The organism is Pseudoalteromonas sp. Cn5-37 (genome assembly GCF_021532495.1).
GTDB lineage: Bacteria > Pseudomonadota > Gammaproteobacteria > Enterobacterales > Alteromonadaceae > Pseudoalteromonas > Pseudoalteromonas simplex.
Genome location: NZ_JAKGBA010000008.1, coordinates 115,343 through 160,738, shown reverse-complemented (window position 1 = coordinate 160,738; position 45,396 = coordinate 115,343). Strand labels below are relative to the sequence as shown.

Genomic DNA, 45,396 nt, shown 5'->3' with positions numbered 1-45,396 from the left:
TTAACGAGGGCTTGATTATAGTGAGACCAGTTTGTGATTTTGCTCATTGTTGTTGCACGGGCTAGTAGGATATAGATGATCTGATCACAGGCTGGCAAGATAGTTCAAACTTTTAGGAAACAACGCCACTAGGGAGGTAAAGATCAACATTTTTTCTTAAAATTAGATTTTTAAAGTGGTGTATAAAGCCACCATATCCTAACCTTTGCACCAAGGTGTCATGTAAAACATAAACGTTGCTTGCAGTATTGGAATAATCACGCCATTGGTTATCAACATGCTTGTAAAAGAATAATGAAGTCACTGTTAGCAGAATGACTAATATAATAACAATTACCGCGTTTACTCTCAGCCTTGTTTGAGTTTTCTTTAGCGATTGAGTCATGAGTCTTGTACCTACTAATTAGTAACTCTAAGCATAGCATTTAAAAAGACAATCCGTGACTTTTATTACTTAAGTTTTACCTATATCATTATTTAATAATACTTAATTATGTTTTATGTAAGGCTATTGCTACCTATGTTAAGAGTTTCTGATTTTCGACTGCATGGATACAGAAGGGAGAGCAATGCGGGAGCAATTGCCGAAAATAACTAAATAATGAAATTTTTGCTTTTTTATCAACGAGGTTTTATTGCCTCAAAATAGTCTACCTAATTAAGCGCATAGGTATTAGTTTTTGCTATTAAATCGTGCAGGGTGCTCATAATAGAGTAATCATTTTTTATTTATCGTTTCCCACTCTGGCGAGTTACCTATTTTTTCGACTAAGAAATCTATAAGAACTCTTACTTTAGCCGTAAGTACATTTGATTTCGGGTATACAAGCCAGATTGCGCTGTTATCACTTATTTGATAATCAGGTAAAACTCGAATTAAAGAACCTGCTTCTAGCTCAGTATGAATATTCCACAATGAACTCATACAGATACCCACGCCAGCTTTTGCTGCTATACGCATACTTGCGCCATCATCACACAAAATGCGTGGCTTACTTTTTTCAGGTGGAAAACTAAAATGATCGCTGCAATTAGGGGTAATTAACTTGCGGGGTTTGGTATTTAAAAACACTAATAATTGATGTCGGATAAGCTCTTCAGGATTCCTCGGAGTGCCATTACGAGCCAAGTAGTCTGGTGAGGCACACAATATCCGAGTGTCTTTGGCAAGGCGTCTGCAAATCAAGCTACTATCTTCCACAGCGAGGTTTCTCAGTGCTAGATCAAACCCTCCTTCAATTAATTTAACTTGGCCATCTGAGAGCATGAGTTCAAGGTTTATATCTGGGTAGCGGTCTAGGAATTCTGGCAAAATAGGCATGATAAAGCGCTGCGCAAACGTACTTGATGCAGCAAACCTCAATGTTCCGCTAATATTAAGGTTACCTTGTCCTAAGGTTGCAAGCGCGGCTTCTTGTTGAGCAAGGATCTCTTTGGCATAAGGTAAAAACTCCATGCCAGCAAGTGATAAAGTTACTTTCCTTGTCGTTCTGTGGAATAGGTCTGCTCCAACTTGCATTTCTAATTTGGCTAACCAGGCACTTGCTACAGATGGAGTAAGGCCCAGCTGCTCGCCTGCAGCACTAATGTTGAGTGTCTCAGCCGCTAACACAAATAGTTTAATGCAATTAGTGTCCATCAATTATCTCGAAAATCAGAATTCTGATTCTTTTTATACGTTATTTATTCGTTTTATCCAAAGCCTTAAGCTTTATTTGTAAAACTAAACATGACAAATGCAACTAAAGGGGAGAGTTTCATATGTGAAAGTAAGCCGTATTTATCAACTGCATAGCAGTGATGAATTTATTTCTTTGACTAACTTCACTGACCCCTTATTAAAAGGAATCATTATGTATGCCTAAAACAATTCTATTAACAGGCGCTACAGATGGCATTGGCCTAGAGACGGCAAAAAAACTTGCTTCATTAGGTCATACGCTTTTACTTCATGGTCGTAGCCAGCAAAAGCTTTTACAAGCAAAAGAGTTGATAGAGGCGCATTATAGCGGTGCAAAAATTGATACGTTTTTAGCAGACTTATCAGAGCTAAAACGGGTGGTTGAATTAACCAATCAGATCAAAGCTAAATATTCACATATTGATGTACTGATCAATAATGCTGGCGTTTTTAAAATAGCAAATAACCTAGGCGAGGGTGGTCTAGATGTACGCTTTTTAGTGAACACGATTGCGCCTTATATTTTGACCAAAACTTTATCTGCTCTTATGAATGAAAATAGTCGCATAGTGAACCTATCTTCAGCGGCGCAAGCGCCGGTTAGTATTGCAGCACTTAAAGGCTTGCAAGCATTGTCTGATAGCAGTGCTTATGCGCAAAGTAAATTAGCGCTAACTATGTGGACGCTACAATTGGCAAAACAATGGGCAGACAATACTCCTTCTTTAGTGGCAGTTAATCCAGCCTCTTTTTTAGGAAGCAAAATGGTTAAGGAAGCATATGGTTCACAAGGAAAAAATTTGGCTATAGGGGCTGATATTTTAGTTAAGGCTGCGTTAAGTGACCAATTTACAGGTATGACTGGTCGTTATTTTGATAATGATATTGGTGCATTTTCGAACCCACATCCAGATGCGTTTGATACAGCAAAAAATACTACTTTGATTATGGCGATGGACGAAGTTTTAACTCGTCTAGATGTAAAAATTTAGAGTTTATTTTTACGATAGCTTTTTTACAGCCGCAACCAATAAAAACACTAGGGATAATTATGAAATACGAAGGATTTACAACATTCACGACCACTCAGTCTGGTGGCGTATTAACTGTTACGTTTGATTTTGGGTCAGTTAATGTACAGGGCCAAGAAATGCTTGCTGATTTAAATAGTTTAGCAATGCGTTTAGAGCGAGATAAAAACACTAAAGTTGTTATTTTTCAATCAGCAAACCCTGAAATTTGGGTTTGCCACTATGATACTGAACTATTGAAAGATATGTCAGTTGAAGTTGTTTCACGCGATGAAGCGAAGCTGCTGGACTTACAATCAATTTGTGAGCGCTTAAGTAAAGTGCCGCAGGCAACAATAGCAAAACTAGAAGGTTTTGCACGCGGTGGTGGCCATGAACTAGCGCTAGCGCTTGATATGCGATTTGCAGCTCGTGGTAAGTTTAAATTTATGCAAATGGAAGTTGGTATGGGTATTTTACCCTGTGGTGGCGGTGCTTCAAGGATGGCTCGCCAGACAGGTTTAGGTCGTGCTTTAGAAATTATTTTGAGTGCCCGTGATTTTGATGCAGATGAGGCTGAGCGCATGGGTACCATTAATAAAGCGCTTAACCCCAATGAGATTGATGAATACGTTGATACGCTAGCAAACCGAATTGCTCAGTTTCCTGCTGAATCAATTAATGCATGCAAACAAATGGTATATGAATCAATTGATAAGCCAATTGCGGAGGCATTAAAAGCAGAAGCATATTGGTTATATCAAGCAACCAGTAAAACACCTGCAATTAAGCGCTTCACTATTGCCGATGAGCAAGGCCTTGAGCATGACATAGAAAATCAGCGTAATTGGCCGGAGTTAGTGATGAAGGTACAAGAAATAAATTAGTACTGTGCTAACAACAAGATTTGTAACCCCAAGAGACTTCTCTTGGGTTTGCTATTAGAGGAAATTTAATATGTTAAAGCTATTATCACTAACAACAAGTGTAGTACTTATTGCTGCATTTTCAGCCGCTGCTGATGAAAAAAGGTTGGATAATCCCCAGTCTGAACTTGTCCCCGTAGAGTCCGTAAACTGGGGATATTTAAACCCTCTACGTGGTGACAAAAGCCCTGGCGCAGCAAACTTATGGGGCGACAGAACAATAGATTCTGCAACCGGTATGCTAGTGCGCTTTAAACCGGGCTTTTCATCTCCTGCGCATATTCATAATATTTCATACCGTGGCATTGTCATTAAAGGACTGATGCATAATGATGACCCAAATGCGGAATTGGATTGGATGGCAACAGGGTCATTTTGGACGCAACCTGCAGGGCAAAATCACATAACAGCTGCTAAGGCTGAGACCAATCTCATATACCTTGAAATCGATGAAGGGCCTTATTTGGTTAAGCCTTCTAAGGCGCAGTTTAATAATGGCGAGCACTCACTCAATCTTCATTCAGACAACATGGTATGGTTCAATAGTGATGAGTTAACGTCATTAGACTCTAAAAAGGTTACCCTTACCCCTCTTTGGCAAAAACAAAATCAACAAGGTGTTTTAGTTAAACTTGATGCGGGTTTTAATGGGCAATTAACAAGTGAAAGAGGTTCATTACGCGCAGTTTTGATCAGCGGCGAGCTTAACTACCGATCTGTTGAACATAGTGAAGCAAAACAACTTGAGGCTGGTAGTTACTTCTCGTCAGTTGCCGGTTTTAAACATCAGCTAAAGACTGAGGGTGGAGCAATCGTTTATGTCCGATTTAACAATAAACTACAGATCAGTGAACAATAACTATTTTAAAAGATAATGTTTTAAATTAACTAACTCTACTGTACTTTTTTTGTACTTGCTGTATCTTAAGTTGGTACGCAATTTTAAGGTTTCATTGAGTGTAGACTAACACTCATATGTTAAGTGGAGTAAAGTATATGCACGCACACACAGTTAAAGAGTCAGCAGCAACTATTCAATCGGGTGTCGCAAAAGCGGATGGTAAGCTTGTAGTTACTGAACAAGACATTGTTTTTGAACCGTTTAATAAAGAGCTAGGCTTAGGCCCATACACATTTTCACGAGCGCAAATCAATAACGTTGGTAAGTGTTCAGGTAAAGGCGCGGGTATTTTGCCAATCACAGCAGATGGAATTCGCATAACTTTAAATAATAACGATATATTTGAGTTCATTTTAGCAAACCCAGATGAGTGGCTAAGCGTACTAGCTCACTAAGCAAACCTTCAAAAAGACGGCATATTTTAGCAACTTGTCATAATATGCCGTGTTAGCTTTTCATTAATTAATTTCCTTTCTTCGCAACTATTTACACTTAAAAACAGCATACATTGCTATACATTCACACCCTAGCAAGGCATCATAACTTTTTCTAAGGAGAGGTTATGATGCTTAAATCCTTGTTACCACTGGTTTTATGTACCAGTTCTGCAATAGCTGCAACAAATCTGCCGGATAATCGTCATATTGTTGTTAAAGGTGAGGCTGTTGTGCGTACAGCCCCAGATAGGGCTGACATCACGTTAGAGTTTGAAACTGTTAAAGCTGAAAGCGTGCAGGCTAAGCAGCAAGTCGATGAACAAGTAAATAAACTCCTTGCGGGCTTAAATAATTTCTCAATAGACGGAAAAAGTATCTCTGCGGGTCGAATTTTCGTAGAGCCGAACATGCGCTATGACGAAAACGATAACCAAGTTAAAGATGGTTTTCGCGCTACCCGCAAGGTCAAAGTCAGCCTTAAAAAACTCTCCCTTCTGGACGGCTTTTTAAACTTTGCGCTTAAAGTGGGTGTCAATCAAATCGAGCAAATTCAACTTTTATCAAGCAAAGCCTCAGATTACGAGCAAGCCGCTCTTGATAAAGCAGTTGAGAATGCCAAACAGCAGGGAAGTAGCCTTGCTAGCGCATTCGAAGCGAAACTTGGTCGGGTGTATAGTATTCAATCACAAGAAGTAGGTAGTCACTTTGGCTATGGCAGCAACACAAATATTGAACGAATCATGGTAACGGGCTCACGTATTAATACAGTCCCAGAAGGTAAGTATTTACAAGAATCGATTACCTTCAGAGCAAGTGTCAATGTTGTGTTTGATTTAGTTTTGGAATAATTAATTCCCTGTTTTTAAAACATCAAGGCAGCCTATGAATCTTTAAAAGCAGCTTTGATTTTGTTTCTTCTCTTTTCATTGCTAACAAGGTATTGATTGTATTTAGTTTATCTCTTTATGAGTGGTGAGCTCTTAAAATTATGAATTAAATATTTTAACTAAAGTATGTTTTTTAGAATAAAATATCTTGATTTTATAATTTATTACTAATATTGTAGCCGCATTGTAACAATAAAGTTGTTACCAATTGTTGTTCTTAAGAGCATTTATGTAGTTTGTAGTCACAAAATCTCTCACTTTACAAAAACTATAAGGTTACAGTTCCATGAATAAAAAATTCTCAGCGCTAGCGGCTGGTGTTAAAAAAGCACTTATTCCCACTTTAGTTTTAAGTACATCTACAGCTGTCTATGCAGCTGATCAACAGCTTGACAAGAAAAAAGCAACTAAAGAAGATATCGAGCAGATTGAAGTAAGAAGTTATGCTGCTTCAGTTGAGAAAAGCATTAATATGAAGCGCTTTTCAAACAGTGTAGTTGATGCCGTTTCTGCTGAAGATATTGGTAAATTTCCAGATCAAACTGTCGCTGATGCACTACAGCGTATTCCGGGTGTACAAGTTGAAAAAGACCTAGGTGGTGAAAGCGACCGAGTTAGTATTCGTGGTACTGCACCGCATTTAAATATTACCTTGTTAAACGGGCAAAACGTTGCTTCAGCAACTGCTTCAGCTTCAATTACGCGTCCTTCACGAGGGTTTAACTACTCGCTGCTACCAGCTGAATTAGTAGATACTCTTGAAGTATATAAGTCGGCAGAAGCAGATATTGATGAGGGCTCTATAGGTGGTACCGTTGTTGTAAAAACTCGTAAACCGCTCGATAGTGAAGCGAATTACGCAGCGCTCTCAGTTAAGGCTTATCATTTTGAAAATGCTGAAGAAACTAAACCTTACCTTTCTGGTTTGTATTCGTGGAAAAATGAAGCACAAGATTTTGGTTTTAATCTAGGATTTGTTCATAAAGAAACTGCGACCCAACGTGATAGCAAAGAAGTTCGATTCGGCTATCGCAGTACCGATGCAGATCAAGATGGCAACGCAGAGTTTTACCCTGGCGCGGTAGGCTATAACCGATACGCAAGTGATAGTGATTTAGATACCGCAACTTTGACGTTTCAATATGCAGCTAATGACAACGTAGATTTTGTTTTTAATAACTTATATTCAAAATCTGAGCATGAGTCATACGGAACATACTCAAGCGGCTTTATTTTGCAAAACATTGCAAATGTAGAAAATCCAGTCATTGTTGATGGCACTTTGATTTCGGGCGATCTGCCGGCCCATAATAATTTAGGATATTATGGCAATGCAGGTTATGAGGGGGAGTTTAAAACTCAAGCGCACGATTTAAAAGTGACATATAAAGCAGACAATTACACTGTTACAGGTCAGCTAGGTTATAGCAAGGCTGATGGTGAAGTAAGTGATGTTTACTCAGAATATTACGCAAATACAAGCGCATCATTTACATTAGACAATGGAACGCCAGATGTAACATTAGACGCTGATTTAAGCGCTGATGATTATCGCTTAGACTACAACCATAAAAATGACATATACAACGACTCAAAGGAAGTTTACGGGCAGCTAGATTTTGAGTATCTATTAGATGGTGACTTCTTCAAAGCAATCAAGGCTGGGGTTAAGTACCGAGAGCATTCAAAAGCTGCAAGTTTAATAAAAGCGAATTATCCAAAAGTATCATCAGATGGTGAACAATTTAACTTAGGCATGTTCGCAAGCGATTCGACAGATAATGCAATTTTATGGCAGTTTGATAATTCAAAATATGCTGATTGGATATCATCAACAACACCTTCTACAGCGCCATATGAACACCTTGATTACACATTCGATTTAGAAGAAACCGTCACCGCAGGGTATGTAAAAGCGGTGTTCGATCATAATAAGTGGCGCGGTAATTTTGGGGTTCGAGCTGTGAAAACAGAGCTAGATTCTCGTTCTGTTGAATACACAGGGCGCAGCTTTGCACCTGAAAATATTCAAGATATCAATAGCTCTAATAGCTACGATGATATCTTGCCGAGTGTGAATATCAACTACGACTTTACAGATGATGTGGTTGTGCGTTTTGCTGCGGCAAAAGTCATGTCTCGCCCGGATTATGACTTCTTATCTGCCCGCAAAAGTGGTTATTGTGCTGCAGCTACAGGCTGTAAAGGCTCTGAGGGTAACCCGAACCTGAAGCCTTACCGTGCAACTCAATATGACTTATCTGCTGAGTGGTACTTTAATGAATCATCTATTTTATCGTTTGCTTATTTTTATAAAGATATCGACTCATACATAACCAATGCCACTATAGAAAAACAATGGGCCTGGACAGATCCTGATACAGGCGTGGAAGAAGTTCGTGACTTTTTAGTGACCCAGCCTCTGAACGGTTTAGGCGGTGAGAACTCAGGTTTTGAAGTTAACTACACGCAGAAACTCCCTTACGGCTTTGGAGTACAGACAAACTACACCTATTCAGATGCACAGTTAAAACAAACTGCGGAGCAAAAAGAGGCGGGTGAAGAAGCCGTTTTACCTAATAATTCAGAAGATACCTTTAACGCGACAGTATATTATGAAAACACAACCTTTAGTGCCCGTGTTTCTTATACTTATCGTTCAGAGTATTTCTACACTAACTATCTTGGTTTGAACCAATATAAAGATGGTTTTGGTCAGTATGATCTTAATATTAGTTACAATGTTACTGAAGATTTAAACCTTGTATTCCAAGCAATTAACCTCACGGATGAAGAGCAAGAAGCAACGTCGGGCAATAGCACTGGCATGTCAGATGCTAATCGCCCATTAGCGATACATGATTATGGTCGTCGTTTCTTACTTGGCGCACAAATGAAGTTTTAATTTTTCCTTTTGAATCTGATACATGTAGGCACAGCAAGTCTTTGTTGTGCCTTTTTTGTGGGGTATACAATGTACTTTAAAAACGTTTTCTCTTTGATAATGTGCTTTGTTTTGAGTGCGTGCAGTTTCGTACAAATAAAGGAGATGTCTAATACTGAAAAGCAGTTGTTAGGTAACATCCATCAAGATCATGTTGCAAGGGAATTTCGTGCGGCATGGGTTGCTACTGTTGCCAATATTAACTGGCCTAATGAGCCCGGGCTGTCAGTGATAGAGCAAAAAGAACAAGCTATTCAAATTCTTAATTCACTTCAAAAACATAACTTTAATACGGTTATTTTTCAGGTTCGACCGCAAGCCGATAGTTTGTATCAAAGCTCTTACGAACCTTGGTCTTATTACCTTTCTGGTGAGCAAGGTAAAGCGCCTGAGCCGTTTTATGACCCATTAAAATTTTGGATAGAGCAAGCACATAAACGAGGTTTAAAGTTGCATGCATGGATAAACCCTTATCGTGCTCATCATCATATAGGGGGCCCAATTTCAGAACACTCAGTTGTTGAAAAAATGAATGATAAGGTAGTAAAACTCAAAAATGAGACCTATTGGTTTTTACCAACCGATCAAGCCGTGGTTTCACATACATTAAATGTATTAACCGAACTTGTAGATAGCTATGATTTAGATGGTATTCATTACGATGACTATTTTTACCCTTACCCTTCTTACAACAACGATGAAGATTTTCCTGATGCTGAACAATACAGGCAATATGTGGCTGAAGGCGGGGCACTTTCGATAGGTGATTGGCGTCGTGAAGCTGTAAATCAGTTCGTTAAACGTTTATATCAACGAGTAAAGCAATCGAAGCCTCATGTACTTGTTGGCATAAGCCCATTTGGTATCTATAGACCTGGTGAACCTGAAACTATTCGCGGGATGGATCAATATGACAAGCTGTTTGCTGATGCTAAGCTTTGGCTTAATGAAGGATGGCTTGACTATTTTTCGCCGCAACTTTATTGGCCAATAAACCAGTATGCACAAAGTTACCCGCTCTTATTAAGTTGGTGGCAATCTCAGAATACGCATGAACGACATCTGTGGCCTGGTATTAATGCGTTACGCTCATTTGATGAGGCCGGCGTTGATGAAGTCGTGAATCAAATCATGATTAATCGTGGTTTTTTATCAACATCACCCGGTACAGTGTTTTGGAATGTAGCAGCACTTGATGGCAGCCAATTGATGAGTGATGTGATTGCACAAGGCGTTTATCAGCATCAAGCATTAATACCAGAAACTCCGTGGATAGCTGCGCCGCACTTAGCGGCTGTTAATGTTGATATGAATTATGTTGGCGAAGACATCCAGCTTACTTGGAGTCATTCTAATTCTGAGCAAGTATCACAGTTACTTGTCTATCTAAAATATGCACAGCAGTGGCAATATCATATCTACTCAAGTGAGGAGAGTGTAATTTCTGTTGCGGCCTCTGAAGGACAACGACCATTAGAGGTAATTAAGGTAATTGCTATTGATAGACTCGGTAACCAAAGTGATGAGATTGAGTTGTTATTCCAATAGCACCTGTACTGCAAATACAAAAATTTGTTACGCTTTGAATAATCAAATTTTTAACCATAAAAGTGAATACAATGAAGTATTTTGCGGTCATTTTCTTAGGTTGCTTTATCTCATTTTCAACAGCTGCCGCAACAAAGCACATAAGTATTGTCAAACCTGTGGTTGCTGCGTTTAAGGCGGGTGATAAAGCGACCATTGCTAAAAGAGTCCATTACCCGCTAAAGCGCAAAGCGCCGCTGCAAGCAATTGAAAATGAGCAAATGTTTATAGAAAAATTTGAGCAAATTTTCGATAAACAGTTTGTTGAAGAAATAGCTAACTCCAACATTCGCCATGATTGGGAAATGATGGGCTGGCGCGGCATTATGTTTGATTCAGGTAAACTGTGGCTGGATTTTGATGGCTCAATTTGGGCTGTGCCCTATGAATCAGAGACAGAAAAAGCACAACGCGAAGCGCTAATTGACGAGCAAAAACAAGCATTGCACAAAAGCCTCCGTGAATTCACAAAGCCGATATTAACGTGGCAAACAAAAAAGCATTTAATTCGTATTGATGAACTGGCTGATCATCAATACCGCTATGCGGCATGGAATAGGGGTCAATCAATCCAAGATGAGCCAAGCCTAGTGATCACAGGGGGCACATTAAGCTTTGATGGCAGTGGAGGGAATCATTTTTATACCTTTACTAACAACGGTTATCGTTATGTCTGTCATGTTACTGCGCTTGGTACTGAACACTCGCCATCAGGGCTGTTAGAGGTGTTTAAAAATAATGTACAGATATTGTCTGAGCCTGCTTTAAGTTATTAGTATGTTCTTCTTATTTTGTACTACACTTATTCTTCCAAAGGAGTTTTTCTAAAGGAGTAAGTTATGGGTACAAAATTTTGGGTGATCAGAGCCGGTAAAGTTTTTACGCTGGTGTCTATTTTATTATTTATGATAGAAATTTTAAAAGGTCACGAGACACTCAGCGCGTTAGGTTTTGCGCTACTTTGGTCTTTTATTGCCACGGCCATTTTTATTGCAACCCGTTTATATCATTCATCAAAAGGGCGCCACTGTGCACTTTGTAATGACACCCCTGATGATAAAAAAGTAAGCTAACTTAGGTTATTAATAAACACACCGCCCCAGACCAACACACAAATTGTTAGAGCAATCAGTACGGCTGCGGATCCTAAGTCTTTAGCTAGGCCTGATAATGGATGAATTTCAAGGCCTATTCGGTCTATGGCGGCTTCAATTGCCGTATTGACGACTTCAGCAAACATCACAAATAGCACTGATACAAGCAGCATCATTTTCTCATACAGGCTGATCTGCCAGACAAAAACCACTGCTATGGCAAGGACCAACAGTATCAGCTCTTGTTTAAAAGCAGACTCATGCTTTGCTAACCACGTGAATGCTCGTTGGGAGTTTTTGAATGCGAGGCGAATACGTTTAATGCCAATGGGTTTGTTAGTGCTATCAAATTGCATAGTTTGAAATCTCTATTTCGTTAGCTTTGTGTTGAGCAAGTATTAAAAATATCTTGCTCTGGGCGATATTCAGTGCTTTGTATATGAGTTAAGCCAAGTAGGGTGTCAAAAATGTTATCGTGTGAAAAAGCATGGTTACGCAATTGTTCGATACATTGATTAAAGCGGGTATTGGCCAGTTTATTACTCCAAAATAGCATAGGCACATGGGTTTGCTCTTTAGGCGCTAATGCATATGGGAAGCCATGTAAGTACAAGCCTTTTTCACCCAGTGATTCACCATGATCAGAAACATACAGCAGAGCTTTGTCATCCGCCGGACTGTTTTGCAGTAATTTAATAAGCTTACTCAGCACTAGGTCGGTATAAGCAATGGTATTGTCATACGTGTTTGTCAGTTGCTCAGTGCTACAATTTTGAATATCGCTACGTGGGCAGTCCGGCAAAAATTTACTGTCTTTTTCTGGATAGCGACGATAGTAGGTTGGCCCGTGTGAACCTATCATATGTAACACTATTAGTTGGTGCTTTGCACTACTTTTGGCAAGCTTTGCAGCTAATTCTTCAACCAGTACTTCATCAAAACAATAACGTCCGTCACAAAGTGGGTTGCTCTTTGCGGGTTCTACCGTTTGTGAGTTTACTCGTGCGCAAACCCCTTTACAGCTGCTATTGTTATCAATCCACGTTACTTCGACACCACTGCGTTGAATGATATCTAGGGCATTTTCTTGGCTTTGCGCGATGCGTGAATCATAGTGATTGCGGTCTAAGCGTGAGAACATGCAAGGCACAGAAATGGCCGTTGCGGTGCCACATGAACTAACATCACTGAAATATTTAACGCCAAGTTTAGGGGTATATTGATTAGTCGGCTTGTCGTAACCTTGCAGTGAGAAATTTGCTGCACGCGCTGTTTCACCTACCACCATAATCGTCAGTGAACTTTGTTTCTTAGCTAATAGGTGCGGTGTTTTATCTAAGACTTTAAATGGTAAAGGTGGGTAAAAATAATTATCGCGTAGGTACTTATAGCCCGCAGTGTAAAATGCAAAAGGAGTAATGTAGCTAGTTAATTGGCGATTATTACGCCCTACAGAGGCGTAATCTTTATAAAATGGGACGGCAATAACAGCTACAGCAATAAACGCTGTAACGTTAAGAAGCGTAAAGCTTTTAAGGCGAACACGAAAGTTTCCGACAATTTTAAAGCGACAAAACAAGTAAGCAGGCAGTACGCCTAGCACAGTAATAAAAGCGATAACTTGTACATTAAGATATGAAAATGCTTCGCCTGTATTTGTTTCTAAGATATTTTGCAGCATGCTTTTATCAAAGATAACACCGTAATTTAAGGTTGCATAAAACAACAATGATGAAACCACGATGCTTGTTAAAAGCACGGGTTTTACGAAGGTGATTAACGATAACCAACTTAACACCATTGCCGTCAGTGCTAATAAGAAAAACGGTACGCTTGCTATAAATAACCAATTGACATGTTCAGGTTTGCTGGCTGCTTCAAGCGTGTTAAATAAAAACAGGCCATTAAATACAATAACCAAGTACAACGACACCAACCAGACAAATTGGCTGTAGCTAACGTGCCATTTTTGAGTAAAGAGTTGTTTAATTTGCATGCTCATAATCATTCCTCATCGCTACGATTTATTTGGTAAGCGATACAGCTGTTCGGTATAAGCTAAATTGCTAAATAAGACGTGAGCTAAGGCTTTTTTGGCAAGCCCAACGCTGCTACCTGTGTTATCGATGGCAACTTGGGTTTTACTTGTAGGGTCATAGCGCCAATAGCTCACTTTTTGGTTTGGCATCAGGATCACGGCTTGACCATTTTCTACGTAAGCAAAGTTGTCGTAGTACTGCATCATGGCGCGCTCAACAGGGTATTGTTTCGTTAAATCATAACCAAGCATGGGAGTTGCATGTTCCACACCTAATAACGACAACAAAGTAACAGGTAAATCAATTTGGCTGACTAAGCGAGTATCGCGCTTTGCATCCATATCACTATTTAGGATCACAGCAGGGATATGGAATGATTTAAGCGGCACAGGCTCTGAACCAAACACGCGCACATCATGATCTGCAACCACTAAAAATACCGTGTCTTGCCAGTAATCTTGCGTTTTTGCTTTTGCGATGAATTTACCGAGTGCATAGTCAGCATATTTGATTGCTAGGTCGCGTTTGTAGTTTTCTGGGTCGTGGCCTTCATGCAGTGTTACTTTATCTTCTGGAATATCGAATGGGTCGTGGTTACTTGACGTAAACACAAGGCTGAAAAATGGTTTGCTTGATTTATTTAGCTCACTCAACTCTTTATCAGCTTGATTAAACAAGTCTTCGTCGCTTGCTCCCCATGACGAAATAAACTCAGGGCTTTGCATGTCATTAATATCGACAATATCGCTAAAGCCATTGCCTAAGAAAAAGCTTTTCATATTATCGAAATGACTTTCACCGCCATAAATAAACTGGGTGGTATAGCCTGTGCGGGCTAATACATCAGCAAGAGAGAAAAAGTTACGCTGAGATTTAGAAAGTTTGACCACCGAGCGCGAAGGAGACGGGGTAAACCCGGTTGTTACCGCTTCAATCCCTCGAACAGAGCGTGTACCAGTGGCATATAATTTATCAAACCCCCAGCCTTGTTGATAAAGCTTATCTAGTTCAGGAGTCACTCCAATGCCACCTAGTTCACCAACAAAGCGTGCGCCTAAGCTTTCTTCTAAAATGATCACTAAATTCTTTTGCTTGCCTGTGTTAAAAGGTGTGTTGTTGGCAAGGGTAGGAATACTCTCAGTGATAAACTGCTGTTTATAGGCTGCTTGCTTTACTGTTTGTAAAATCTCATCACGTGGCATGGTACCGTATAAACTACTGGCATTTTTTTCATTGCCCATATTCTTAATAGCAAAGGCAACACTGTAAGTTGAATTAAGTGCCAAGGAGTTAACTAGTGAGTCACTTGAAAAGTACACTAATGCAGGGTTTAACGGGCGATGGCTTACAGTGCCTCTTGCGCTAATTAAGCAAACTAATAAAGTCGTAACGAGTATCACCACTTGGCTAACCGTTTTAGCATTTTGCTGTTTGCTAAATGCAGCATTAATATAACGATACGCAAACACACAGCTAAGCGTTGCAATAATTAAAGTGCTTATCATGGCAAACAGGTGGCCATGTAATAGCATAGAAAAGACTTCTTGAGGGTAGTCTAGGTATTCAACAAATAAACGATTTGGTCGTACATCGTATTGGGTAATAAACGCGGGAGTCGAAGCCTCTACAACCACGATTAAAGTCACAACTATGCTGCTATAAAGAGTAAAAACATGCTGAAAAAAAGCGGTTTTGCTTCGCACAAGCAGATCAGCGAGTAACATCAAAACAGCCAAGGCTGACAAGTAGCCTAAACTACTTAAGTCGACTCTTAAGCCGCCAAATAAAACGGCAAGGCAATCGCCATCAGCTAACCTTTGGTGTTGCCATACAAGCAAGGCTATTCTCGACAGTATAAAAACTGACATTAAAATTAATGAAAAACGGAACAAAGGTTTTAAAACAGAGAGTTTTGCTGTCATAGTCGTACTTACTTAATCGAAACTACGGCAATACTAGGAGTCGAAACTTAAGAAACCCTGATGGTAATCTTAATATTTTCTAAACTAGAAAAACTTCAGTAAATCTTAAGTGAATCTTAAGATTAAAAGCGTAAGCTGATGACGCTAAAGCGGTTTATACCTAAATGAGTAACTTATGAAATTGTTGATTATAGAAGACTCGGTGTCATTAAGACGTAGTCTACGAATTGGCCTTGAGAATCTTGGTTTTACTATTGATGAAACCGGCGATGGCGCTGAAGGGTTGAGTATGGCAATGACAGGTGAGTACGAATTAATCATACTCGACATTATGTTACCCAGTATTGATGGCATTACGTTATTACAAACCATAAGAGCAAAGCAGCTCGACGTGCGTGTGCTTATTTTATCTGCCAAGCAAGAACCAGAAGATAGAGTGAAAGGGCTACTCACCGGGGCCGATGACTACCTGACCAAACCATTTTCGTTTGATGAGCTGCATGCAAGGTTGTTAAATTTAATGCGTCGCGGCGGCTTAAAAACAATCAGTGATGTGATCCGCATTGATAACTTGGCTTTAAACTTACAATTAAAACTTTTGCAAGTTAACGACACCGTTATTGATTTAACCCCTAACGAATATAAAATAGTCGAGTGCTTGTTTAGTAATCAAAACAAAGTGATCACTGCTGAAAAGTTAAGTACTTATATTGCAGGGCAATATGACCTAGTTTCAAAAAACTCTATTGAAGCGCATTTATCCTCAGCGCGCAAAAAGGTGAGGGCAGCAGGTAGTGAACTACCTATTCAAACTAAGCGTGGTTTTGGTTATATCATTCAAGGAAAATAATGAAGTCAATTCGCAGTAGGTTAGTAACCACATTATCGATTACTATAACTGGACTGGTACTAAGTATTTTAGTTGCTACTGATATCGCCGTTGATAGTTGGATTGATAACGAATTTAATCGTGGCATGAAATCCAAAGCCGGTATGCTTATGTCATTGATTGATATTGACGAAGAAGAAATTGATTTTGATTTTTCAGGGCTGTTTATGCCTGAGTTTTCTGGAAATACAGAAACTGAGTATTTTCAACTTTGGTCGCAGTCTGGCGTGTTCGCGCGTTCAGAAAGTTTGGATCTTTTCTCACAAAAGAGCTTACCTTTAGAAAAAATTAAACTGGGCGAGACAAAAATCATCAATATCGAGTTACCTGATGGTCGAAATGGCCGGGTTATTTATACTCGCTTTATACCGCCTTTAGACCTAGATGATGATGAAGACCTCACAGAAGGTGTTAACACCTCTTTGCAACAACCCATCACGTTAGCTTATGCGGCTTCATCAGAAGAAGTGGATTTTGTTTTATGGCTAATCGACGTTATTTTTGTTGTTTCTACTGTGTCGGTAATTGTATTCATTCGTCTATTTGTGCGTAAATCAGTCGACAGTTCTCTAGCGCCGCTGAATAAACTAAACCGGGATATTAGCCAGCTGAGTATTGCTGATAAAAATGCTGTAATCGCGATAGAAGAACCTGTCAAAGAGTTGCAACCCATTGTTGATAGCTTAAATGCTTTTATCCAAGAAAACCGCCAGCTTTATTTTCGAGAAAAACGCTTAACCTCAGATATTGCTCATGAGTTAAAAACGCCGATTGCTGAGCTTATAAATATGGCTGAAGTGGCCATTCGTTTTCCAAATGAAAAAGAGCTTGAGGAAGACTTCAAACCCGAAGTGCTAAAAATTAGCCAGCGCTTAAAGAGTATTGTGTCGAACTTATTACTACTGCATAAGTACAGTGATGAAGCACTCCCAAAGCAAGATGCATGTGATTTAAATCAGGTTATTTTGCGCACCTTAGAAAAGTGTGATTTAGAGCGGGTTAAGTTTGAGTTTCAAGATGATATTCCTGCCGTTGTCAGTAACTTATTTGCCCTTGAATCAATTATCACCAATCTTGTAAATAACGCAAAACAATACAGCCCCGATGAGAGCATCGTGACTGTAAGCACGCTATTTAGTAAAGATGATAAGTTGTATCTCTCTGTTACAAATGAATTAAAAGTCCCATTAACAGAAGATGATTTGAGCCAGTTATTTGATCCACTCTGGCAAAAAGACAGTGCCAGAACCTCTAATGATAACTTTGGGTTAGGCTTATCTATTGCCAAATCGTTAAGTAAAGCAATTGATGCTGAACTTCAGGTGTCGTTAAGTGGGCAAAACATAACCTTTAGTTTGATTATTTCTTAATGCTTTGCAGGCGTTTAATATGTGTGCAACACTGAGGTTATCAAGAAGAAATTAATAACAATAAGGAACAACACGATGGGAAAAATTATAGGTATTGCTTTAATCGTTATTGGTGTGGCGCTAGCCGTATGGGGATATAACGTTTATGATTCTGCAAGTGCGCAAATTAGCCGTACTTTTAGTGGTGATACACCAATTGAAGCTTGGCTCGGTATGGTCGGGGGCGCAATTTGCGCAATTGTGGGTATTTTAAAAGTTAAATAACCGCAAACATTGAAATCAATTAGCTAATACCTGATACTGTTTTTATATACAGTATCGGGTTTGGCTATGAAAACACAATTACCAGCAAAATATTATTTAAGTCATTTCTTTGAGCTTGCTGAATTTATTCAATCTCAGTGCAAGCATCTGCTTCTAGCAGAGCAGCAGTTATTTCTTGAAAAACTCCTTCAGCTTGATGAGCAAAGCTTATGTACTTTGCTGCGTATATATTCTCGAAAGCCAAAAATCGTTGCGTTGTCATCTTTAAATTATGAAGAGATCCCCAACCTGCACGGTGCTATCTTTAAGCTAAAACAGCAAGGGCTGGTGGCACATCCTAGTAGTGACGAATTAGATCTATTGCTTGAGCATTTAACCAAGCCAACCCTGTTAACCTTATTAGCAAATGATGAGTTAATGGCGACTAAACCTGATCACAAAAAGTCAGCCAGTAAACAGCGCTTGACCCAACTGTGTAAAGAGCATATTGATCGCAACCACAGTGAATTAGAGGCGTTGTTTAGTCAGTTCGTGCTCAATAGCCGTAGCCAGTACTATGAATACTTTGAGTTTTTACATAGCGGCCGACTAAGTGGCGGCGATATCAATCATCAAAATCGTTTTGTGATGCGTGATTTAGGGATTGCAAAAGTGCGTGGTGATGTCAGTGAGAGCATCTCTCGTTTTCAAACGCTAGCCGAAGCACAAACGCATTATCAATTAAATAAGCTGCGAATGCAGTTCAAAGAAAGTGACTCAGAATCACAGTATCAAAATTTAGCCCAAGCGCTTTTAGCCATTAGCTGCGAAGATGAATTAGCCCAGAGTATCAAAAACAAGTTATTGATCCGTTTGTATAAGCAGCTTAAAGAGCATGACTTAGCATTTGCATTACTTGAGCACTGTGAAGGCAGTAGTGAAGCGCAAGAGCTGGCAATTCGTCAGCGTTACAAACAAGGTGATAAAAATTGGGTTGAACAAAAGCTTGAGCAAGTTATTCAAGACCCGCTTGATGATGGCATTTTATATTTTGCAGAGGACTTTTTACAGCGTAAATATAATAAGCAACAACGCTCACGCCTAACACAAATGCTCATTGATACAGAGCATCAATTAGAGGTTGATGATATTTACCGTGGCGATGTAGAGCAAGGAGTGTGTGAGCATTATCAACAGCTGGGTAATACGGTTTTTTTTACCGAGAATAATCTTTGGTTGAGCTTCTTTACCTTAACGTTTTGGCAAGAGCTCTTTATAGAGACTCCGCACCCGCCGTGTAATGAATTTGATCTTTATCCAAAGGTGTTGCTGGCTGATTGTTTTTACACAGTGCAACAAACACAAATTGAGCAAAAGCTTGCCAAATTCACTAGCAATGAAGCCTTATATAAATATGTTTGCAAAAACGTAGGGCAGTTTTATGAAGCGCCTAATGCTGTGTTTATGTGGCACAGCGATATGTTAGAGCCGCTAGAGATATTAATAAAGCACAGCCCGCTTGCAAATTTAAAAGCGCATTTACTACAAATGACAAAAACCTTTAAGCAGCTCAAAGATGGCTACCCAGATTTGATGGTGCTTAAAGGGGATAAGCTCACCTTTGAAGAAGTGAAAGCCCCTGGCGACAAATTAAGACGCAATCAACTCGTCAGTATTGAGGTGTTAAAACAACATGGCTTTGCAGTGAATATCATTGCGGTAAATTGGTTTAATGATCCGAATCGAATTTACAGTGTGGTGGATATAGAAACCACCGGCGGCGTACAAGGTAATAATAAAATTACCGAAATAGCGGTTGTGCAGTTACAAGCGGGTGAAGTAATCAATCAATGGGCGAGTTTAATCAATCCTGAGCGCAGTATTCCTGCTTTTATCACCAAGTTAACGGGGATAAACGCTGCTATGGTACGTGATGCGCCACGCTTTGCAGAGGTTGCCGATACACTGCGCTCACTATTAAAAGGCAGCGTATTTGTTGCCCATAATGTAAATTTTGATTACGGCTTTATTCGCAAAGAATATGGTGCACTTGGGCAAGGCTTTAAAATGCCAAAGCTATGTACTGTAGTTGAATCACGAAAGGCATTTCCAAAGCTTAAGTCATATTCGCTTGGTAACTTAGCGGCACATTTTGAATTGAATTTAACGAATCACCATAGAGCGTTAGCTGATGCAACTGCCACAGCAGAGTTGTTAAATCTGATTCAACAAACACAATCAAAAAAGGCGAGTTAAACTCGCCTTTTCACTTAGCTATGTCGTTATTCGTATTCGATAGGGTCGGTAACCTTGTTTAATGCAAAGGCTTCTAAGCGCTCTTGGCAAGCACCACATTTACCACAGGCCTTGTCGCGGCCGTTGTAACAGGTCCACGTTTGGCTGTAGTCAAGACCCATTTTTAAACCGTCTGTCAAAATGTCGATTTTGGTATTGTTTAAGTATGGGCTGAAAATTTCAACAGCGTCGTAGTTGGCAATACGGCAAACATCATCCATTTTTTGTACGAACTCAGGGCGACAGTCTGGATAAATTGCATGATCGCCTGAATGGGCACCGTAATAAACTTTACTAGCTTTTAAAGACACCGCATAACCCACAGCCAGTGAGAGTAAAATCATATTGCGGTTAGGCACAATTGTGCTCTTCATACTTTCTTCTTCGTAGTGGCCTTCTGGTACTTCGATATCATCAGTTAGTGATGAGCCACCAATCAATTGGTTGATCGCTGAAATATCAACAATCTTGTGAGAAACACCTAATTTTTCACATACTTGAGCAGCTACTTTAAGCTCTTTAACATGACGCTGGCCGTAGTCGAAAGACAGGGCATACACTTCGTGGCCTTGTTGCAAGGCTTTATTTAATACGGTAAATGAGTCCATACCGCCGGAATAAATCACAACTACTTTTTGCGTCATATCTGTTTTGCTCTTACTTTTGATAGAGGTTTACTTCAGGGCGCGATATACTACACGGCTCGGGCCTAAATAACAATTTTTGCGCGTGTTTTTGGTTTTTTTGATGGTATGTATTTTATACCGTTGCGTCGTAAGTGAGATGTCTTTTGTACAAAATTAACGAAGTGTTTGAAACAATTCAAGGTGAAGCGAGTTTTACGGGTACACCTTCAATCTTTTTACGTTTACAAGGCTGCCCTGTGGGTTGTGCTTGGTGTGATACAAAACAAACATGGGACGTTGATAATGTGTATAAAGTGTCACTTGATGACACCGTTGAGAAAAAAGCAGACTCAGATCATTGGGCAGAAGCAACAGCGGAGCAAGTGTTAGCGCTATTTAAAGAACGTGGCTACAACGCAAAACATGTGGTGATCACCGGTGGTGAGCCTTGCATGTACGACCTAAATCCAGTGTGTGAATTATTACACGCAAATGGCTATTCGACTCAAATTGAAACCAGCGGTACATTTGAAATTTTAGTCCCTGAGCAGACATGGGTGACTGTATCCCCAAAAATTAATATGCGTGGTGGCTATAAAGTATTACGCAGTGCAATGCAGCGCGCTGATGAGATTAAACACCCAGTGGCAATGCAAAAGCATGTGGAAGAGCTCGAAGATTTATTCTTAAAAACAGGTGTGAATCCACGTTTAGTGTATCTACAACCAATTAGCCAAAAGATCTCAGCAACTAAACTTGCTATTGAAACCTGTATTGCAAAAAACTGGCGTTTATCGGTTCAAGTACATAAATATTTAGGAATTAGCTAGGGTTTAGCCGTCAGCCGTCAGCCGTCAGCCGTCAGCCGTCAGCCGTCAGCCGTCAGCCGTCAGCCGTCTGATCTGTGATCTGACCCCGATAAAGTAGACACGGGGTTTAATATTTCCAGTTAAAAACAAAAAAGCGTTGCACCATGGCAACGCTTTTATACTATGTTCTTGTAACTCGTAACTATCAATTCTGCGCTAAATAGTCCAACACCACCTGATGATGGTCTTTGGTTTTGAACTTATCAAACACATGTTTGATTTTACCGTCTTGGCCTACAAGGAAGCTAATACGATGAATTCCTTCGTATTCTTTACCCATAAACTTCTTGTAACCCCAAATACCAAAGGCATCAGCAATCGCGTGATCTTCGTCGGCTAATAAATCAAAGTTAAGCTCTTTTTTGGTTTCAAAATTCTTTAAACGCTTGATTGGATCAGGGCTGATACCTACAACACGTGTATTTAATTTAGCTAGCTCAGCTTTTTCATTACGTAAGTTTTCTGCTTGCACAGTGCAACCTGGTGTTGATGCTTTAGGGTAGAAATAAACCAGTACTTGCTGCTCTTTTAAAAGATCAGCGAGTACGATAGTTTCGTCATTTTGATTTTGTAAACTAAAAGCTGGGGCTGTGTCGCCTGCTTGTAATGGATTAATTGTTTTCATGCTTTGCTCCTTAGCGAATGCGTCTGAAAATATAATCTACGTTCAAACTACGAGAAAGATCTTCAAAGCTCACTTTAAAGTTATCAATATCGACTTCAACAGGAATATTAAACTCAAGTTCACAGCGCATTTTAAGCTCGTCATCTTCATCATAAGTGTCCGATTTAAGAGAACAAATGCTGATGTTGTTATCAGCAAAAAAGCGCGTAACTTTACTTAATGTTCCTGGTGTATCAATACCTGTGTATTCGAGGGTGTAACCGGCACAAAATTCACATGCAACATGACTTGCAGTGCGTTTCATCATGGTTAAAAGGCCTAGTTCCATTCCTTTAGTTGGCAAAGTATGTTCAATGCGGCTAATTGCCGACATATCACCTGCTAGTAGCATGATAAAGGTGAACTCGTTGCCCAAAATAGCAATGCGACTGTCAATTATATTGCAATGGCAATCACTCACTAACTGAGTTAATTCGCTGACGATACCGGGTCTATCTTCGCCAATCGCAGTGAGTACTATCTGATGATTTGTAAAAGCAGTCATGGAATTTTAAATACCTAGTAATTAACAATACCAATGGATATAAGCTTGATTAAGCTTTAATTTCACGTGAGTTTAATACCGCACGGCGGCGAAGTTTAACATAATTTGCTTAGTTAACGATAGCGACGATTAATTAAGCCGTGAATAAAGTGCGCTCTTTCTTGTTTTTAGGGGCATCAGAAAGTACCATAGTTAAAATTTTGCAAGGCGATAAGCATTCAAACACGTTACGCTAGCCCAATCTATTCGGGTTTTTTGCATAAAAACAAGAAATGTAAAGTTAAAAGTGATTTTACAGTGAACCAAATCGGTATTACCCACTCATATATTTGTTAAAAGAATTAAGGGTTTGCTAAGGAGAAATATCTGTGCAGTATTGGATCTCAAAGGCGCTTGCTGTAAGCGTAGTGGTAAGTTTAACTGGGTGCGGTGTATTTACCGACGAAGCGCACCACAAACGCAATTATCGTGCTAATCAACCAGTCAAAGCACCTGAAGGTTTAGAGCAACCGGCTCAAGATCCGACATATAAAATGGACGTTGCGCAATACGACAATAACCCTGAAGCGAAAAACTACCGTCCGCCAGCACAGGTTATTACCATTGCTCAAGGTAGTTGGGTAGAAGAGGGTGACAAAGATGCGCGTGTTTATTTTGATAAAAACGACGGTATTGTTGATTTAGACGAGTTTATTTGGGACTCGATCCACGCCGTGTTGAACGAAAAAAATACTTCTGCAATAAAAGAAGATAAGCTTTTAGGAAGTGTTGAAACAGATTGGTACACGATTATAAAGCCAGAAGATGGTTGGTTTTGGGAAAGCGAAACCGAAGTATCACAACAACGTTTCTTATTTACTATTGAAGAAAAATCGCACCAACGTACTGCGTCATTAAATGCTAAGTTAGTAGATTATAAAAGCGATAGTCAACCACTTACACCGCTTTTACAGCAACAGTTAGAAGTGCGTGCGTTAAACCAAGTTGTCGCTGAATTTGATTATCGCTATCGTCAACTTGAAGTTGAAATGCGCAAAAAGCAAGGTGTTATCTCGTTAGAGATGGGGTTTGATGACAAAGGGAATGCAGCTTTAGTGACTGAGCAGGACTACTTTGCTGTGTTTGAGCGTTTTTCAGGTTTCTTAGAGCGCTTATCTTTCACTATTGTAGAAATTGACCAAGATCGTGGCTTGATCACGGCTGATTATAAAAAGCCAGAATCAAGTGTATGGGACTCAATTTGGGGTGAAGAGTTAGCTGAGCTGCCAATTGAAGATGGCCAATATCAAATTCTTGTTAGTCGCACTAAAGAAGGTGGCACAAGCTTAACGTGGATGGATTCTGCAGGCACAATTCTTGAGCCAGGAACAATGAATGATCTCCAGCAAGCATTAGAGAATGCACTGCGTCAGCGCGGTATTAATATTTAATAATTATAATAGTTAAAACCACCACAAAAAGAGCTTAGCCGCTCTTTTTGTGGTTTTTACAGGTTGAAAATATGTCTAACTTAAACACAGCCCATCGCAGTGACTTGCGAACCTTGTTTACCTTTTTCGTTCCCTCACTTATAGGTGTCTTCTTGTTTATGACGCCGGTACCCATAGGTGAGGCAATGACCATTCCGATTGCTGTTATGGCAAAAGCTGTGCAGGCGTGGATAGCTCCTTTCGCGCTTGGTTTAATTACGAGCATTGTTTGCATTACCGGTATTTTATCTTTAGTGATAAAGTTGTTTAAACCCCAGCCATTACTTAAGTTCTTTATAATTAAACATTTATTTGATGTTAGTTGGTTGTGGTTGAGTGTTCGTTTATTAGGCATGGTTTTTATCGTTTTGACCTACACAAAACAAGGGCCAGAAATGATTATTTCCGGTAATACCGGTGCACTGGTTTTAAACGACTTGTTGCCAGTGTTGTTTTCTGTGTTTGTTTTAGCGGGCTTACTATTACCGTTATTATTAAACTTCGGCTTGTTAGAGTTAGTCGGTACCTTATTAACTAAAGTGATGCGTCCACTTTTTGGTGTGCCAGGTCGCAGTGCGGTTAACTGTGTAGCATCTTGGTTAGGTGATGGTAGTGTGGGTATTTTGATGACCGCTCGACAGTATGAAGATAAACACTATACACAACGCGAAGCTGCCATTATTGGTACTACTTTCTCTGCAGTATCAATTACCTTTTGTTTAGTTGTTATTGGCCAAGTAAAGCTTGAACACTTGTTTGCACCGTTTTATTTAACAGTGTGTTTGGCGGGTTTTGTTGCGGCATTAATTGTGCCTCGCTTACCACCATTACGCTTCAAAAAAGACCTTTATTTTGATGGCTCAGAGCCTGATAAAGACGCAGAATCAGTGCCTGAAGGTAAAACATTAGTCTCTCATTCACTTGATGTGGCGCTTGCTAAAGCACGCACTGCACCGGGTTTTGCTGGTACAGTGAAAGAAGGTCTACATAACGCCTTTGATATGGTATTCGCTGTGTTACCTGTCGTTATGGCTGTGGGCACATTTGCCTTGGTTATTGCTGAATATACGCCAATTTTTGAATATATGGGCAAGCCGTTTGTGCCATTTTTAGAGCTATTACAAGTACCTGAAGCTGAAGCTGCGGCACAAACAATTATGGTTGGATTTGCTGATATGTTTATTCCGTCAATTCTTGCAGCGGGTAGTATTGAAAGTGATGTAACACGGTTTATTATTGCAGCAATGAGTGTGACGCAATTGATTTATATGTCGGAAGTGGGAGCACTGCTTTTAGGTAGTAAAATTCCGGTTAATATTATCGAATTGTTCTTCATTTTTATTTTAAGAACTTTAGTGACATTACCGGTGATTGTCTTAATGGCACATTGGTTAGTGTAATCTTAGCTAAAGCATTAAATAGAAAAGCCCTGATTATTCATCAGGGCTTTTTTTATCTTCATTATCATCGCTTTTAGGCACTTTGAAGTCCATTTTTGCTGCATGTTTTAGCAACATAAGGTTACCAATTACTACACCAAACACAGCAACAACAATGGCTATAATTTGCCAAGTTTCCATCTTGAAATCCTGCCGATATACACAGCGATATAGTAGCACTTAAAATCGTCTTGCATAAGACAGTGAAATAAAATCAAGGCCAGGGTTAGGGCTCTTGAAACCCGCATTTGAGTAATGTAAATATCTAAGTGCTAAGGTTGAGTCGTCACCTAAATCTGCAACTAGACCCAATCTATCTTCAAACTGATAGTGAGTACTAACGTTTTTGCCTGCAAAACGGGTGTCGTCCAATAGTGAAACGCCAATTCCAAACTCCACATAAACAGGCATGTTTTTCACATTAAACACAGGGTATTGGATCACTGGAGACATAGCTAACACGATATTAGTTTGATGTTTGTTGTCTTTGCCATACTGCCAAATATTAAAACTAGATTCGAAGTACAAGCGGGCGTGTTGCAAGGGCAACTTTTCATTGGGTACATGGTACTGATAGGCCAGCTTTAGACCTTTTACATCACCTTCACCTTGAATGTAATCAATGGCATAACCATGATTTGAAGCTGAATAACTTGGTGCTGCTAAAAGAGCAGCTGCACTCAAAATAAGTGCTTTTAATGGCTTTTTAAATTTCATTTCGGTACTTCTCATTATGTCGATGAGCAAGTAAATAAGGCGGTGTTAGGGGCTTTTCAATGTGCAAAAAAACACAGAAGCTGTGCACATTCTCATATTTTTTAGCAATTAGCTGAAAACTATGGAAAAAATCGATTGGTGCTTAATTGGCATTAAAACAATGTCAGATTGTTTCTTTTTTTACGGATTTAATATCGGTATATTAGCGAAAATTTTCGTTTAGAGGTGAACACGATGACCAAACTAGTTAACTCATTTTTGCTAATTGCAGCATTTTTTGCTGCATCTGCTTTTGCCAGTGAAGACCGCTCGCCTAAGCAATTATTAGAATCAGTCACTGCTGATTTATTTGTTGATATCGCAAATGTAAATGCGAAAGGTGATGCAAGCTCAGAAGCAATGGCGAATATTGTTGAAAAACGCTTATTACCACACATGGATATTAAGTTTGTATCGTATAAGCTTTTAGGTAAGCACATTAAAGGTCTGCGCCGTGAACAAGCCGTTGATTTTATTGCTGCGGTTGAGCATTACTTAACAGTGACTTATGCTGGCGCGCTAATGAAATACACAGGCCAAAAAGTAATTTTTGATCAATCACAACTCATCGACGATGGTTATGCAACTGTTAAGACACAAATTGTTGATGACAATGCGCCAGCTATAGATTTGCACTTTAAATTACGCCAAGGCAAAGACAAGCAGTGGAAAGTATACGATATTGTTGCTGAAGGTATCTCACTGTTAAGCGCAAAGCAAAAAGAAGTGCTGCAGCGCATTAGCCAAGTTGGCATTGATGAAGTGACACACGAATTAGCAAGTAAGTAAGTCAGCTAAAAAGCGCGATTACCTTCACCTCATCGGGCTTTTTAGTTACTTTCAGTCTCCAACCAAGCAGTGAGTACCGTCCATGTGCCGCTGCTTTTCTATTTTCTTTAAAAATCACCTACTTTGCGCTAGCACCTGTAACCCTCTGTGGTAGAATCATACTACTTTTCTTGTTTACCAAAGTATCTATCAGATACTGTGTTATTGGTCGCAATATTAAGCAAACTGTCAGTTAAATTTTGCTATAACTAATTGCTTAATAAGACATCGAATAATGTGCAGCGGAGTTGTGTTTTTTTAATGGAAAATGTACTGATTTGGCCAAAGGAATACCCGTTACTGATCAAAGGATTAGCTGAGCAAAACGGGGCTTATATTTTAGACGCTTTAGAAGCTTGGCCGGCATGTCGTTCTACTAATGAAGATGACGGTGTGTGTACGACGGTTCTTCCGCCTATTTATTACCTTACTTGGTTGACTCCTCTTGAACCGTTTGAAGAGTGTTATTTCCAACACATCTCTGAATTTGATGAAGCTGCGCTGCATTATATTAATGCTATGAAAGCGCACTTTTTAGAAAACGACTACACCCCTGAGAGTCTTGTTTTAATGTTATGCCAGCGCTTAGAGAAATACGCTAGCGCATTTGCTCAATCGGCTGTTAAAACACCTATAACTTTGATTCACCAGTTATTTAATCGTCGCTATTTTACTGTGATAGAACATGTGCTTAATCACGGTGCAAAAATGTCTGCGGACGATGTATTAGAGCTGTGGACCGAAGTTGACTTTAGAGAGCGTTTTAGTGGTTTTATCCCTGATTCAGTGGCTGATCTTGAATTATTAACGGCGCTTGCAGCTGAAAAAGTTGCTCACGGTGAAGATTACTTCACCTTACTAAAACTTGTATCACCTGATGTTGACTCAGCATCGTTACTTGAACAAGCTTTACTTGCCCACTTGAGCCACGAAAATGCAAAACAAACCATGGCAAAGCGTTTTATTGAGCAAGGCGCAACAGGTGCATTAGCTGACGAAAACGGTAAAACAGCCTTTATGTGGGCAACCGAAAAAGGCTATGTGAATGTGGTTGAGACAATACTTGAACATCAAGATAAAAAAGCCCAAGACAATAAAGGGAATACTGCATTACATTACGCTGTATTAGCCGAGAATGGACCTTTACTGGTGTTGCTTTTAAAAGCGGGCTATGACTTTAGGGTTCGTAACAAAGACGGTCTAAGCTGCTACAGACTTGCAGTTAGCATTAAAGCAGATAACTTAGTTAAATGCCTTGAGCATGACTTTGGTATTAAAGAGCTTTCGCCAGAAGGGCTGTTTGATCGCGTTAAAAAAGTGCACTTACTCCACGCGATTGTAACTGTGTTACTACCTGTGCAGTTGTTCTTCTTTTTTGACGATAGCATTGCTATTAAAAGTGAGTTAACGCTGGGCTTTACATTAGTTTCTATCTTATGCTTTTTCTTTGCTACAAGTTTAAAACGCTGTGCGCTGTACCCGCATATTCGTCATCCATGGGGGCTGTTTATTTTAAGACTGTTTTCACTATTTAGCTTAATTGGCCAAGTGGGTCTGGCAAGTATTGTCGCGCTAGCCACCTTAGCAGAGTTGGTGTGAACGCATAAAAACTAAATAAAGTGACATAAAAAAACGGCAACCTTGGTTGCCGTTTTTTGTTTTACTTAAGCTAAACGAAAGTGCTTATTTATCGTGCTCATGTGCCGCTTTTTCTTCGGCCAGCTCTTCTTTTAATTTACGTATCTTAAGGCCAAGCTCTTGCCCGCGATGGCGAGCATAATAAGTGCAACCAATAAACATCAGACTGGCAAAGATTAACTCAAGTAATACCCAAATCAGCTGTTCTTGTGCGACCCATAGTAATGTAAAACCATGGATAAAATAGAACATCACGATAAAGTTTGCCCACGCGTAGGTATAAGGCTTATCTTGAATAATCCCTTTTAGTGGTAATAGAAGAGGGAGTATATAAACAACAAAGATAAAGCCGTTACTGTGGCCTTCTCTTGGGGCAATTAAAAACAACCAAACTGGCATTAAAATTAATAAGCCGATATAACCAATCAGTGCAAAACGTTGGAATCGTTTAGTAATTGGCTTTTTGGCAACAGGCTGATTTAGCTTTGGTTCCAAGCTCATTGTAATTTACTCGTAATCAGTGCCAAGCGTTTTCCAACACTTTGGCAAATTTTAATTTCGTCTTTACTTAACACATTGCTGTTATTGCTACCGGCCACATGAGTCGCACCGTATGGCGTACCGCCAGTTTCAGTTGCTAATAACTCAGGTACCTCATAAGGCACGCCAAGCAACATCATGCCGTGATGTAACAAGGGCAGTGATAGATTCAACAAGGTAGCTTCGTTACCACCGTGCATACTGCTCGATGACGAAAATACACAAGCAGGTTTATCTATTAGCTGACCTTTAAGCCATAGATCACTAGTGGTTTCCCAAAAGCTCTTTGCTTGTGAGGCCATCATGCCAAATCGAGTAGGGGTGCCAAAGGCCAAGCCATCACAATTAATTAGATCATCTTTGCTGATCACAATATCGTGTGGCTGACGCTTTACAAACGTGCGCAATAAAGCAGTTGCTCCTTGTTGCTCAATCGACTCGGCTATCTCATGTGCCATTGCTTCTACAGAGCCATGGCTTGAGTGGTATAGCACAACAATGTTTGTAGTCATTAAAGTACGCTTAATACGTTTTCTGGTGGACGACCTAGAGCAGCTTTGCCGTTATTTTCAACAATTGGGCGCTCGATTAGCTTTGGATTGGCAGCCATTGCAGCAATTAATTTGTCTTCGTTTTGTTCGTTTTTAAGCTCAAGCTCTTTGTAGATGTCTTCTTTAGTACGCATTAATTCACGCGCTGAAGTAAAGCCCAGTTGGCTAATTAAAGTCGAGATTTGTTGTTCATTAAGCGGTGTCTTTAGGTATTCAACAACGCTTGGTTGTACGTTATTGCTTTCTAATAGGGCAAGTGTTTCACGCGATTTTGAACAACGTGGATTATGATAAATAGTCACAGACATAGTGTGTTCTCACATTTAATAATTTGGCTTATTTTAGGGCAAGCGCCGCGAGACTTAAAGTCTCGCAAGCTCTTTTTGTAATTGACGGTATTGTGTAAGTAGGGCTTTTAAACGTTGTTGTTTAACTAGCTCTTCAGGCTCAACAAAGTTTAGTGCTTTTTGAATTTCATCTGCTGCTTTTAAATAAGCGCCATATTGGGCAAGCACATCGGCATGCGCTTCATGGTAGGAAGCCATATTTTCTTGCTTTTTATAGACATCAGCAATGAGCTCTTTGGCAAGATTGTTCTCAGGTTTTGCTAATAAATAAGATTTTAAGATACGTTCAGCAAGGTCAAATTGTTTTGCTTCAATAGCGGCATTTGCATAGTTTAAGGCAATCACCTGATTGTTTGGTCTATCGATATCTAGTTTAGCTAAAAACTCTACTGCTTCATTCGCTTTACCTTGCGCAATAAGTAAGTCGGTGTGGGTATCAATATAAAATAAGTTCTTTGGATCTTGCTCAAGTAATGGATTCAAAATGCTGGCTGCTTCATCAAGCTTTTTTTGGTCCAACAAGCTAATACCCAAACCATATTTAAGTGCAGTGTCGTTATGAACGGTATTTTCACGCATTAATTTACGAAATAAATCTTCCGCGGCTTTTGACTTTTGCTGATAGCGAGCAATAACACGGCTCTTAGCTAGGTTAAACTCTAGGCTGTCGGAGTAGTGTCTTTTTGGATACTGCTCGGCACGTAATCGCACATCAGAGACACGGCTTTCAGGCAATGGGTGAGTGAGCAAAAATGCGGGCGGCTTATATTTGTAGCGAATTTGTGCAGCAAGTTTAGTTAAAAACTCGCTCGATTGGCGAGGATCAAACCCAGCATTATTTAAGGTCTGCATACCAATACGGTCTGCCTCTTGTTCAGCAGCACGACTATGAGTTAATTGACTAAACGCCGCTTGTGTCTGGTTTGCTGAGATAATTGCAATACCAGCATCAGGTGCAACAACGGTAGCTAAAATACCAGCAATCATACCAGCGATGGTTAACGCGCTGTTATCTTGCTGTTGTTGAATACGACGCGCTAAATGGCGCTGTGTTACGTGGGCAATTTCGTGCCCAAGTACTGAGGCAAATTGACTTTCGTTATCGGCTTGTGCCATGAGCCCTGTATGCACACCTACATGACCACCATAGAACGCAAAAGCGTTGATTTCAGGGTTATTAACCCAGAAAAAAGAAAATGGAAAACGAACATCGTTGGCGTTTGCGACTAAACGGCGGCCCAAAGTGGTCAGATACTCATCAAGAACAGGGTCATTGACAACGGGTGATGAGCCACGAATTTGCATCATCATCACTTCACCGATTGCTTGTTCTTTTTCAATCGGTAAGGCTTGTAATGCCGAGGTCCCTAAATCGGGCAGCTTAAAGTTAGTTTGTGCCTTCAACGGCTCACTGTGCAATATCGAAAATGTCAGTAATGCACTACACAGTGTAATAAAGGCTAATTTTAGTCGCATCTTATTCCTTGTTGATTTGCTCACCTAACATGACTTTTGCTAAATCTATTTCGTCGCTGCATGCTCGGCTGTCTTTTTCGCACAATTGATAGAAATCTTTTATTGTGACTCCATCTAGCTTAACAACGTTCAACTCCCGTTGTAAAAAAGTTATGATTTTATGCGCTACTTTATGAGCATGCAGAATTAAGGCTTTGTCAGCTTTGTCACCTCTTTCAAAGTAAAAAGCGATGAATTTATGAAGCTGGTTAAAACGAATAAGGTTTTTCATGGTGTGCGGATCCCACACCTTAAATTCCATAAAGCGGTTGTCTTTGATGTATTGGTCTACCGTCACATCTTTTGCATAAGGGTAGGCCCATAATTCGAAACCTCGGTCCGTAAAGCTTTGATGCAAAGCAATGCGCGGTTTTTGCTCACAGACAATTTCGCCCATGTCGGTTTCATGGCCACCTAATAAATCAAGGTTCCAGTTGCGTGGGTCAATTAATTGTTTAACGGCATTATCAAAACCGTGGTCTAAAATCCCTTCAGATTCGCTAACCGATGATGCGACCATATGATAAAAAGGCGGCAGCTCGCCCCAGTTTATTTGTTTTTTATACCAGTTTATCTCTTTAAGAGTTGGATTCGCAGGTAATTGCGCTTTATTATGCGAGCCAGGCATGAAGTTTCCTTTACTACCAGTTATTGAATAAGGATAAACTATTGTTTTGCGTGTTTTAAGAAAAAAATGAGTTGTTTCTCATTATAAAGACTTATTTTAGCAAGGTGCCTACATCTTATACTTATTATTCATATTAATAACGCAGTTGATTCGCTATGTTAACGGTTGATTTAAGGGACTATAAGTGCCCTCAACAATTTATTCAGTTTAAATTAGGGTTGAATAAGGCAGTATCGGCTCAACAAGCCGTGACTTTTACATTTAATGCTGCTGAGGCAACGGACGATATGCAGCGATTTTTAGAAAAACATCATTACCATTTTAAAATTGACCTAGAATTAGGTGTGCTAACAGTGGAGCCCATTCGTGTTTGAGTATGTAAAAGCCTGGTACGAAAATAAATTTTCTGATCCCCATTCAGTAACCTTGTTGTTATTGCTTATTGCAACCTTTGCATTTTTCTACTTTTTTGGTTCGTTAATCGTTCCAGTTTTAGTTGCCTTGGTGATTGCCTATTTACTAGATTGGCCTGTTGCTCACTTAGAAAAGCTGGGTTTGAAACGGTTTACCGCAACGATTCTAGTTATGCTGGTATTCAGTGGTTTGATGATTATGATTATTGTCGGCATGGGGCCTGTGCTTTGGCAGCAAACCAGCAATCTAGTTCAAGAAACGCCTTATATGATCGAAAAAGGTAAAGCACTGCTGTTACATCTTCCTGAAGATTACCCAAGTTTGATTACTGAAGATCAGGTTAAATCAATTGTTACCAGTGTTGAGACCAAAGCTATTGAGTTTGGTCAGTTGGTGCTATCGGTGTCATTAACTTCGATAAAAGACGTTGCAGCTTGGCTGATTTATCTTATTTTAGTGCCGCTCTTAGTATTCTTTATGCTTAAAGATAAATTAGAGCTCACGCAAAGTGCTGAGCGTTTATTGCCTAAGCAACGTCGCTTGATCATTCAAGTTTGGCAAGAAATGAATCAGCAAATCATGAATTATATTCGCGGTAAGGTATTTGAAATTTTAATTGTTGGTACTGCATCTTTTATCGCTTTTGCAGTGCTTGACCTTCGCTATGCGGCTTTACTCGGTGTATTAGTTGGCTTGTCTGTGCTTATTCCATTTGTAGGGGCGGCATTGGTAACCATTCCTGTCGCTGCAGTGGCGTTATTCCAGTTTGGTTTAGAAACACAATTTTGGACTATTTTAATCATCTATGGCGTGATCCAAGCACTTGATGGCAATGTGTTAGTGCCGTTATTGTTCTCTGAAGCGGTAGATTTAAACCCAGTGTTCATCATCGTTGCAGTATTGTTTTTTGGCGGTTTATGGGGCTTTTGGGGCGTGTTTTTCGCAATACCGCTGGCTTCTTTAGTAAAAGCGCTTATCAATGCCTGGTCTTCTAAGCAGGTTGAGCTAATAGAAAATTAGCTTAGTCTTAAAAAGTATAGAAAACGCACTTTACTGACTAATTGATTATTATAATTTAGCCGTGAAAAATGTAAAATAGGTTATAAGATATATCTTTTAGTAATATGGTGCGTTTTTCATGGCAAATTTTTACCTTCCTGACGATGCTAATCAGCAAATTTATTTAGATGCGAATGCAACGACTCCTGTACTTCCTGAAATTGCCGATGTGGTTTCGCACACGATGCAAGTCTGTTTTGGTAATCCATCAAGCTCTCATATTACGGGTATTCAAGCAAAACACTTATTAGAACAAACACGTAACAAAGCACGTGAAGTCATTGGCGCTACCGACGGCGATATTTTATTTACCTCGGGTGCAACAGAAGGTATTCAAACGGCGGTTGTTTCAACGCTTATTGCTGCAAAAAATCATCAAATCGAGAATCCGGTATTACTTTATGGGGCAACAGAGCATAAAGCGGTGCCAAATACGCTAAAACATTGGAACAGTGTACTTGATATCAACGCGCAGGTATTAGCTATTCCAGTAGATAAAAACGGTATTTTAGATCATGAGTTTATTCGTAAACATGCTGCGAATGCACTGATGATTTGTACTATGGCAGTAAACAACGAAACCGGTGTTTTCCAAGACTTAACCACTATTGAGCAAGTTATTCGTAGTGAAAACAATAATGTGGCTTGGATGGTTGACTGTGTACAAGCATTAGGCAAAACCAACTTGGCGCTAAGCCAAACAACCATTGATTACGCCCCATTCTCTGGTCATAAATTGTATGCGCCTAAAGGCATTGGTGTACTTTATATTCGTAAAGGCAGTGCATACACGCCATTTATTGCTGGCGGCGGCCAAGAAAGTGGTATGCGATCTGGTACCGAAAATTTACCGGGCATTGCCGGTTTGAATAAGTTGTTCTCGTTATTGCTTGATAAACAAAACCAGACTTTTAAGCCAATTGAGCAGCTACATGCTTTTCGCGAGCAATTATTAGCTGCATTAACAGACACCTTTGGTAGCATTACGTTCAATCACAGTTTTGAGCATTCGGTGCCAACAACGTTGAACTTTGCGGTGAACGAATTAACCAGTAAAGAAGTGATGGACTTATTTGATGCTGCGGGTATCCGTGTAAGTGGCGGCTCGGCATGCAGCTCAGGTGCAAATCGTAGTTTTGTTTTAGACGCGATGGGAGCCAGTGATTGGCAAAGTGAAAACGCAATACGCATGTCGTTTGGCCCTGCGGTTAACCAACAAGAGATTGACTTTGCTTGCGATAAAATACGTTCTTTAAAACCGATTCTAGAAGCAAACTGCTTAGTGGTATCTGATAGTACATCGCCGCAACACGAAGTTTGTGCGATTGGCTTAACACAACTTCGCCATCAAGCAGCGTGCTGCTGGCTTTATGTCGACAGTGATAAAAGCGCTGTGGTGATTGATCCTATCATTGAGCTTATTCCACGTATGGCGAAAATTGTCGCGACACAAGGCCTAACAGTAAAAGCGATTATCGATACCCATAACCACCAAGAACGTTTATCGGCCCGTTGTTTATTATCAAAAGAGCTCGCAGAACGTTATGTTGCTAATGAGATAGACGAACTTGGCTGGCCAAAAGATTCAGCAACCATCGAATTAAGCGATGCGCGCTTAACTAAAGTAGCGACACCAGGTCACAGTGACGATAGTGTTAGCTATTTATTATCAGATACGCAAAGCGGTGACATCAGCTATTGCTTCTGTGGTGATTTAATCTTACCAGGTGGCTTAGGTAACACAGCAATTACTGGTGGCGATGCTGCGAAAATGGCTCAGTCTTTAAAGCAGCTTGCTATGGTAATACAAGATTCAACGGTGATTTGTTCTGGTCATGATTATCAACAATGTTTTGCTATGGATTGGCATGTGCAAAAAGCAACGACGCCGTTACTTGAACAACTATTAAGTGAGCTAGTATCAGATGATGAGTTTGTTGAATTAAAGCAACAAGCTGATGAGCAAAAGCATACTGTAAGTCATTCTTTATGTGGCTATGTTGAAACACTTGAAAGTGCGCCGATGAAACAGCTAGTCGCAACCGATGCGAAATCAATGTTGGATGATAAGGCAACTTACCTAATCGATACACGTGAACCGTATGAGCATGGAGCGAATAATTTAGCAGAGTTATTTACTGTTGCTGAGAGCAAAGTGATTAACATTCCACTCAGTCGCATGGCAAACGCCATCGTGCAAGGGCAGCTTGAGAAAGACCATAGCTACATTTTGGTTTGTCGAAGTGGTAATCGTTCAAAACAAGCGGCTAATAATTTGTCGCAGTTAGGGTTTGAAAATGTTTATAACTTAAATGGTGGTTTAGCATTGCTTTAACAAGCAATACCAATTCGCTTAATTAAAAAGGCCGCTATAGAGCGGCTTTTTCGTAACTTGTATAAATTAGGCTGTTGTAGGGCCTGAGCTTTCCCGTACTACTAATGAAGGGGTAAAGGTCGTGATGATGTCTTTATCTTGATTACGTGCACCACGGGTTTTTCTAAACAGTAAACGGGCTGCATGCTGCGAAATTACATCATTCGCCTGATGTGCTGTGGTTAGTTTAGGCCAAGTCTGACGCGAGAACGGTGAATCTTCGAAGCCCGTAATTGATAGCTGCTGTGGAATTTCGATACCCATTAAGCGTGAGGCGAATAACGCGCCCGCTGCCATTTCATCGTTACCGCCAAGTAGGGCTGTGATGTTTTTCGGGTTATTCTCACCTAACAATGCTTTTGCGCCTTCTACACCTGATTCAAAAGAATACTGGCCTTCGTAGATGAGCGCGTCATGCAATGGAATGCTGTGATCTTTTAACGCGGCCTGATAACCCTCTAAACGTTCAGTTGTTGATTTATGCTCTTTGTCACCGCATAAAAAACCAATATTTTTATGGCCAAGCGACAGTAGGTGAGCGGTGATTTCGTACGCAGCTGCGTAATCGTTCACATAGATACAAGTGTCTTGGTCTTCTTCAGTAGGGCGGCCAGAGAGTACGCGAACATAATGAATGCCCATCTCATCTAGCATATCAATAATGCTATTTTGCTCTGACAGCGGTGGCGTTAATACAAGGCCAGCTAAGCGAGAGCGCTTGATCATGGTTTTAAAGTCTTCTTCCATGTTGCCATCCAGATAGTTACATGGATGAATAACCAGCTCATAGCCTTCTTCTTTACAACGCGACAACACACCGTTTTGCATGTCGATGACATAATAAGCATTCGGGTTGTCATAAACTAAACCAACAGTAAAAGACGATGTGCCTGCTAGGTTACGAGCAGCAAGGTTTGGTTGATAGTTTAACGTGTTAACAGCGTCCATCACTATATCGTACGTTTTTTTTCTGACCGATGGCTCTTTATTAATCACTCGTGAAACGGTTTTCATTGAAACACCTGCGAGCTTGGCTACATCATTAATGGTTACTTTCATACTGTTGCTTTATAGTTGGTTATATTTGTATTATAATATTATCGTTCAGGTGTTCACCAGACGCTTTTTCTTATATGTACATCTATATTTAATATAAGTTAGTTAGTGTATCTAATGTTCTACCAAATTAGCAGTAAAATAATTGAGATAATTTTTATGATACCGGTGTCAAAAGAGAAAAATTGCGCTATTATCTCGACTATAAAATGTAAAAGTAGAACATTGACAGCGTTGTCATTTTAACTTAGTGTTGATTTCACACCGTGTTTTTAATTGCTGTCTTTATTCAATATAATAAAAAGATAGTTAAGAATCAGTTTGTTGCAAGTTTTGAAGGGGATTAAATATATGAGCAGCCGTTCGCAATTAGCTAGTTGGCAAGCACTATCTGAAAGTGCCAAGAAGATGAAACAAATTCATCTTAAAGATTTATTTGCCAAAAATAGCACGCGTTTCGAGCAATTCTCTGCTCAGATCCCGGGTGTATTATTCGATTACTCGAAACAACAAATTGATAAAACTGTTTTTGAACAATTAATTGCTTTAGCGAAAGAGTGTGATATTAGCGCATGGCGCGAAAAAATGTTCAGTGGTGAGAAAATTAACATTACTGAAGACCGTGCTGTACTTCACACTGCTTTACGGAACCGCGCTAACACAGCTGTAATGGTTGATGGCGAAAACGTAACAGATGCTGTTAACGCTGAGCTTGCTAAAATGAAAGCCTTTGTTGGTAAGGTACGCAGTGGTGAGTGGTTAGGCTACACAGGAAAAGCAGTAAAAGATGTGGTTGCAATTGGTGTCGGTGGTTCAAATCTAGGCCCACAAATGGCAACAGAAGCGCTTGCTGCTTATGCTGATGGCACATTAAATGTTCACTATGTATCAAATGTTGATGGTGTTCAGATTGCATCTGTTTTACAAGGTTTAGACGTTGAGACAACGTTATTTGTTATCTCGTCAAAAACGTTTACCACCTCAGAAACCATGACTAACGCTAAATCGGCTGTTGAGTGGTTTTTACAAACGGCACAAGCGCAAGAGCACATAGCTAAGCACTTTGTAGCTGTAAGCACCAATTTAGAAAAAACAGCGGCCTTTGGTATCGCTGATGAAAACGTATTCACAATGTGGGATTGGGTAGGCGGTCGCTTTTCTTTATGGAGTGCGATAGGATTACCAATCGCCCTGTACCTAGGCTTCGACGCGTTCGAAGAGATCCTAGAAGGTGCGTTTGAAATTGATGAGCATTTTAAAAATGCTGAATTTGAAAATAACGTACCATTATTAATGGCGCTTTTAAGTGTTTGGAACACTAGCTTTTTAGGTTATACAGCGCAAGCTATTTTACCGTATGATCAAGCACTACACATGTTACCCGCGTATTTACAGCAAGGTGAGATGGAAAGTAACGGTAAGCATGTTACTTTTGCAGGTGAAACGGTTCCTTACACGACGGTTCCAATTATTTGGGGTATGACAGGTATCAATGGTCAACATGCTTTTTACCAATGTCTACACCAAGGTAATGTAATTGTACCTGCTGACTTTATTGCTTCAATTGAGCCGCAAGTCAATGTAGGCAAGCATCATGATATTTTATTATCAAACTTCTTTGCACAAACCGAAGCGATGATGGCCGGTGTTGATGCAGAGCAAGTAACTGCAGATTTAACCGCGAAAGGTAAATCTGAAGCAGAAATCTCAGAATTATTGAATCACAAGATTCACCAAGGCAATCGCCCAACAACGTCAATGTTATTAGATAAAGTTGATGCGAAAACGGTAGGACGATTAATTGCGCTTTATGAGCACAAGATCTTCTGCCAAGGCATTATTTTAGAAATCTGTTCATTTGACCAATGGGGTGTAGAGCTAGGTAAGGGACTTGCCTCTAAAATTGAAGCTGAATTATTTGATGATGCAGTCAGTCATCCACATGATAGTTCAACCAATGGACTGATCGCTTACTATAAGACACATCGTAAGCAGTAAAAGATTCGCAGTATTAGCTGCAAACCGAATACCTTTGAACGGGTAGCGCTGGAGTTCTTAGGGCCTGTATTTTTGTGAGAGGATTTACAGAGCCCCTAAGACTCATTTACTTCAGCCAACATAAAAAGAATGAGTAAGCTACTTACAAACAAATTCAACAGGCTTTGTTAAAGGATATTGTCTAACAGGCCACATCAACCAGATAACAACACGCACTGCCATATTGCATGAATTGGATGAACATGGCATTGCCAATGTAGAGAGTGATATATGTTAAATCCATTTGATATCGTAATTTTTGGGGGCGGCGGTGATCTTGCGTTACGTAAGTTACTTCCTGCAATGTATCGCGCTTATCAAGAGGGCAACCTTCCTCAAGGTTCTCGTATCCTTCCTACGGTACGTGAAGAAAGCAAACGTAAAGAATACATCGAAACAGCACATAAAGCGTTACAAGACTTTTTAGGTAAAGGTGAGTACAACGCAAAAGATTGGAAAGCGTTTTCAGCTTACCTTGTGCCAGTTGTATCAAATGTGACTGAAGCAGATGATGACTGGGACAAATTAAGAGATATTCTTGATGAACACGACGCTGACAAGTCTCGTGTTTTTTACCTTTCTTTACCACCTGCAGTGTATGGTAGCTGCTGTGAAATCTTATCAAAGAAAGGTCTAATCACAGAAACATCTCGTGTTGTTGTTGAAAAACCGATTGGTTACTGTGGTGAATCTGCTGAAGCAATCAATGCAAAAATTGCTGAATACTTCAAAGAAGAGCAAGTATTCCGTATTGACCATTACTTAGGTAAAGAAACAGTACAAAACTTAATGGCACTACGTTTTTCAAACTCATTGTTTGAAAACCTGTGGGATGCAAAATCAATCGATAACATCCAAATTAGCTTATCAGAAACAGTAGGCTTAGAAAGCCGCGCTGGTTTCTACGATAAAGCGGGTGCATTACGCGATATGGTACAAAACCACTTGCTACAATTACTTTGCTTAGTGGCAATGGAATCACCAAATAAACTAAACGCAAACAGCATCCGTACTGAAAAACTAAAAGTACTTGAGTCGTTACGTCCGTTAGTGGCTGAAGATGTTGATGCAAACATTGTACGTGGTCAGTACGTACCAGGTAACTTAGACGGTAAAATCGTCCCAGGTTACTTAGAAGAATTAAACGAAGGTGCGAGTAAAACAGAAACTTTTGTTGCTATTCGTGCGCACATCGATAACTGGCGCTGGGCTGGCGTGCCTTTCTATCTTCGTACTGGTAAACGTATGAAAAAGCGTTGTGCTGAAATCGTTGTTGAATACAAAAAAGTATCTCACAACGTTTATACCGACAACGTAGGTAACATTGAGCCAAATCGTCTTGTTATTCGTCTGCAACCAGAAGAAACAATTCAATTAACACTGATGTCTAAGCGCCTTGATAACCTTGAGATGCAATTAGAACCAGTAACCATGAACATTGAGTTATCGCAAGCGTACAGTAATGGTTTTCATTCAGATGCCTATAAGCGCTTAATGTTAGATGCCGCAGCAAACAACCCGTCGCTGTTTATTCACCGTGATGAAGTACGTCAAGCATGGAAATGGATTGACCCAATCATCGAGCGTTGGCAAGAAAAAGGTGCACCATCATTATACCGTGCAGGTACGTGGGGCCCTGAAGATGCAGATGAGCTTTTAGAAGAAAACAACCACGTTTGGTTTAACACAGGCGATAAGGCGTAATTAAGATGGCAACAATTGTTGAAAAATTCTTTGCAAACAAAGACGAATTAACAGCTGAACTTTCTTCAAGCCTTGAACAAAGCCTTGTTGCTGGTATTAAAGAAGATGGCCGTGCGGTATTGATGGTATCGGGTGGCTCATCGCCAGCACCTGCTTATAAGCACTTATCAAACCTTGAACTTGATTGGGCTAGCATTGATGTTGCTATGGTTGATGAGCGTTGGGTTGATGCTGATCATGAAAAAAGTAATGAAGCATTTATCAAAAGCACGCTATTACAAAACCATGGCGCAGCTGCTAATTTCGTGACAATGAAAAATGACGCATTAACGGCGCAAAACGGTGTAGCTGAATGTGAAGCTGCATACAAAGCATTAAAGCGTCCTTTTGATGTGACGATTTTAGGCATGGGCCCTGATGGTCATACGGCTTCTCTTTTCCCTCATGCCGAAGGTCTTGAACACGGTCTTGCGACAGATGATTTAGTATGTGCAATTAACGCTATTGAAAGCGATGTAACAGGTAAAATCACTGAGCGTATGACGTTAACTTTAGCTGCGATTGCAGATTCTAAAGTTGTGAAGCTTTTAATTAGTGGTGAAGAAAAACTCGCTGTTTACAAGCAAGCGAAAGAGGGCGGTGCAGTTGCTGACATGCCTTTACGTGCAGTATTGAATCACCCACATATCAATATTGAAGTTTATTGGGCACCTTAATCGCCCAATAAAACTCTATGCCAAAAGCGAGCTATTATGCTCGCTTTTTTGTTTTTAAATACTCACCTTGAATACCAATCCGCAATAATACTTAATCATTTTGAGGGATTAAACCTGTCGCTAACGGCGTTAAAAATTTCTGATTTAGAACAACTAAATAACGAAATTTTTGCCTTGTTATCAACGAGGTTTTATTGCCTCAAAATAGATCACTTAATTAAGCGAATTGGTATAACAAACAGTATTGAATAAATACACTTTCTTTAAATAGCCGATAAAGTGTTAGACAAGTACAAAAGGGCTCTATATAATTAAAAATGACAACGCTGTCATTGTTATTGATTGTTATTCTCAATGTTCCCTTTAACTCATTCTGCCCAGAAAAAGTTAAAAATAATTTGTACATGACAGCGCGCTTTTAGAAACACGTTAGTTTTTTAAGCTAATTTATTGTTAGATAACAGGTTTTATATAACTTTTAGTTATGATTAATAAATGCCCAATGGAAACTAAAGCTTACAAAAATACATGTAATTTTTAGCTAATTTCAAAAACCCATCCTTTTGGTCTTTTCATCTGCAATATCACTCATGCTATATTTGCGCCGTTTATTTGTAACAATTCTTAAAAACTCAATATTAAATATTAGTTATATCAATAACTTGATTATTTCATTGTAAATTTTTTGCACAAATTAACCAAAAAGATGTAGCACAAATGTAATTTAGAGTGTATGGTTTGTTACTAGATGACAGCGTTGTCATCATCACTGGGCAGAAGTGATATAAAAAACCAACAAAATGATTCAAGGGGAATCCTGTGTTAGCTAAAAATTTTAAGAAAAGCTTATTAGCAGTTAATATCGGCCTCGTAATGAGTGCTGGGTTCACTGGCGCTGCATACGCAGCAGATGAAACTAAAGTTCAAGAAGATGTTGAAGTAATTGAGGTTCGCGGTATTCGCCGTTCACTTGAAGCTTCAATGAATACTAAGCGCTTTGCTGACAGCGTTGTCGATGCTGTATCTGCAGAAGATGTCGGTAAGTTTCCTGATAGCGATGTAGGTGAAGCGCTTGGCCGTATTTCAGGTATTGCTGTTAACCGCGCATTTGGTCAGGGTCAACAAGTGTCTATTCGAGGTGCATCTGCACAGTTAACGCGTACTTTACTGAATGGGCACTCAGTCGCTTCAACAGGTTGGTATGACCAACAGTCAATCGACCGTAGCTTCAACTACACATTACTTCCACCAGAAATGGTTGGTGGTATTGAGGTTTATAAATCATCTCAGGCAAACCTTGTCGAAGGTGGTATCGGTGGTACGGTAATCGTAAACACTCGTAAGCCTTTAGATCTTGACGCGAATACCCTTTTTGGAAGTGTGAAAGCTGACTACGGCACGATCTCTGAAGAAACAGATCCTGAAATCTCTGGTCTTTATAGCTGGAAAAATGATGAAGAAACCTTTGGTGCACTAGTCTCTGCAGCATTTTCTGAAACAAATTATCAGCGCAATGGTATTGAATCTTTAGTAGGTTGGGGTGACATTGTTCCTTCTACATTCCAACAACAACGTGAACGTACTGCTATCAATGCAGTTTTCCAATATCGCCCAACTGATAGTTTAGAGCTAGGTCTTAATGTTATGAGCCTAGATCTTTCAGCTGATAACGCAAATACTTCTCTATTTTTAATATTCCCTGACGATAAAGATGCAGCTTGTGAACAAGTTAATTTAGACGGTACGTGTACTTTCTACCGTCGTTCAGGTGAAGGTGCAAACCCAGGCTGGGCACAAACGTGGGCTCGTGCAGGTTCAATGACTTCGGATACGGTTGATTTTGAATTCAAATACGCTGGTGATAATTTTGAGCTTAAAGGCCGAGTTGGTAACACACAATCAGAAGGTGGTACGGACCTCACTGCGAACTATGGTTTTTGGTTAGGTACTCCTGCAGACTATGCGGGCACATACGATGCGACAGGTGACGTAATTGATATTGATATTGCGAATAAGTCGTTCACTGCTGATGACTTCCAAGGACAACTATCTTCAGCTGGTTGGGCACTCAAAAAGCAACCTAACTCTGATGAAGAAACATACGCACAGTTTGATTTAACATTCCCTGTTGATTTTGGTGCAATTACTGCAATCAAAACAGGTTTCCGTTGGGCAGATCACGACGTTAAACAAGAGACTTATACTGCGAATTTAGTAGACTCAATCGCGGCATACGATGCATCTCATTATTATTCAGGCACAGTATCCTCAGGGGCGGGTTTCACTATACCTAAACCTAACCTTGATCAAATGCTCTCTGATGGTTACGCAGCGATTACTAGCTTTGATAATACATCAATCGCTTATAAGGCTGGCTATGGTACAGTAAATGAAGAAAATTTTTCACTTTACGCAATGGCTGATTTTTCTGCTGAAGGCATACGTGGTAACTTTGGCCTACGTTATACCTCTACAGATGCATCATCTGATTACTTCGCACTAGATGCGAATGGTAACTACGCAAACAGCCTAAGCACTGATAAAGCTGATTACAGCGAAGTATTACCAAGTGTTAACGTGGCATTTGATTTAACTGAAGATATGATTCTACGTTTCTCAGCAGCGCAAGTAATGTCACGTGCTAACTACACTGACATGTTTGCATCTTCATCATTAGCGGGTTATGAAGATGATGTAGATGGTAATGAAGTTATCACTACTGGTAATATCGGTCTGGAGCCATTCAAAGCAACACAAGCTGATTTTGGTATTGAATACTACTTTGATGGTGACGGCATGGTTAGTGCTACTTACTTCATCAAAGATATCTCATCATTTACTAAGGTAGATGAAGTGACTAATCAAAGTATTGGTATAACAGACCCTAACACTGGAAAGGATGACTGGACAGTAGCTTCTAAGGGGACGGGCTCAGGTGGTGAGATTAAAGGTATCGAGCTACAAATTCAAGATGGTTTTGACAATGGTTTCGGCTACCAAGCTAATTATACTTACGTCGATTCAGAAGCTCCTGCAGAAAACTTCCCTGACCGTATTGAATTATTCTCTGACTCTTCAGAGCATACGGTTAACTTAGTTGGTTACTATGAGGCTGATTTCTACAGCGTACGTTTAGCATATAACTGGCGTTCAGAGTACATGGTTCGTGAAGCACCAGGTTTCTATGGTAACCGTGAGCATCAAGACTACGGTACACTTGACCTAACGGCTAAGTATTCAGTAACAGACTATCTAGACTTAACATTTGAAGCGGTTAACATTACTGAAGAAGACAGTATTCAAATTGGTACTGCCTCAGGTGATGCAGATGTTAAACCTGAGCTTCGTAACGGCTACCCAGCATGGAGCTTTGAAGGTGAAGCACGCTACAAGCTAGGTGTATCACTACGTTTCTAATTTGATTTAGATAACGAAA

41 protein-coding genes are annotated in these 45,396 nt (G+C 39.9%); 25 read left to right on the top strand and 16 right to left on the bottom strand.

What is annotated here, in order from left to right; translation table 11 throughout:
* Positions 1–112: 112 nt before the first annotated feature.
* Together L1266_RS12210 and L1266_RS12205 are read right to left on the bottom strand one after the other, a co-directional pair.
* Positions 113–385 (bottom strand): hypothetical protein, encoded by a 273-nt coding sequence (locus L1266_RS12210; protein ID WP_235377612.1) that lies wholly within the window; start codon positions 383–385, stop codon positions 113–115.
* Positions 386–718: 333 nt separating this feature from the next.
* A complete protein-coding gene (locus L1266_RS12205; protein WP_054553765.1) occupies positions 719–1,639 on the bottom strand; it encodes a LysR family transcriptional regulator in 921 nt (306 codons plus the stop codon).
* A 218-nt stretch (positions 1,640–1,857) separates the two neighbouring features.
* Between L1266_RS12205 and L1266_RS12200 the strand changes: the two genes are divergently transcribed.
* The 9 genes from L1266_RS12200 to L1266_RS12160 all read left to right on the top strand — a co-directional run bounded on the left by L1266_RS12200 (position 1,858) and on the right by L1266_RS12160 (position 11,446).
* The gene (locus L1266_RS12200) at positions 1,858–2,673 is read left to right on the top strand and encodes an SDR family NAD(P)-dependent oxidoreductase (RefSeq protein WP_235377611.1); all 816 of its coding nucleotides are present in this window, start codon (positions 1,858–1,860) and stop codon (positions 2,671–2,673) included.
* A gap of 59 nt (positions 2,674–2,732) precedes the next feature.
* Positions 2,733–3,578 (top strand): enoyl-CoA hydratase/isomerase family protein, encoded by an 846-nt coding sequence (locus L1266_RS12195; RefSeq protein ID WP_235377610.1) that lies wholly within the window; start codon positions 2,733–2,735, stop codon positions 3,576–3,578.
* Positions 3,579–3,648: 70 nt separating this feature from the next.
* A complete protein-coding gene (locus tag L1266_RS12190) occupies positions 3,649–4,476 on the top strand; it encodes a DUF4437 domain-containing protein (protein WP_235377609.1) in 828 nt (275 codons plus the stop codon).
* Between the two features lie 137 nt (positions 4,477–4,613).
* A complete protein-coding gene (locus tag L1266_RS12185; RefSeq protein WP_054553761.1) occupies positions 4,614–4,913 on the top strand; it encodes a hypothetical protein in 300 nt (99 codons plus the stop codon).
* A gap of 167 nt (positions 4,914–5,080) precedes the next feature.
* Positions 5,081–5,803, top strand: a complete 723-nt coding sequence (locus L1266_RS12180; protein ID WP_235377608.1) for an SIMPL domain-containing protein — start codon at positions 5,081–5,083, stop codon at positions 5,801–5,803.
* A 325-nt stretch (positions 5,804–6,128) separates the two neighbouring features.
* Entirely contained in the window at positions 6,129–8,747 is a 2,619-nt protein-coding gene (locus L1266_RS12175; protein WP_235377607.1) for a TonB-dependent receptor, read from the top strand.
* A 144-nt stretch (positions 8,748–8,891) separates the two neighbouring features.
* A complete protein-coding gene (locus L1266_RS12170; protein ID WP_235377606.1) occupies positions 8,892–10,334 on the top strand; it encodes a glycoside hydrolase family 10 protein in 1,443 nt (480 codons plus the stop codon).
* A gap of 71 nt (positions 10,335–10,405) precedes the next feature.
* Positions 10,406–11,149, top strand: coding sequence for a hypothetical protein (locus tag L1266_RS12165; protein ID WP_235377605.1), 744 nt, complete (start codon positions 10,406–10,408; stop codon positions 11,147–11,149).
* Positions 11,150–11,212: 63 nt separating this feature from the next.
* Positions 11,213–11,446: a hypothetical protein gene (locus L1266_RS12160; protein WP_235377604.1), complete on the top strand. Its 234-nt coding sequence runs from the start codon at positions 11,213–11,215 to the stop codon at positions 11,444–11,446.
* Here the strand turns inward: L1266_RS12160 and L1266_RS12155 are convergent.
* From L1266_RS12155 to L1266_RS12145, 3 genes are read right to left on the bottom strand one after another with little or no spacing between them, the layout of a single operon-like run.
* On the bottom strand, positions 11,443–11,823 hold the full coding sequence (locus L1266_RS12155; protein WP_138619887.1) for a diacylglycerol kinase: 381 nt from the start codon (positions 11,821–11,823) through the stop codon (positions 11,443–11,445). The two genes, L1266_RS12160 and L1266_RS12155, sit on opposite strands and share 4 nt — an antisense overlap.
* A gap of 20 nt (positions 11,824–11,843) precedes the next feature.
* Positions 11,844–13,469 carry a phosphoethanolamine transferase gene (locus L1266_RS12150; protein ID WP_235377603.1) on the bottom strand — a complete coding sequence of 542 codons (1,626 nt, stop codon included), beginning with the start codon at positions 13,467–13,469 and terminating at the stop codon, positions 11,844–11,846.
* A gap of 15 nt (positions 13,470–13,484) precedes the next feature.
* Positions 13,485–15,428: an LTA synthase family protein gene (locus L1266_RS12145; RefSeq protein ID WP_235377602.1), complete on the bottom strand. Its 1,944-nt coding sequence runs from the start codon at positions 15,426–15,428 to the stop codon at positions 13,485–13,487.
* 175 nt (positions 15,429–15,603) lie between these two features.
* Here L1266_RS12145 and L1266_RS12140 point away from each other — a divergent pair, with 175 nt between their 5' ends.
* The 4 genes from L1266_RS12140 (at position 15,604) to L1266_RS12125 (ending at position 20,186) form a co-directional block, all read left to right on the top strand.
* Positions 15,604–16,278, top strand: coding sequence for a response regulator transcription factor (locus tag L1266_RS12140; protein WP_054564072.1), 675 nt, complete (start codon positions 15,604–15,606; stop codon positions 16,276–16,278).
* Positions 16,278–17,687: a sensor histidine kinase gene (locus L1266_RS12135; RefSeq protein WP_235377601.1), complete on the top strand. Its 1,410-nt coding sequence runs from the start codon at positions 16,278–16,280 to the stop codon at positions 17,685–17,687. The genes L1266_RS12140 and L1266_RS12135 overlap by 1 nt, the downstream gene beginning before the upstream one ends.
* A gap of 75 nt (positions 17,688–17,762) precedes the next feature.
* On the top strand, positions 17,763–17,951 hold the full coding sequence (locus L1266_RS12130) for a DUF3185 family protein (protein ID WP_054553751.1): 189 nt from the start codon (positions 17,763–17,765) through the stop codon (positions 17,949–17,951).
* 66 nt (positions 17,952–18,017) lie between these two features.
* Positions 18,018–20,186 (top strand): exonuclease domain-containing protein, encoded by a 2,169-nt coding sequence (locus L1266_RS12125; protein WP_235377600.1) that lies wholly within the window; start codon positions 18,018–18,020, stop codon positions 20,184–20,186.
* A 26-nt stretch (positions 20,187–20,212) separates the two neighbouring features.
* Here L1266_RS12125 and queC read toward each other — a convergent pair whose 3' ends face one another.
* Positions 20,213–20,893: a 7-cyano-7-deazaguanine synthase QueC gene (queC, locus tag L1266_RS12120; protein ID WP_283235031.1), complete on the bottom strand. Its 681-nt coding sequence runs from the start codon at positions 20,891–20,893 to the stop codon at positions 20,213–20,215.
* 122 nt (positions 20,894–21,015) lie between these two features.
* Between queC and queE the strand changes: the two genes are divergently transcribed.
* Positions 21,016–21,681, top strand: a complete 666-nt coding sequence (gene queE, locus L1266_RS12115; protein ID WP_138619883.1) for a 7-carboxy-7-deazaguanine synthase QueE — start codon at positions 21,016–21,018, stop codon at positions 21,679–21,681.
* A 184-nt stretch (positions 21,682–21,865) separates the two neighbouring features.
* Here the strand turns inward: queE and bcp are convergent, their stop codons facing one another.
* Together bcp and L1266_RS12105 are read right to left on the bottom strand one after the other, a co-directional pair.
* Positions 21,866–22,345 (bottom strand): thioredoxin-dependent thiol peroxidase, encoded by a 480-nt coding sequence (gene bcp / locus L1266_RS12110; protein WP_138600011.1) that lies wholly within the window; start codon positions 22,343–22,345, stop codon positions 21,866–21,868.
* Between the two features lie 10 nt (positions 22,346–22,355).
* Positions 22,356–22,889, bottom strand: coding sequence for a glycine cleavage system protein R (locus L1266_RS12105; protein ID WP_054553746.1), 534 nt, complete (start codon positions 22,887–22,889; stop codon positions 22,356–22,358).
* 368 nt (positions 22,890–23,257) lie between these two features.
* Between L1266_RS12105 and bamC the strand changes: the two genes are divergently transcribed.
* Entirely contained in the window at positions 23,258–24,319 is a 1,062-nt protein-coding gene (gene bamC, locus L1266_RS12100) for an outer membrane protein assembly factor BamC (RefSeq protein ID WP_235377599.1), read from the top strand.
* A 71-nt stretch (positions 24,320–24,390) separates the two neighbouring features.
* Entirely contained in the window at positions 24,391–25,758 is a 1,368-nt protein-coding gene (locus tag L1266_RS12095) for a YjiH family protein (RefSeq protein WP_054553744.1), read from the top strand.
* Positions 25,759–25,791: 33 nt separating this feature from the next.
* On the opposite strand, the gene L1266_RS12090 is transcribed toward L1266_RS12095, so the two are convergent.
* Both L1266_RS12090 and L1266_RS12085 read right to left on the bottom strand, forming a co-directional pair.
* Positions 25,792–25,938: a DUF2897 family protein gene (locus L1266_RS12090; RefSeq protein ID WP_082389286.1), complete on the bottom strand. Its 147-nt coding sequence runs from the start codon at positions 25,936–25,938 to the stop codon at positions 25,792–25,794.
* 39 nt (positions 25,939–25,977) lie between these two features.
* Entirely contained in the window at positions 25,978–26,514 is a 537-nt protein-coding gene (locus L1266_RS12085) for an acyloxyacyl hydrolase (RefSeq protein ID WP_054553743.1), read from the bottom strand.
* Between the two features lie 234 nt (positions 26,515–26,748).
* On the opposite strand from L1266_RS12085, the gene L1266_RS12080 reads away from it, so the two are divergent.
* Both L1266_RS12080 and L1266_RS12075 read left to right on the top strand, forming a co-directional pair.
* The gene (locus tag L1266_RS12080; protein WP_138600008.1) at positions 26,749–27,342 is read left to right on the top strand and encodes an MlaC/ttg2D family ABC transporter substrate-binding protein; all 594 of its coding nucleotides are present in this window, start codon (positions 26,749–26,751) and stop codon (positions 27,340–27,342) included.
* A gap of 300 nt (positions 27,343–27,642) precedes the next feature.
* Positions 27,643–28,980 carry an ankyrin repeat domain-containing protein gene (locus L1266_RS12075; RefSeq protein ID WP_235377598.1) on the top strand — a complete coding sequence of 446 codons (1,338 nt, stop codon included), beginning with the start codon at positions 27,643–27,645 and terminating at the stop codon, positions 28,978–28,980.
* An 84-nt stretch (positions 28,981–29,064) separates the two neighbouring features.
* Here L1266_RS12075 and L1266_RS12070 read toward each other — a convergent pair whose 3' ends face one another.
* From L1266_RS12070 to L1266_RS12050, 5 genes are read right to left on the bottom strand one after another with little or no spacing between them, the layout of a single operon-like run.
* Positions 29,065–29,520: a DUF2069 domain-containing protein gene (locus L1266_RS12070; RefSeq protein WP_054553740.1), complete on the bottom strand. Its 456-nt coding sequence runs from the start codon at positions 29,518–29,520 to the stop codon at positions 29,065–29,067.
* Complete coding sequence (gene wrbA, locus L1266_RS12065; protein WP_054553739.1) at positions 29,517–30,071, bottom strand: NAD(P)H:quinone oxidoreductase; 555 nt, start codon at positions 30,069–30,071, stop codon at positions 29,517–29,519. The genes L1266_RS12070 and wrbA overlap by 4 nt, the downstream gene beginning before the upstream one ends.
* Complete coding sequence (arsC, locus tag L1266_RS12060; protein ID WP_054563602.1) at positions 30,071–30,418, bottom strand: arsenate reductase (glutaredoxin); 348 nt, start codon at positions 30,416–30,418, stop codon at positions 30,071–30,073. Before arsC ends, wrbA begins: the two co-directional genes overlap by 1 nt.
* 54 nt (positions 30,419–30,472) lie before the next feature.
* On the bottom strand, positions 30,473–31,933 hold the full coding sequence (locus L1266_RS12055) for a M48 family metalloprotease (RefSeq protein ID WP_235377597.1): 1,461 nt from the start codon (positions 31,931–31,933) through the stop codon (positions 30,473–30,475).
* Between the two features lies 1 nt (position 31,934).
* Positions 31,935–32,600: a hypothetical protein gene (locus L1266_RS12050; protein ID WP_054553736.1), complete on the bottom strand. Its 666-nt coding sequence runs from the start codon at positions 32,598–32,600 to the stop codon at positions 31,935–31,937.
* A 155-nt stretch (positions 32,601–32,755) separates the two neighbouring features.
* Here L1266_RS12050 and L1266_RS12045 point away from each other — a divergent pair, with 155 nt between their 5' ends.
* The 3 genes from L1266_RS12045 (at position 32,756) to L1266_RS12035 (ending at position 36,408) form a co-directional block, all read left to right on the top strand.
* Positions 32,756–32,974: a hypothetical protein gene (locus L1266_RS12045; protein WP_054553735.1), complete on the top strand. Its 219-nt coding sequence runs from the start codon at positions 32,756–32,758 to the stop codon at positions 32,972–32,974.
* Complete coding sequence (locus L1266_RS12040; protein ID WP_054553734.1) at positions 32,967–34,034, top strand: AI-2E family transporter; 1,068 nt, start codon at positions 32,967–32,969, stop codon at positions 34,032–34,034. The genes L1266_RS12045 and L1266_RS12040 overlap by 8 nt, the downstream gene beginning before the upstream one ends.
* Positions 34,035–34,152: 118 nt before the next feature.
* Complete coding sequence (locus L1266_RS12035; protein ID WP_235377596.1) at positions 34,153–36,408, top strand: aminotransferase class V-fold PLP-dependent enzyme; 2,256 nt, start codon at positions 34,153–34,155, stop codon at positions 36,406–36,408.
* Positions 36,409–36,474: 66 nt separating this feature from the next.
* On the opposite strand, the gene L1266_RS12030 is transcribed toward L1266_RS12035, so the two are convergent.
* The gene (locus tag L1266_RS12030; protein WP_138600002.1) at positions 36,475–37,506 is read right to left on the bottom strand and encodes a LacI family DNA-binding transcriptional regulator; all 1,032 of its coding nucleotides are present in this window, start codon (positions 37,504–37,506) and stop codon (positions 36,475–36,477) included.
* A gap of 348 nt (positions 37,507–37,854) precedes the next feature.
* On the opposite strand from L1266_RS12030, the gene pgi reads away from it, so the two are divergent.
* From pgi to L1266_RS12010, 4 genes are all read left to right on the top strand, one after another.
* Positions 37,855–39,501, top strand: coding sequence for a glucose-6-phosphate isomerase (gene pgi / locus L1266_RS12025; protein ID WP_138600001.1), 1,647 nt, complete (start codon positions 37,855–37,857; stop codon positions 39,499–39,501).
* A gap of 270 nt (positions 39,502–39,771) precedes the next feature.
* Positions 39,772–41,244, top strand: a complete 1,473-nt coding sequence (gene zwf / locus L1266_RS12020) for a glucose-6-phosphate dehydrogenase (protein WP_054553730.1) — start codon at positions 39,772–39,774, stop codon at positions 41,242–41,244.
* A gap of 5 nt (positions 41,245–41,249) precedes the next feature.
* Positions 41,250–41,960 carry a 6-phosphogluconolactonase gene (gene pgl / locus L1266_RS12015; RefSeq protein ID WP_235377595.1) on the top strand — a complete coding sequence of 237 codons (711 nt, stop codon included), beginning with the start codon at positions 41,250–41,252 and terminating at the stop codon, positions 41,958–41,960.
* 819 nt (positions 41,961–42,779) lie between these two features.
* Positions 42,780–45,377, top strand: a complete 2,598-nt coding sequence (locus tag L1266_RS12010; RefSeq protein ID WP_235377594.1) for a TonB-dependent receptor — start codon at positions 42,780–42,782, stop codon at positions 45,375–45,377.
* The last annotated feature ends 19 nt before the right edge of the window (positions 45,378–45,396 follow it).

Bases quoted from the DNA above. Each gene is read 5' to 3' on its own strand.
- L1266_RS12210 (WP_235377612.1), bottom strand. From the start codon at position 385: ATGACTCAATCGCTAAAGAAAACTCAAACAAGGCTGAGAGTAAACGCG.
- L1266_RS12205 (WP_054553765.1), bottom strand. From the start codon at position 1,639: ATGGACACTAATTGCATTAAACTATTTGTGTTAGCGGCTGAGACACTC.
- L1266_RS12200 (WP_235377611.1), top strand. From the start codon at position 1,858: ATGCCTAAAACAATTCTATTAACAGGCGCTACAGATGGCATTGGCCTA.
- L1266_RS12195 (WP_235377610.1), top strand. From the start codon at position 2,733: ATGAAATACGAAGGATTTACAACATTCACGACCACTCAGTCTGGTGGC.
- L1266_RS12190 (WP_235377609.1), top strand. From the start codon at position 3,649: ATGTTAAAGCTATTATCACTAACAACAAGTGTAGTACTTATTGCTGCA.
- L1266_RS12185 (WP_054553761.1), top strand. From the start codon at position 4,614: ATGCACGCACACACAGTTAAAGAGTCAGCAGCAACTATTCAATCGGGT.
- L1266_RS12180 (WP_235377608.1), top strand. From the start codon at position 5,081: ATGATGCTTAAATCCTTGTTACCACTGGTTTTATGTACCAGTTCTGCA.
- L1266_RS12175 (WP_235377607.1), top strand. From the start codon at position 6,129: ATGAATAAAAAATTCTCAGCGCTAGCGGCTGGTGTTAAAAAAGCACTT.
- L1266_RS12170 (WP_235377606.1), top strand. From the start codon at position 8,892: ATGTCTAATACTGAAAAGCAGTTGTTAGGTAACATCCATCAAGATCAT.
- L1266_RS12165 (WP_235377605.1), top strand. From the start codon at position 10,406: ATGAAGTATTTTGCGGTCATTTTCTTAGGTTGCTTTATCTCATTTTCA.
- L1266_RS12160 (WP_235377604.1), top strand. From the start codon at position 11,213: ATGGGTACAAAATTTTGGGTGATCAGAGCCGGTAAAGTTTTTACGCTG.
- L1266_RS12155 (WP_138619887.1), bottom strand. From the start codon at position 11,823: ATGCAATTTGATAGCACTAACAAACCCATTGGCATTAAACGTATTCGC.
- L1266_RS12150 (WP_235377603.1), bottom strand. From the start codon at position 13,469: ATGAGCATGCAAATTAAACAACTCTTTACTCAAAAATGGCACGTTAGC.
- L1266_RS12145 (WP_235377602.1), bottom strand. From the start codon at position 15,428: ATGACAGCAAAACTCTCTGTTTTAAAACCTTTGTTCCGTTTTTCATTA.
- L1266_RS12140 (WP_054564072.1), top strand. From the start codon at position 15,604: ATGAAATTGTTGATTATAGAAGACTCGGTGTCATTAAGACGTAGTCTA.
- L1266_RS12135 (WP_235377601.1), top strand. From the start codon at position 16,278: ATGAAGTCAATTCGCAGTAGGTTAGTAACCACATTATCGATTACTATA.
- L1266_RS12130 (WP_054553751.1), top strand. From the start codon at position 17,763: ATGGGAAAAATTATAGGTATTGCTTTAATCGTTATTGGTGTGGCGCTA.
- L1266_RS12125 (WP_235377600.1), top strand. From the start codon at position 18,018: ATGAAAACACAATTACCAGCAAAATATTATTTAAGTCATTTCTTTGAG.
- bcp (WP_138600011.1), bottom strand. From the start codon at position 22,345: ATGAAAACAATTAATCCATTACAAGCAGGCGACACAGCCCCAGCTTTT.
- L1266_RS12105 (WP_054553746.1), bottom strand. From the start codon at position 22,889: ATGACTGCTTTTACAAATCATCAGATAGTACTCACTGCGATTGGCGAA.
- L1266_RS12095 (WP_054553744.1), top strand. From the start codon at position 24,391: ATGTCTAACTTAAACACAGCCCATCGCAGTGACTTGCGAACCTTGTTT.
- L1266_RS12090 (WP_082389286.1), bottom strand. From the start codon at position 25,938: ATGGAAACTTGGCAAATTATAGCCATTGTTGTTGCTGTGTTTGGTGTA.
- L1266_RS12085 (WP_054553743.1), bottom strand. From the start codon at position 26,514: ATGAAATTTAAAAAGCCATTAAAAGCACTTATTTTGAGTGCAGCTGCT.
- L1266_RS12080 (WP_138600008.1), top strand. From the start codon at position 26,749: ATGACCAAACTAGTTAACTCATTTTTGCTAATTGCAGCATTTTTTGCT.
- L1266_RS12075 (WP_235377598.1), top strand. From the start codon at position 27,643: ATGGAAAATGTACTGATTTGGCCAAAGGAATACCCGTTACTGATCAAA.
- L1266_RS12070 (WP_054553740.1), bottom strand. From the start codon at position 29,520: ATGAGCTTGGAACCAAAGCTAAATCAGCCTGTTGCCAAAAAGCCAATT.
- wrbA (WP_054553739.1), bottom strand. From the start codon at position 30,071: ATGACTACAAACATTGTTGTGCTATACCACTCAAGCCATGGCTCTGTA.
- arsC (WP_054563602.1), bottom strand. From the start codon at position 30,418: ATGTCTGTGACTATTTATCATAATCCACGTTGTTCAAAATCGCGTGAA.
- L1266_RS12055 (WP_235377597.1), bottom strand. From the start codon at position 31,933: ATGCGACTAAAATTAGCCTTTATTACACTGTGTAGTGCATTACTGACA.
- L1266_RS12050 (WP_054553736.1), bottom strand. From the start codon at position 32,600: ATGCCTGGCTCGCATAATAAAGCGCAATTACCTGCGAATCCAACTCTT.
- L1266_RS12045 (WP_054553735.1), top strand. From the start codon at position 32,756: ATGTTAACGGTTGATTTAAGGGACTATAAGTGCCCTCAACAATTTATT.
- L1266_RS12035 (WP_235377596.1), top strand. From the start codon at position 34,153: ATGGCAAATTTTTACCTTCCTGACGATGCTAATCAGCAAATTTATTTA.
- L1266_RS12030 (WP_138600002.1), bottom strand. From the start codon at position 37,506: ATGAAAGTAACCATTAATGATGTAGCCAAGCTCGCAGGTGTTTCAATG.
- pgi (WP_138600001.1), top strand. From the start codon at position 37,855: ATGAGCAGCCGTTCGCAATTAGCTAGTTGGCAAGCACTATCTGAAAGT.
- zwf (WP_054553730.1), top strand. From the start codon at position 39,772: ATGTTAAATCCATTTGATATCGTAATTTTTGGGGGCGGCGGTGATCTT.
- pgl (WP_235377595.1), top strand. From the start codon at position 41,250: ATGGCAACAATTGTTGAAAAATTCTTTGCAAACAAAGACGAATTAACA.